General features: G+C 69.4%; 40 protein-coding genes, 1 pseudogene and 1 riboswitch (1 of these 42 cut by a window edge). Of the genes and pseudogenes, 20 read left to right on the top strand and 21 right to left on the bottom strand.

Going from position 1 to position 45,861, the window contains the following annotated elements; genetic code table 11:
* Positions 1-106 precede the first annotated feature (106 nt).
* Positions 107-1,009, top strand: coding sequence for an LLM class flavin-dependent oxidoreductase (locus tag ABZ192_RS32785; protein ID WP_356928103.1), 903 nt, complete (start codon positions 107-109; stop codon positions 1,007-1,009).
* Positions 1,010-1,167: 158 nt separating this feature from the next.
* Positions 1,168-2,055, top strand: a complete 888-nt coding sequence (locus tag ABZ192_RS32780) for a Cof-type HAD-IIB family hydrolase (RefSeq protein ID WP_356928102.1) — start codon at positions 1,168-1,170, stop codon at positions 2,053-2,055.
* A gap of 10 nt (positions 2,056-2,065) precedes the next feature.
* Here ABZ192_RS32780 and ABZ192_RS32775 read toward each other — a convergent pair whose 3' ends face one another.
* The 4 genes from ABZ192_RS32775 to ABZ192_RS32760 all read right to left on the bottom strand — a co-directional run bounded on the left by ABZ192_RS32775 (position 2,066) and on the right by ABZ192_RS32760 (position 9,329).
* A complete protein-coding gene (locus ABZ192_RS32775; protein WP_356928101.1) occupies positions 2,066-3,124 on the bottom strand; it encodes a M23 family metallopeptidase in 1,059 nt (352 codons plus the stop codon).
* Between the two features lie 161 nt (positions 3,125-3,285).
* Complete coding sequence (gene cydD, locus ABZ192_RS32770) at positions 3,286-6,783, bottom strand: thiol reductant ABC exporter subunit CydD (RefSeq protein WP_356928100.1); 3,498 nt, start codon at positions 6,781-6,783, stop codon at positions 3,286-3,288.
* A 12-nt stretch (positions 6,784-6,795) separates the two neighbouring features.
* Complete coding sequence (gene cydB / locus ABZ192_RS32765; protein WP_356928099.1) at positions 6,796-7,800, bottom strand: cytochrome d ubiquinol oxidase subunit II; 1,005 nt, start codon at positions 7,798-7,800, stop codon at positions 6,796-6,798.
* Positions 7,801-7,820: 20 nt separating this feature from the next.
* Positions 7,821-9,329: a cytochrome ubiquinol oxidase subunit I gene (locus ABZ192_RS32760; RefSeq protein ID WP_356928098.1), complete on the bottom strand. Its 1,509-nt coding sequence runs from the start codon at positions 9,327-9,329 to the stop codon at positions 7,821-7,823.
* A gap of 149 nt (positions 9,330-9,478) precedes the next feature.
* Here ABZ192_RS32760 and ABZ192_RS32755 point away from each other — a divergent pair.
* A pseudogene (locus tag ABZ192_RS32755) lies at positions 9,479-9,869 on the top strand (cyclophilin-like fold protein).
* Between the two features lie 16 nt (positions 9,870-9,885).
* Here ABZ192_RS32755 and hisC read toward each other — a convergent pair.
* A complete protein-coding gene (gene hisC, locus ABZ192_RS32750; RefSeq protein WP_356928097.1) occupies positions 9,886-10,965 on the bottom strand; it encodes a histidinol-phosphate transaminase in 1,080 nt (359 codons plus the stop codon).
* A 453-nt stretch (positions 10,966-11,418) separates the two neighbouring features.
* Here hisC and ABZ192_RS32745 point away from each other — a divergent pair, with 453 nt between their 5' ends.
* The 3 genes from ABZ192_RS32745 to ABZ192_RS32735 all read left to right on the top strand — a co-directional run bounded on the left by ABZ192_RS32745 (position 11,419) and on the right by ABZ192_RS32735 (position 14,974).
* Positions 11,419-12,531 carry a LacI family DNA-binding transcriptional regulator gene (locus ABZ192_RS32745; RefSeq protein ID WP_190052800.1) on the top strand — a complete coding sequence of 371 codons (1,113 nt, stop codon included), beginning with the start codon at positions 11,419-11,421 and terminating at the stop codon, positions 12,529-12,531.
* A 301-nt stretch (positions 12,532-12,832) separates the two neighbouring features.
* A complete protein-coding gene (locus tag ABZ192_RS32740) occupies positions 12,833-13,924 on the top strand; it encodes a metallophosphoesterase (protein ID WP_356928096.1) in 1,092 nt (363 codons plus the stop codon).
* Positions 13,925-14,107: 183 nt separating this feature from the next.
* On the top strand, positions 14,108-14,974 hold the full coding sequence (locus tag ABZ192_RS32735) for a hypothetical protein (protein WP_356928095.1): 867 nt from the start codon (positions 14,108-14,110) through the stop codon (positions 14,972-14,974).
* A 91-nt stretch (positions 14,975-15,065) separates the two neighbouring features.
* Here the strand turns inward: ABZ192_RS32735 and thiC are convergent, their stop codons facing one another.
* A complete protein-coding gene (gene thiC, locus ABZ192_RS32730; protein WP_356928094.1) occupies positions 15,066-16,850 on the bottom strand; it encodes a phosphomethylpyrimidine synthase ThiC in 1,785 nt (594 codons plus the stop codon).
* Positions 16,843-17,032: riboswitch (TPP riboswitch) on the bottom strand. It overlaps the preceding gene by 8 nt.
* A gap of 72 nt (positions 17,033-17,104) precedes the next feature.
* Between thiC and ABZ192_RS32725 the strand changes: the two genes are divergently transcribed.
* Complete coding sequence (locus ABZ192_RS32725) at positions 17,105-18,862, top strand: YibE/F family protein (protein ID WP_356928093.1); 1,758 nt, start codon at positions 17,105-17,107, stop codon at positions 18,860-18,862.
* Positions 18,863-18,971: 109 nt separating this feature from the next.
* Here ABZ192_RS32725 and ABZ192_RS32720 read toward each other — a convergent pair whose 3' ends face one another.
* From ABZ192_RS32720 to ABZ192_RS32705, 4 genes are all read right to left on the bottom strand, one after another.
* Positions 18,972-19,406: an SsgA family sporulation/cell division regulator gene (locus tag ABZ192_RS32720; protein WP_020271172.1), complete on the bottom strand. Its 435-nt coding sequence runs from the start codon at positions 19,404-19,406 to the stop codon at positions 18,972-18,974.
* A gap of 99 nt (positions 19,407-19,505) precedes the next feature.
* Positions 19,506-20,231, bottom strand: coding sequence for an IclR family transcriptional regulator C-terminal domain-containing protein (locus ABZ192_RS32715; RefSeq protein WP_356928092.1), 726 nt, complete (start codon positions 20,229-20,231; stop codon positions 19,506-19,508).
* A gap of 324 nt (positions 20,232-20,555) precedes the next feature.
* Entirely contained in the window at positions 20,556-20,768 is a 213-nt protein-coding gene (locus ABZ192_RS32710; RefSeq protein WP_356928091.1) for a DUF5326 family protein, read from the bottom strand.
* 167 nt (positions 20,769-20,935) lie between these two features.
* Entirely contained in the window at positions 20,936-21,253 is a 318-nt protein-coding gene (locus tag ABZ192_RS32705) for a cupin domain-containing protein (protein WP_010032823.1), read from the bottom strand.
* Between the two features lie 60 nt (positions 21,254-21,313).
* On the opposite strand from ABZ192_RS32705, the gene ABZ192_RS32700 reads away from it, so the two are divergent.
* From ABZ192_RS32700 to ABZ192_RS32680, 5 genes are all read left to right on the top strand, one after another.
* Entirely contained in the window at positions 21,314-21,691 is a 378-nt protein-coding gene (locus ABZ192_RS32700) for a phage holin family protein (protein ID WP_086560454.1), read from the top strand.
* 6 nt (positions 21,692-21,697) lie between these two features.
* Positions 21,698-22,189 (top strand): low molecular weight protein-tyrosine-phosphatase, encoded by a 492-nt coding sequence (locus ABZ192_RS32695; RefSeq protein ID WP_356928090.1) that lies wholly within the window; start codon positions 21,698-21,700, stop codon positions 22,187-22,189.
* The gene (locus tag ABZ192_RS32690) at positions 22,186-23,319 is read left to right on the top strand and encodes a cystathionine gamma-lyase (RefSeq protein WP_356928089.1); all 1,134 of its coding nucleotides are present in this window, start codon (positions 22,186-22,188) and stop codon (positions 23,317-23,319) included. Before ABZ192_RS32695 ends, ABZ192_RS32690 begins: the two co-directional genes overlap by 4 nt.
* 197 nt (positions 23,320-23,516) lie before the next feature.
* Entirely contained in the window at positions 23,517-24,422 is a 906-nt protein-coding gene (locus tag ABZ192_RS32685; protein WP_356928088.1) for a LysR family transcriptional regulator, read from the top strand.
* 133 nt (positions 24,423-24,555) lie between these two features.
* Entirely contained in the window at positions 24,556-25,038 is a 483-nt protein-coding gene (locus ABZ192_RS32680; RefSeq protein WP_086560458.1) for an NUDIX hydrolase, read from the top strand.
* Positions 25,039-25,051: 13 nt separating this feature from the next.
* Here the strand turns inward: ABZ192_RS32680 and ABZ192_RS32675 are convergent, their stop codons facing one another.
* Entirely contained in the window at positions 25,052-26,725 is a 1,674-nt protein-coding gene (locus ABZ192_RS32675) for a globin domain-containing protein (protein ID WP_356928087.1), read from the bottom strand.
* A gap of 555 nt (positions 26,726-27,280) precedes the next feature.
* Between ABZ192_RS32675 and ABZ192_RS32670 the strand changes: the two genes are divergently transcribed.
* Entirely contained in the window at positions 27,281-28,147 is an 867-nt protein-coding gene (locus ABZ192_RS32670) for a GNAT family N-acetyltransferase (protein ID WP_356928086.1), read from the top strand.
* A gap of 69 nt (positions 28,148-28,216) precedes the next feature.
* Here the strand turns inward: ABZ192_RS32670 and ABZ192_RS32665 are convergent, their stop codons facing one another.
* Together ABZ192_RS32665 and ABZ192_RS32660 are read right to left on the bottom strand one after the other, a co-directional pair.
* Positions 28,217-28,639, bottom strand: coding sequence for a heme-binding protein (locus tag ABZ192_RS32665; protein WP_356928085.1), 423 nt, complete (start codon positions 28,637-28,639; stop codon positions 28,217-28,219).
* 77 nt (positions 28,640-28,716) lie between these two features.
* The gene (locus tag ABZ192_RS32660) at positions 28,717-29,925 is read right to left on the bottom strand and encodes an MFS transporter (protein ID WP_356928084.1); all 1,209 of its coding nucleotides are present in this window, start codon (positions 29,923-29,925) and stop codon (positions 28,717-28,719) included.
* Between the two features lie 143 nt (positions 29,926-30,068).
* Here ABZ192_RS32660 and ABZ192_RS32655 point away from each other — a divergent pair, with 143 nt between their 5' ends.
* Together ABZ192_RS32655 and ABZ192_RS32650 are read left to right on the top strand one after the other, a co-directional pair.
* Positions 30,069-30,533: a MarR family transcriptional regulator gene (locus ABZ192_RS32655; RefSeq protein ID WP_356928083.1), complete on the top strand. Its 465-nt coding sequence runs from the start codon at positions 30,069-30,071 to the stop codon at positions 30,531-30,533.
* A 40-nt stretch (positions 30,534-30,573) separates the two neighbouring features.
* Positions 30,574-31,026, top strand: coding sequence for a GNAT family N-acetyltransferase (locus tag ABZ192_RS32650; RefSeq protein ID WP_356928082.1), 453 nt, complete (start codon positions 30,574-30,576; stop codon positions 31,024-31,026).
* Positions 31,027-31,084: 58 nt separating this feature from the next.
* Here ABZ192_RS32650 and ABZ192_RS32645 read toward each other — a convergent pair whose 3' ends face one another.
* Together ABZ192_RS32645 and dnaB are read right to left on the bottom strand one after the other, a co-directional pair.
* Positions 31,085-32,470, bottom strand: coding sequence for a serine hydrolase domain-containing protein (locus ABZ192_RS32645; protein ID WP_356928081.1), 1,386 nt, complete (start codon positions 32,468-32,470; stop codon positions 31,085-31,087).
* Between the two features lie 59 nt (positions 32,471-32,529).
* Positions 32,530-34,011 (bottom strand): replicative DNA helicase, encoded by a 1,482-nt coding sequence (dnaB, locus tag ABZ192_RS32640; RefSeq protein ID WP_356928080.1) that lies wholly within the window; start codon positions 34,009-34,011, stop codon positions 32,530-32,532.
* A gap of 460 nt (positions 34,012-34,471) precedes the next feature.
* On the opposite strand from dnaB, the gene ABZ192_RS32635 reads away from it, so the two are divergent.
* A complete protein-coding gene (locus ABZ192_RS32635) occupies positions 34,472-35,809 on the top strand; it encodes an MATE family efflux transporter (RefSeq protein WP_356928079.1) in 1,338 nt (445 codons plus the stop codon).
* A 121-nt stretch (positions 35,810-35,930) separates the two neighbouring features.
* Here ABZ192_RS32635 and rplI read toward each other — a convergent pair whose 3' ends face one another.
* The 4 genes from rplI to rpsF all read right to left on the bottom strand — a co-directional run bounded on the left by rplI (position 35,931) and on the right by rpsF (position 37,631).
* A complete protein-coding gene (rplI, locus tag ABZ192_RS32630) occupies positions 35,931-36,377 on the bottom strand; it encodes a 50S ribosomal protein L9 (protein WP_010032778.1) in 447 nt (148 codons plus the stop codon).
* A gap of 18 nt (positions 36,378-36,395) precedes the next feature.
* Complete coding sequence (gene rpsR / locus ABZ192_RS32625; protein WP_003949403.1) at positions 36,396-36,632, bottom strand: 30S ribosomal protein S18; 237 nt, start codon at positions 36,630-36,632, stop codon at positions 36,396-36,398.
* A gap of 44 nt (positions 36,633-36,676) precedes the next feature.
* A complete protein-coding gene (locus tag ABZ192_RS32620; protein WP_356928078.1) occupies positions 36,677-37,270 on the bottom strand; it encodes a single-stranded DNA-binding protein in 594 nt (197 codons plus the stop codon).
* Positions 37,271-37,340: 70 nt separating this feature from the next.
* Entirely contained in the window at positions 37,341-37,631 is a 291-nt protein-coding gene (gene rpsF / locus ABZ192_RS32615) for a 30S ribosomal protein S6 (protein ID WP_190199270.1), read from the bottom strand.
* A gap of 263 nt (positions 37,632-37,894) precedes the next feature.
* Here rpsF and ABZ192_RS32610 point away from each other — a divergent pair, with 263 nt between their 5' ends.
* From ABZ192_RS32610 to ABZ192_RS32600, 3 genes are all read left to right on the top strand, one after another.
* Positions 37,895-38,212, top strand: a complete 318-nt coding sequence (locus ABZ192_RS32610) for a hypothetical protein (protein WP_356928077.1) — start codon at positions 37,895-37,897, stop codon at positions 38,210-38,212.
* Between the two features lie 167 nt (positions 38,213-38,379).
* Positions 38,380-39,501 carry a peptidoglycan bridge formation glycyltransferase FemX gene (gene femX, locus ABZ192_RS32605; protein ID WP_355862012.1) on the top strand — a complete coding sequence of 374 codons (1,122 nt, stop codon included), beginning with the start codon at positions 38,380-38,382 and terminating at the stop codon, positions 39,499-39,501.
* Positions 39,502-39,583: 82 nt separating this feature from the next.
* Entirely contained in the window at positions 39,584-40,615 is a 1,032-nt protein-coding gene (locus ABZ192_RS32600; RefSeq protein WP_355862010.1) for an alanine racemase, read from the top strand.
* Positions 40,616-40,714: 99 nt separating this feature from the next.
* Here ABZ192_RS32600 and ABZ192_RS32595 read toward each other — a convergent pair whose 3' ends face one another.
* On the bottom strand, positions 40,715-42,226 hold the full coding sequence (locus ABZ192_RS32595; RefSeq protein ID WP_356928104.1) for a glycosyltransferase 87 family protein: 1,512 nt from the start codon (positions 42,224-42,226) through the stop codon (positions 40,715-40,717).
* A gap of 121 nt (positions 42,227-42,347) precedes the next feature.
* Positions 42,348-44,990 carry a transglycosylase domain-containing protein gene (locus ABZ192_RS32590; protein ID WP_356928076.1) on the bottom strand — a complete coding sequence of 881 codons (2,643 nt, stop codon included), beginning with the start codon at positions 44,988-44,990 and terminating at the stop codon, positions 42,348-42,350.
* Positions 44,991-45,406: 416 nt separating this feature from the next.
* Here ABZ192_RS32590 and ABZ192_RS32585 point away from each other — a divergent pair, with 416 nt between their 5' ends.
* Positions 45,407-45,861: the 5' portion of a PadR family transcriptional regulator gene (locus ABZ192_RS32585; protein ID WP_356928074.1), read on the top strand. 220 nt of this gene lie beyond the right edge of the window; the window shows 455 of its 675 coding nt (coding positions 1-455); its start codon is at positions 45,407-45,409; its stop codon lies off the right edge, out of view.

The following is a 45,861-nucleotide window of genomic DNA, read 5'->3' as shown; positions in this document are numbered from 1 at the left end:
CACGGCTTCCGCCGTGCCACGGGCCACTCCCACAAAGAGGGAATCACTTCCATCTCCACCGTGCCACAGGAAGATCATTCTGCAAGGACCCCTTAGGCTCGATGCCATGAGTCTGCGTCTGAGCACCGTGATCCTCCCCTATCGCCGCTGGCAGGAAGGCGGTCGTGCGGCCTGGACGCGTGCCGAGCAGCTCGGCTTCCACACCGCGTACACCTACGACCACCTGTCGTGGCGCAGCTTCCGGGACGGCCCCTGGTTCGGTGCCGTACCGACTCTCACCGCCGCCGCGACCAGCACGGACCGACTACGGCTGGGCACGCTGGTGACCTCGCCGAACTTCCGGCACCCGGTGACCCTCGCCAAGGAGCTGATCTCCCTCGACGACATCTCCGGCGGGCGGGTCACGCTGGGCATCGGCGCGGGCGGCTCGGGCTTCGACGCCACCGCGCTCGGCCATGAGCCGTGGACCCCGCGCGAGCGGGCCGACCGCTTCGCCGAGTTCGTCCCGCTGCTCGACCGGCTGCTCAGCGAGGACGCGGTGTCGTACGAGGGCGACTTCTACTCGGCGCACGAGGCACGGAACATCCCTGGCTGTGTGCAGCGACCCAGGCTGCCGTTCGCAGTGGCCGCGACCGGGCCCCGCGGCATGCGGCTCGCCGCACGGTACGGGCAGGCGTGGGTGACCACCGGCGACCCCAAGCTGTACGAGAACGGCACTCCTGAACAGTCGGTTCAGGCCATCCGCGGGCAGGTGGACAAGCTCGCCGACACCTGCGCCGAGATCGGCCGGGACATGAGCGACCTCGACAAGGTCCTGCTCACCGGATTCACCCCGGACCGCGGCGGGCCGCTCCAGTCCCTGGACGCCTTCGTCGACTTCGCCGGCCGGCACATGGAGCTCGGTTTCACCGAGATCGTGATCCACTGGCCCATCCCCGATTCGCCCTTCGCGGCGGACGAGAAGGCCTTCGAGCAGATCGCCATGGAGGCACCGGCGCAGTTGCGCTGAGGCCTCAGTGCGCTGGGGGGCCTCGGTGCGGTGAGGGGGCCTCGGTGCGCCGGGGGGGGCCTCGGTGCGCTGAGGGCCTTGCGGGAAGCCCATCGGAAGATCCTGGTGAGGGCCGTATCCACTCACTTGTGCGGACTCCCGCACGCCCGTGCAGGCATATGCGGGACAATGGCCGGGTGACCTCAGCGACCCGACAGCCCGACACCGCCGCCGATACCCTCCCTCCGCGGTTGATCGCCACCGACCTCGACGGCACCCTGCTGCGCGACGACAAGTCGGTGTCCCCGCGCACGGTGGCCGCGCTGGCCGCCGCCGAAGAGGCGGGCATAGAGGTCTTCTTCGTCACCGGCCGCCCGGCCCGCTGGATGGACGTCGTGAGCGACCACGTGCACGGCCACGGCCTGGCGATCTGCGGCAACGGCGCCGCCGTGGTCGACCTGCACGGCGGCCCCGGCTCCCACCGGTTCGTGAAGGTACGGGAGCTGGAGCGGGCGAACGCGCTGGACGCCGTACGGCTGTTGCGCGACGCGGCTCCGGGCACGGTGTACGCGGTGGAGCAGACGTACGGCTTCTACCAGGAACCGAACTACCCGAAGCTGCACATGGAGATCCCCGACAGCCTCGCCCCGGCGGAGGAACTGCTGTCGCCGGACCACCGCGCGGCGGCGGAGCCGGTCCTGAAGATCCTGGCCTATCACCCCGACATGGACCCCGACGCCTTCCTGACCCTGGCCCGGCTCGCCATCGGAGACCGGGCCAACGTCACCCGCTCCAGCCCCAGCGCCCTGCTCGAGATCAGCGGCCCCGGTGTGTCCAAGGCCAGCACGCTCGCCCTGTGCTGCGCCGAGCGTGGCATCTCGCACGAGCAGGTCGTCGCCTTCGGCGACATGCCGAACGACGTCGAGATGCTGACCTGGGCGGGCCGGTCCTACGCGATGGGCAACGCCCACCCGGACGTGATCGCCGCGGCCTCGGGACGGACGGTCGCGAACAACGAGGACGGCGTGGCGGTCGTGATCGAGCAGCTGCTCACGGAACTGCCGTAGTTGCCGCTTGTCAGAGTGACACGCCGCGAGCCGCCAGCCATGACACCGGATTCACGGACGAACCCATCTCCGGCGTGACCCTGGTCTCGAAGTGCAGGTGCGGTCCGGTGGAGTTGCCCGTCGTGCCCGACTGCCCGATCCACTGGCCGGGTTCGACGTGCTCCCCCTGGTCGACCGCGACGGACGCGAGATGGGCGTACTGCGTGTAGTAGCCGCCCGCATGCCTGAGCACGATCTCGATGCCGAAGGCACCCCCGCAGGACACCTTCACCACCCGGCCCGCGCCCACGGCCCGCACCGGCGTGCCGATCGGCACCGCGAAGTCCTGCCCGGTGTGCCGGCTCGACCACCGTGCACCGCCGCTGCCGTAGGACGCGGACAGCTCGTACGTCTCCACGGGCGCGACCCACGCGCTCGTGAACCCCGTCTCCGGCTGGTCGTGCCGCACGGCCCCGCGGCACGCCCCGGCGGCGACCGAGGCGTCCGCCTGCCCCTGGAGCTGCGAGCGTGCCGTTTCCAGCTTCTGCTCGATGTCCGCCTTGAGGGCGGCGAGCTGGGTGTTCCGTTTCTCCAGCGCCTGCCAGTGGGCCGCGGCCTTGGCCTCGTCCGCGGCGAGCCGTGCCTCGGCCCGGCGGCTCTTGGAGATCGCGTTGTTCACGGCGAGATTCGTCTGCGAGAAGGCGTGCTGGCCCCGCATCAGATCGTCGGGGCCGTCGGCGAGGATCACCTGCGCGGCCACCGGCAGGCCGCCGCCGGAGCGGTACTGGGCACGGGCGATCCGGCCCAGGTCCTCGTGCAGGGCCGCGATGTGCCGCCGCTGACCGTCCAGGAGTTCCTCGGCCCGCTGGGCTCTGGCACGCTGCTTCTCGGCCTCTTGGCGCCCCGCCTCGTACTGCTGCGTCGCCACCGCGGCCTCCTCGTACAGCCGCGCCACCTCGGCGCTGAGCGTCGAGTCCCCGCCGGTGCCGCTGCCGGGTTCCTTGTGCGCCGCCGTCGGCCGGGCCGCGAGCACCGCCAGCGCGCACAGCAGGACCGGAACGAGCAGCCGATGGCGGCGATATGAGCGCATGTCAGTGATCGTCACCCAGCCGGGCCGCCCTGACCCTGTTCGCCTCGTACGGCCGGGGGACCGGCTGCCCCGAACGGCTCAGTGCGACGCCGGTCGTGCCCCTGCCGGGCGACCGCTCCCAGCGGTCTGGGCGCGGTCGGTGCGACGCCGGTCGAGCCCTGCTAGGGCGTGGCCATCAGGGATTCCGAAGCCGCTTCGCGCTGCGCCATCTCCCGCAGCGGCCCGTCCACGGCCACCAGCTCCGCGTACGCCCCGCGCTGCACGACACGTCCCTGGTCCAGCACGATCACCTCGTCCACCGCCTCGAGGCCCGCCAGCCGGTGCGTGATGAGCAGGGTCGTACGGCCCTCGGTGGCGTCCAGCAGGTCGGCGGTGAGCGCGTCCGCGGTCGGCAGGTCCAGGTGTTCGGCGGGCTCGTCCAGCACCAGGACGGGGAAGTCGGCGAGGAGTGCCCGGGCCAGCGCCAGCCGCTGCCGCTGGCCTCCCGACAGCCGCGCCCCGTGCTCGCCGACGAGCGTGTCGATCCCGTCGGGCAGGCCGTCGGCCCAGTCCAGCAGCCGGGCCCGGCCGAGTGCGGCACGCAGGTCGTCCTCGGTGGCGTCCTTCCTGGCGAGCAGCAGGTTCTCGCGCAGCGAGCTGTCGAAGAGGTGCGCGTCCTGCGCGCACAGCCCGACGAGCCGGCGCACGTCGTCCCCGCGGAGCGCGTACGCGTCCACGCCCGCCAGCGTGTACGAGCCCGCGTCCGCGTCGAGGAACCGCAGCAGCACCTGCGCCAGGGTCGTCTTCCCGGAGCCGGAGGGTCCGACCACGGCGACGCGGCGGCCCTCGTCGAGGGTCAGGTCCAGCCCGGCGAGCGCGTCCCGGTCCTGCCCCGCGTGCCGTGCGGCCAGCCCCTTGACGACGACCGGGAACGGCGACGCGGGCGCCTGCCGGGGCTGCTCGGGCTCCCCCACGGGCTCCGGGGCGTCCAGCACCTCGTACACCCGCTCGGCGCTCCGGCGCACCCGCTGCCGGTACTGCACGGCGAGCGGCAGCCCGAGCACGGCCTCGAAGGCGGCCAGCGGGGTGAGGACGACGACGGCCATGGTCACGCCGTCCAGCCGCCCGGCCGCGACCGCCTGCGCGCCGACCAGGGCGGCGGCCGTGACGGTCAGGCCGGAGATCAGGGCGGTGAGCCCGTCGCCGAGGGCCGTGGCGGTGGCGGCGCGGGACGCGATCCGGGTGAGGACCCCGTCGGCCTCGCGCGTCTGGGCGGTCCGGGTGGGCAGGGCACCGGCGACGGTCAGTTCCGCGGTTCCGGTGAGCAGATCGGCCACCCGCGTCGCGAGCACGCCGCGGGCGGGCGCCAGCCGATGCTCGGCCCTCCGCGCCACGGCACCGGTGACCACGGGCACCCCTGCCCCCGCCGCCAGCAGCCCGGCCGCGAGTACGGCCCCGGCCTCCGGCAGCAACCATGCCGTGAAACCGACGGACGCGGCCGACACGACGACGGCCGCCCCGGCCGGCAGCAGCCACCGCAGCCAGTAGTCCTGCAACGCGTCCACGTCCGCGACCAGCCGGGACAGCAGGTCGCCCCGGCGGGTCCGGCGCAGCCCGGCGGGAGCGAGCCGCTCCAGCCTGCGGAACACCGCGACCCTGGTGTCCGCCAGCATCCGCAGCACGGCGTCGTGCGAGACCAGCCGCTCGGCGTACCGGAACACGGCCCGCCCGATCCCGAAGGCACGCGTCGCCGTCACCGCCACCATCAGATACAGCACGGGCGGTTGCTGCGAGGCCCGCGAGATCAGCCACCCGGAGGTGGCCATGAGCCCCACGGCACTCCCCAGCGCGAGGCTCCCGAGCAGCAGGGCGAGTCCGAGCCGTCCGCGCCGGGCACCGGACATGGCGCGGACGCGCGCGAGGACGCCGCCGCCCGAAACGGGCCGGCCGCCGGGCTCCGTCGGGGAGGCCGCGGCGGACGCCTCCGCGTCGACGGAAACCATTCCCGTATTCCGGACCGCTGCCGACCCGGCAGGCACCGCCGGGGTCTCGGGCTCCGTCAGCCGCACCACGCGGTCCGCCACCTCCAGCAGCGCCGGCCGGTGCACCACGAGCAACACCGTCCGCCCGGCCGCGAGCCGCCGCACAGCCGCCACGACCTCGGCCTCGGTGGCCCCGTCCAGCGCGGCCGTCGGCTCGTCGAGCAGCAGTACGGGCCGGTCCGCGAGGAAGGCCCGGGCCAGTGCCAGCCGCTGCCGCTGCCCGGCGGACAACCCGGCCCCGTCCTCACCGAGCACGGTGTACGCACCCTCGGGCAGCGCCTCCACGAACTCCAGGGCCCCGGCGTCCCGCAGCGCCCGCCGTACGGCGCCGTCGTCGGCGTCGGGGCGCGCCAGCCGTACGTTCTCGGCGATCGTCCCGGCGTACAGATGCGGCCGCTGCGGCACCCACGCGATCCGGGACCGCCACTGCTCCAGGTCCACGTCGGCGAGGTCGGCTCCCCCGACCCGCACCCGTCCCTCGGCCGGCGGCACGAATCCGAGCAGGACGTTCACCAGCGTCGACTTGCCCGCACCGCTCGGCCCGACCAGCGCGACCGTCTCCCCGGGCTCGACGGTGAAGGAGACGTCCGACACGGCGTCCGAAGACCGCCCCGGGTAGCGGACGGTCACCCCCTCGAAGGCCAGCGCACCCGCCGGCACGGCACCGGAACCGGAGGCCGGCACGGGCGTCTCGAGAACCTCGAAGATCTCCTCCGCTGCGGCGAGCCCCTCCGCCGCCGCGTGGTACTGGGCCCCGACCTGCCGCAACGGCAGATACGCCTCCGGCGCCAGGATCAGGATGACCAGGCCGATGTACAGATCCATCTCGCCGTGCACGAGCCGCATGCCGATCGTCACGGCGACCAGAGCCACCGAGATCGTCGCGAGCAGCTCCAGCGCGAAGGAGGAGATGAAGGCGATCCGCAGCGTCCGCATGGTCGCCTGCCGGTACTCACCCGTGATCCGCCGGATCGACTCGGCCTGTGCCTTGGCCCGCCCGAAGACCTTCAGCGTCGGCAGCCCCGCGACGACGTCCAGGAAGTGCCCGGACAGCCGCGACAGCAACCGCCACTGACGGTCCATCCGAGACTGGGTGGCCCAGCCGATCAGCACCATGAAGACCGGGATGAGCGGCAGGGTGCCCATGATGATCGTCGCGGAGACCCAGTCCTCGGTGACGATCCGCGCCAGCACCGCCACCGGCACGACCACCGCGAGACCCAGTTGCGGCAGGTACCGCGAGAAGTAGTCGTCGAGGGCGTCGACGCCCCGGGTGGCCAGGGCGACCAGCGAACCGGTCCGCTGCCCGCCCAGCCAGCCCGGCCCCAGCTGAGCGGAACGCTCCAGCAGCCGCCCTCGCAGCTCGGACTTCACCGCCGCGCTCGCCCGGTGCGCGGCGAGCTCCGTGAGCCAGCCGACCAGCGCCCGGCCGACCGCGACGGCGGCCAGGAGCAGCAGGGGAGTGCCGAGTTCGGACACCGCCATACGGTGCTGGAACGCGCCGACCACCACCTCGGCGATGAGCATCGCCTGCGCGATGACCAGACCTGCCCCGATCGCCCCCAGGGCGACGACCGCCACCAGGAAGACCCGGGTGGCACGGGCGTACCGGAGCAGACGCGGATCGATTGGTTTCACGTGAAACACACCTCAGTGCACGGGGTCGGCGATGTGCTGCGTACCGATCCGCTTGCGGAAGACCCAGTACGTCCAGCCCTGGTAGACCATCACGACCGGGGTGGCGACCGCCGCGCACCAGGTCATGATCTTCAGCGTGTACGGGCTGGACGAGGCGTTGGTGACCGTCAGGCTCCAGTCCGGGTTGAGCGTCGACGGCATGACGTTCGGGAACAGCGTCAGGAAGAGCATCGCCACCGTGGCCACGATGGTGAGCCCCGACAGGGCGAACGCCCACCCCTCACGCCCCGCCCGCGCCGCGACCATGGCCAGGACGAGCGACGCCACCGCCACGGCCACCGCTACGAGCGAAGCTCCGTCACCTCGGTCGGACTGCGTCCACAGCAGGAAAGCGAGAGCCAGCAGGGCGGTCACCAGCCCGACCCGAAGCGCCAGCTTCCGCGCCCGCTCCCGGATCTCCCCCACCGTCTTCAGCCCGACGAACACCGTCCCGTGGAAGGTGAACAGCGCCAAAGTGACCAGACCGCCGAGCAGCGCGTACGGGTTGAGCAGGTCCAGGACCCCGCCGGCGTAGTTGAAGTCCTGGTCGATCTTCACGCCGTGCACGATGTTGCCGAAGGCCACACCCCACAGGAACGCGGGGATCAGCGAGGTCCAGAAGATCGCTGTCTCCCAGTTGCGCTGCCAGTTCTCCTCGGGCCGCTTGGCGCGGTACTCGAAGGCCACACCGCGGACGATCAAGCAGACCAGGATGGCCAGCAGGGGCAGGTAGAAGCCGGAGAAGAGCGTGGCGTACCACTCGGGGAAGGCCGCGAAGGTGGCACCGCCCGCGGAGAGCAGCCACACCTCGTTGCCGTCCCAGACGGGGCCGATGGTGTTGATCAGCACCCGCTTCTCGGGCCGGTTGCGGGCGAGCAGCTTCGTGAGCACACCGACCCCGAAGTCGAAGCCCTCCAGGAAGAAGTAGCCGGTCCACAGGACGGCGATCAGGACGAACCAGACGTCGTGCAGTTCCATGACTGTGCAGCTCCCTCGGCCTAGTACGAGAAGGCCATCGGCTTGTCGGCGTCACGGGACTCGCCGCCGATCTTCGTGGGCGGGTTGAGGTCGGCCTCGGTGAGCTCAGGCGGGCCCGCCTTGACGTACTTGACCAGCAGCTTGACCTCGACGACGGCGAGGATCGCGTACAGCGTGGTGAAGACGATCATCGAAGTGATGACCTCGGCCTGGGAGACACCGGGTGAGACCGCGTGCCGGGTCTGGAGCACGCCGTAGACGACCCACGGCTGGCGGCCCATCTCCGTGAAGATCCAACCCCAGGAGCTGGCGATCAGTGGGAAGCCCAGGGTGAGGATCGCGATGCGCCAGTACCACTTGGTGAGGGTCGGACCGAGGGCCTTCTTCGGCAGCAGCACGAGGTGCGGCACCTCGTCCTCACCCACCCGCAGATGCTGCGGAAGCATGAACTTCTTGCGGGTCAGCCACAGCCCGGCCAGGCCGATGGCGAACGACGTCATACCGAAGCCGATCATCCAGCGGAAGCCCCAGTAGGCGACGGGGATGTTGGGCCGGTAATCGCCGGGCCCGTACTTCTCCTGCTCGGCCTTGTTGACGTCGTTGATGCCGGGCACGTACGAGGTGAAGTCGTCCTTGGCGAGGAAGGACAGCAGGCCGGGGATCTCGATGGCGACCTTGTTGTGCCCCTTGTCGACGTCACCGACGGCGAAGATCGAGAAGGGCGCCGGCTTCTCGCCGTCCCACAGCGCCTCGGCCGCGGCCATCTTCATCGGCTGCTGCTGGTACATGATCTTGCCGAGGATGTCACCGCTGATGGCGGTGAGCAGACCGCCGACGACGACGGTGACGATGCCCAGCCGCAGCGAGGTCTTCATCACGGGGACGTGCTTCTTGCGGACCAGGTGGAAGGCGGCGATGCCGACCATGAAGGCGCCGCCGGTCAGGAAGGCCGCGGTGAGCGTGTGGAAGACCTGGGCGAGGGCGGTGTTCTGGGTCAGCACCAGCCAGAAGTCCGTGAGCTCGGCCCGCCCCTTCGCCTCGTTGATGCGGTAGCCGACCGGGTGCTGCATCCAGGAGTTGGCCGCGAGGATGAAGTAGGCCGACAGGATCGTGCCGATCGAGACCATCCATATGCAGGCCAGGTGGATCTTCTTGGGCAGCTTGTCCCAGCCGAAGATCCACAGACCGATGAAGGTGGACTCGAAGAAGAAGGCGATCAGGGCCTCGAAGGCGAGCGGCGCGCCGAAGACGTCACCGACAAACCGCGAGTAGTCGGACCAGTTCATACCGAACTGGAACTCCTGCACGATGCCGGTGACCACACCCATCGCGATGTTGATCAGGAAGAGCTTGCCCCAGAACTTCGTCGCCCGGAGGTACTTCTCCTTCTCCGTCCGCACCCAGGCGGTCTGCAGTCCGGCCGTCAGGGCGGCCAGCGAGATCGTCAGGGGGACGAACAGGAAGTGGTAGACGGTGGTGATGCCGAACTGCCATCGCGCCAGGGTCTCCGGCGCCAAAGCCAGGTCCACGTCGCCGCTCCTTACACCCGCTTGTGAAAGCGTTCACATTCACAAGCCATTATGCAGCACGGAGTTTCGAGCCCTGGAGGGGGTCCCCTGTCTCCCCCGTCACAGTCAGCCCCTTGGCCGGAACTTCAACACATTGTTGAATCGACGGCATGACGACACCGCCGTCGCTACAGATCCGGATCTCCTGGCCCTCCGGTTATCACCGCGTCGCTCGACGACACTCCGACCAGCCAGGCCCTCGCCAAGGCGCTGCCCCTCGTCTCGACAGCATGCACCTGGGGCAAGGAGGTGTACTTCGACACAGGAGTGTCCGTTTCACGTGAAACAGGCGCCAGGGAGGTCGTCGAGCCCGGCACCGTCGCCTTCTGGACCGACGGCGACGCGCTCGCCCTCCTCTATGGGCCCACTCCGATCCCACAGGGCGACGAGTGCCGCCTCGCAAGCCCGTGCAATGTCCTGGGCCGCATCGACGGCGACCCCGGTCTGCTGGCAACCGTGCGGGACGGTGACCCCGTGCGCGTGGAGCTCCTGGACGCCTGACCCGGCTCGCGGAGCCCTACAGCTCCTTGCGAAACCCTTCCGCCACCTTCAGGAAGATGTCGTTCGCCTCGGTCTCCCCGACCGTCACCCGCACACCCTCGCCCGGGAACGGCCGGATCACCGCACCCGCCTGCTCACACGCCTCCGCGAACGGGACCGTGCGCTCCCCCAGCCGCAGCCACACGAAGTTGGCCTGGGTCTCGGGCACCGTCCAGCCCTGGGCGCGCAGCCCGTCGACCACGCGCGTGCGCTCACACACCAGCGAGCCGACCCGGCCGAGCAGTTCGTCCTCGGCACGCAGCGAGGCGATCGCCGCTTCCTGCGCGAGCTGGCTCACCCCGAACGGGACCGCCGTCTTGCGCAGCGCCGCGGCCACCGGCTCGTGGGCGATGGCGAACCCGACGCGCAGGCCTGCGAGGCCGTAGGCCTTGGAGAAGGTCCGCAGGACGCAGACGTTGGGCCGGTTGCGGTAGAGCTCGACACCGTCCGGCACCTCGGGGTCGCGGATGAACTCGCGGTAGGCCTCGTCGAGCACCACCAGCACATCACCGGGCACCCGGCCGAGGAAGCGCTCCAGCTCCGCCCGCCGTACGACCGTGCCCGTCGGGTTGTTGGGGTTGCAGACGAAGATCAGCCGGGTCCGGTCGGTGATCGCGTCGGCCATCGCGTCGAGGTCGTGCACATCACCGTCGGTCAGCGGCACCTGCACGGACGTCGCGCCGCTGATCTGCGTGATGATCGGATACGCCTCGAAGGACCGCCAGGCGTAGATGACCTCGTCGCCGGGGCCGGAGGTGGCCTGGATCAGCTGCTGGGCGACACCGACCGACCCGGTGCCGGTGGCCAGGTGGGAGAGGGGCACGCCGAACCGCTCGGACAGCTCGTTCAACAGCCCGGTACAGGCCATGTCGGGGTAGCGGTTGAAGGCGCAGGCAGCCGCCGTCACCGTCTCCATCACGCCCGGCAGCGGCGGGTAGGGGTTCTCGTTGGAGGACAGCTTGTAGGCCACCGGCCCACCCGCCGCGGCCGGCTTGCCCGGCTTGTAGGTGGGGATCCCCTCCAGCTCGGCGCGCAGCTTGGGGCTCGTCTCGCTCACCGCAGTCCTCCTCGCGAAGACCGGCGGCCCATGACCGCCGCCGACATCCAATACTCCTCACCTTATGAGGATTCGGCGCCGCTGCGTATAGCCACGACGGAGCGACGAAGGCCGGCCTCGTGCGTCCCACGGGCATCACTGGCGCGTCCCACCGGCATCAAGGGCATCACCGTACGAAGGCGTACGAATTCAGGGGCGCGCCGCACATATATCTACGCGCCGGTGGTGCGCGCCGTGGCGCGCATCCCCCGTGCAGGTGAGTTGAGACCTCTTCGCAACATCGGCCACTTGGCAGGCCTGTGCGGGCCGACAAGCCACGTACTGGCATGGGAGCCGCCAACGCCCTTGTTTTCCAAAGCAATTGAGGTCTAATGATCATGCAGAAACGTGCCTGTCAACGCGTGCATATGCGTCCGCACTACCCCACCGCATGAGCCCTACTATCGGCTCGCCATGACAGCAGCAGGGAAGCACCAGGTGAGCCGCGCGGAAACCTCACGTCGAGGCAGTCGGCCGGGTCGGGCGGGTATCAGAGACGTGGCCGCCGCCGCCGGAGTGTCCATCACGACCGTCTCCGACGCCCTCAACGGCAAGGGCCGGCTTCCGGACGCCACCCGGCGCCATGTCCGTGAGGTCGCCGACCGGCTGGGCTACCGGCCCTCGGCTGCCGCCCGGACCCTCCGTACCGGCAAGTCGGGACTCATCGGCCTGACCGTGACCACGTACGGGGATGAACCTTTCACCTTCACCGAGTTCGCGTACTTCGCCGAGATGGCGCGGGCCGCCACCTCCGCGGCGCTCGCCCGCGGCTACGCCCTCGTCATCCTCCCCGCGACCTCCCGCCACGACGTGTGGTCGAACGTCGCCCTGGACGGCACGGTCGTCATCGACCCCTCCGACCAGGACCCGGTCGTCAGCGAACTCGTCCGCCAGGGCCTGCCGGTCGTCTCCGACGGCCGTCCGGCCGGCTCGCTGCCGGTCACGGCCTGGGTGGACAACGACCACGAGGCCGCTGTCCTCGGCATCCTCGACCACCTGGCCGACGCCGGCGCCCGCCGCATCGGCCTGCTGACCGGTACGACCACGGACACGTACACCCACCTGTCGACCACCGCCTACCTGCGCTGGTGTGAGCGCGTCGGCCAGGATCCGGTGTACGAGGCCTACCCGGCGCACGATCCGTGCGCGGGCGCCGTCGCCGCCGACCGGCTGCTCGCCCGGCCCGACCGGCCCGACGCGGTCTACGGCCTGTTCGATCCGAACGGCACCGACCTGCTCGCCGCCGCCCGCCGCTACGGCCTGCGCGTACCCGACGACCTGCTGCTGGTCTGCTGCAGCGAGTCCACCGTGTACGCCAACACCGAGCCGCCCATCACGACGCTCTCCCTGAAACCGCGCCGCATCGGCACGGCGGTCGTGCAACTGCTCATCGACGCCATCGAGGGAGTGGACTCCGACCGTCCGGTGGAGCAGGTGATACCGACGGAGCTGATCGTGCGCACGTCGTCCCAGCGGCGCCCGCCGCGCACGACGGTCAGCCCGCCGCGGTCACCCGAGGGGACCTAGACCCGTCCGATCGGGTCAACAAAAGTGCGCACTCCTGGGGAGAACGTGCGCACTCCTGGGGAGAAACAGGGCCGGTCCCCCGGAGAGAAGGGATCGTTCTCGCGAAGAGAAGGAAAGCGAGGACGGTCACACGGTGGTCAAAGCCCGGCTCAATCGGGGCGAAAGCCGCGGTGAACTGGACTCTTGCTCTGATTCACCACCCCTGGGTCATCACATGGCGCGATCCGCATTCCTATGATGGGCCCACGACACCCGCGGGCCGCTACGACCAGGCAGTCCGATGCGGTGCAGATGCGGCGCGATGGTGGAGGGGTCGATGACTCAGGGGGCCGGTCAGGGACCCGAGGTGGAGCGGACGGCGACGCTGCGCGACTTCCGGGTGCCCGCGTACGTCCACGAGGCCGGTCCGTACGTCCACAGCGCCCAGCCCGGCGAGGTCGCCCCGCCGGCCGAGGAGACCTACCCCGAGGGGTACACGCCGACCGAGCGCGATCTGCCCGTGATCAACCGGGGCGACACCGTCCAGGTGGCCGTCGACCCCGAGACCGTCGCAGCCCCCCAGACCGACACCGGGCAGGGCCCGCTGTACGTCGTGGGCGATGTGCACGGCTACCTCGACCAGCTGGTGGCGGCCCTCCAGGAGAAGGGCCTCCTCGACGCCGACGGCCACTGGTGCGCGGGCACCGCCCGGCTGTGGTTCCTCGGCGACTTCACCGACCGCGGCCCCGACGGCATCGGCGTCATCGACCTGGTGATGCGGCTGTCCGCCGAGGCCGCCGCGGCCGGCGGCTACTGCAAGGCACTCATGGGCAACCACGAGCTGCTGCTGCTCGGCGCCAAGCGGTTCGGCGACACGCCCGTCAACTCCGGCGCCGGCACCGCCACGTTCCAGGCGGCCTGGCTGCTCAACGGCGGCCAGAAGACCGACATGGACCGCCTCCAGGACCACCACCTGCAGTGGATGGCCCGTCTGGACGCCGTCGAGGAGGTCGACGGCCACCTGCTCGTCCACTCCGACACCACCGCCTACCTCGACTACGGCCGCTCCATCGAAGAGGTCAACGACACCGTCCGCGAGACGCTCACGCGCAACGACGCGGACGAGGTCTGGGACCTGTTCCGCAAGTTCACCAAGCGGTTCTCCTTCCGTGACGAGGGCGGCGCGGACGCCGTACGCTCCCTGCTCGATACGTACGGGGGCAGCCGCATCGTTCACGGTCACAGCCCGATTCCGTATCTCCTGGGCGAGGTCGGCGCCGAGGAAGACGAAGAGAGGACCGACCCCGTGGTCGAGGGTCCGCACGTCTACGCCGACGGACTCGCCATCGCCATGGACGGCGGCGTGACCATGGCCGGAAAGCTGCTGGTCCAGCAACTGCCGCTGGGTACGTGAACGTTCACCGGGCAGGCGTTTCCCGTCACAGGACCGGACCGGTGAGGGGCCAATTTCGGTAAACCCCCTGTCACCGCCCACCTTCACGGCTCTACCATCGGCTTATCCGTAGCAGGCTCCCCTCCGTTTCTGCCCGACGGCTCGTCAGCATGCCGAGCCCCAAGCCCTACGGAGCATCGGGGGATGCACATGAACAGCGTTCCGCAGCACCTGCTGAGCGAGGACCGCCAGGAATACGAGCGGATCCTCGATGAGGCGCTGCGCTCCGCACCACACCGTCCGGAACTGGCCGCTGTCGGACAGCGGCTCAACCCCGAGCAACTGCGCACCATGGCGCTGAACGCCACCGCGCTCATCACGGCGGCCGCGTCGACCGAATACCAGCACTACGTCAAGGTTCGCGAGGCACAGCGCAGGCCGGCGACGGCCGACCGGCCGGCCGTGCGCACATCCGGTTCCTCCGAGCCGGACACGGGCGCGGCGGGCCTCGCCGCCACCATGGGCGAGGTCGCCGAGACCGCCGGCGCGGGCGCCGTCGCCGTCGTCGCCGTCCTCGCTCCCGTCCTGGCCGGAACCGCCGCGGCGATATTCCTGCTCGTCGGCTACATCCTTCAGATGCTCAATCCCGAGCAGACGTTCGCCCGGACCATGCTCACCACGGGCTGGGTGTTCGGCGCCGTGACCGCGGTCGCGATCCTCGTCGCCGCGGTGGGACTGCTCATCACCGCCCTGCGCAACAAGCCGACGGCCGAAAGCGACCCGCACGGCGAACTGCACGGGGAGGTGGACCGGGCCAGGGAGGCCTGGCGCGAAGCTCTGCTGGAACGCGGCATCGTGCCCTTCCTCCGGGAGGCCCTCGTCGACCCCAGCGCGACCGCCGCGCTGCACCACACCTCCCCGTCCACGCCGGTCAGCCGCATCCCGCACCTCGGCTACGACCGCCCGGGTTTCACCAGCCCGGACGACGGCGACCGCGGCTCTCGGCCGAGCTTCAGCAGTCCGGACTACAGCAGCCCGGACTTCGGAGGCCCGGAACACCAGCCGGAGTAGCCGTCGGGTCAGTGCCCGGGGCCGGACCCCTCCCGCGGGCCAGGGGACCAGGGACCACCGGTCCCCGGCCCTCGGCCCGTGTGCGGACGGCTCAGTCCGCGATGGGCAGGTACACGCGGTTCCCGCTCGCCGCGAACTCCTTGGACTTCTGGGCCATGCCGTCCTCGATCTCGGCCTTTGTGCCGCCGTGTTCACGACGGATGTCCTGCGAGATCTTCATGCTGCAGAACTTGGGACCGCACATCGAGCAGAAGTGAGCCGTCTTGGCGGGCTCCGCCGGCAGGGTCTCGTCGTGGAACTCCCGTGCCGTGTCCGGGTCGAGGGCGAGGTTGAACTGGTCCTCCCACCGGAACTCGAAACGGGCGTCGGACAGCGCGTCGTCCCACTCCTGGGCACCCTGGTGTCCCTTGGCCAGATCCGCTGCGTGGGCGGCGATCTTGTAGGTGATGACGCCGGTCTTGACGTCGTCACGGTTCGGCAGGCCCAGGTGCTCCTTGGGCGTGACGTAACACAGCATCGCCGTGCCCCACCAGGCGATCATCGCGGCGCCGATGCCGGAGGTGATGTGGTCGTACGCCGGCGCGACGTCCGTGGTCAGCGGGCCGAGCGTATAGAACGGAGCTTCATCGCAGATCTCCTGCTGAAGGTCGATGTTCTCCTTGATCTTGTGCATCGGGACATGGCCCGGGCCTTCGATCATGGTCTGTACGTTGAAACGCTTCGCGATCCGGTTGAGTTCCCCGAGAGTCCGCAGTTCCGCGAACTGCGCCTCGTCGTTGGCGTCCGCGATCGACCCGGGCCTGAGGCCGTCGCCGAGGGAGTACGTGACGTCGTACGCGGCGAGGATCTCGCAGAGTTCCTCGAAGTTCTCGTACAGGAACGACTCCTTGTGGTGCGCGAGGCACCAGGCCGCCATGATCGAGCCGCCGCGCGAGACGATGCCGGTCTTCCGATTCGCCGTCAGCGGCACGTACGGCAGGCGCACGCCCGCGTGGACCGTCATGTAGTCCACGCCCTGCTCGGCCTGTTCGATGACCGTGTCCTTGTAGATCTCCCAGGTCAGCTCCTCGGCCCGGCCGTCGACCTTCTCCAGGGCCTGGTAGAGCGGCACGGTGCCGATGGGCACGGGGGAGTTGCGCAGCACCCACTCGCGCGTGGTGTGGATGTTGCGGCCGGTGGACAGGTCCATGACCGTGTCGGCGCCCCAGCGGGTCGCCCAGGTCATCTTCTCGACCTCCTCCTCGATGGAGGAGGTCACCGCCGAGTTGCCGATGTTGGCGTTGACCTTCACCAGGAACCGCTTGCCGATGATCATCGGCTCGATCTCCGGGTGGTTGACGTTGGCCGGAAGCACCGCCCGGCCCGCCGCGATCTCGTCCCGGACCACCTCGGGCGAGACGTTCTCCCGGATGGCCACATACTCCATCTCGGGCGTGATCTCGCCGCGGCGGGCGTACGCGAGCTGTGTGACCGCCGTGCCGTCCTTGCTGCGGCGCGGCTGACGCGGCCGGCCGGGGAAGACGGCGTCGAGGTTGCGCAGGCCGCCGCGCGGCGAGGTGTGCTTGATGCCGTCGTCCTCCGGACGAACGGGCCGGCCCGCGTACTCCTCGGTGTCGCCACGGGCGATGATCCAGTTCTCCCGCAGCGGCGACAGTCCCCTGCGGACGTCGGTGTCGACGAGCGGATCGGTGTACGGGCCCGACGTGTCGTACAGGGTGACCGACTGCCCGTTGGTGAGATGCACCTGACGGACCGGCACCCGCAGGTCGGGGCGGCTGCCCTCGACGTACGCCTTGTGCCAGCCGATGGACTTCCCGGCCTCCTCGGACTGTGCGTCCTGAACGGAGGCAGGCGTGCGTGCGTCCTTGTTGGTCATGAGACCTACTCCCTACGCCGGCATTACCCGGTAACAGGTTCGGCGGTCGACGCAGCGGCTTCCGTCTGCCGACGTTCCGTGTGAAACATCACTCGACTTCGGTGATGTTTCATGTGAAACATCGCTGGGACGGAGGTCAGCGCCCTCTCAGCCCGGTGCTCCGAGCTCCCGCGTGTACAAAAGGTGCCTCCACGCTAGCGGCAATTCTGGCGCGGTGAACAGAGGGCCCCCCTCGTTCTTGCGATGATCGGTCGGTGACCACGACGCAGCGTCCTCCCTACCCACCGCCCGAACCGCCTCGCGGGTCCGGCGCCGGCAACGGCAACGGCCGTGGGCGCGAGCACGATTTCGCCGCCGGGGGCGGGCTCGGTCCTGCCCGCGGGCAGACGCATGGACACCGGCCCGGTCCGGGGAACGGACAGGACGGCGGTCCTGCCGGTCCGGCCTCTTCGTACGGTGCCGGCTCCGGTGGCTGGCAACCTACCGGCTCCGGATCCGGTTCCGGCGAAGGTGACGGGCACAGCGGAGGCGACGGGTACGGGCGCGGCGGAGGCGACAGGCCCGGCGGACGCGACGGGTACGGCGACGGACACGGTCCCGGTGGAGGCCACGGACACGGTGGAGGCCACGGACACGGTGGAGGCCACGGACACGGTGGTGGCGACGGGCACGGCGGTGGCGGCGACGGGCACGGGCACGGAAACGGGCCCGACGGCGGGCACGGGCACAGTCACAACCACGGTCCTGCCACGCCCGTCTCCATGCACCTGCGCAAGGTCATCGCGGCGGTCCTGATCCCGTTCGCCGCCGCCGTGCTGGTCGGTCTCGCCGTGCTGTGGCCGGGCGGCGCCCCGCCGCACGAGCGCACCGGCGTCGGCTTCGACCGGCAGACACAGGAGGGCTCGGTCACCAAGGTCGTGGCGGTGAGCTGCAAGGAGGCCGGCGCCTCGGGTGTCCCGCCGACCGGCGACACCTCCACCGCCGAGGGTTCCTCCGCGGTGCAGCAGGAGAACGGCACCTGCAAGCGGGCGACGATCCGGGTCGACAGCGGCAAGGACAAGGGCCGTACCTTCACCGAGATCGTCCAGCCGGACCAGTCCCGCCAGCTGGAAGAGGGCCAGGAGGTCGTGGTCGCCTACGAGCCCTCCGCGCCGAAGGACCTCCAGTACTCGGTCACCGACATCAACCGCCGCCTGCCCATGGCGCTGCTCGCCGGCATCTTCGCCCTGGCCGTCGTGGTCGTCGGGCGGCTGCGCGGTGTCATGGCCCTGGTCGCGCTGGCGATCAGCTTCCTGGTGCTGAACCTCTTCATCCTGCCCGCGATCCTTCAGGGCTCGAACCCGCTGCTCGTGGCGGTGGTGGGCGCGAGCGCCATCATGCTCATCGCCCTGTATCTGTGTCACGGCCTGTCCGCCCGGACCTCGGTGGCGGTGCTCGGCACCCTCGTCTCGCTGCTGCTGATCGGTGTTCTGGGCTCGCTGTTCATCGACTGGGCCGCGCTCACCGGCAACACCGACGACAACACCGGTCTGATCCACGGCCTCTACCCGACGATCGACATGAGCGGTCTGCTGCTCGCCGGCGTCATCATCGGATCGCTCGGTGTGCTCGACGACGTGACGGTCACGCAGACGTCGGCGGTCTGGGAGCTGCACGACGCCAACCCGACCATGGGCTGGCGTGGCCTCTACCGCGCGGGGATCCGGATCGGCCGCGACCACATCGCCTCGGTCGTCAACACCCTGGTCCTCGCATACGCGGGTGCCGCGCTGCCGCTGCTCCTGCTGTTCTCCATCGCGCAGAGCGGTGTCGGGACGGTCGCCAACAGCGAACTGGTCGCGGAGGAGATCGTGCGCACGCTGGTCGGTTCGATCGGCCTGGTCGCCTCGGTGCCGGTCACCACGGCGCTGGCCGCGCTGGTGGTCTCGGCCGACCGCCCGGGAGCGCAGCCCGCTGCGGAGGCCGCCGCGGTCCCGGCACGCGGCGGGAAGGGCCGGCGCCGCAAGCGCTGAGGGCTCCTGAACGGTGAAGCCGGCTGTCCCGTCGTACGGAGAAGCGTTCCTGCACAGTTCGGCGGCATCCGGTGAAGCGTTACTCCACCTGTGCCGCCCGACGGATGTCTCAGCCGGCGCCCTGTTCCGCCAGGATGCGGTCCAGGGCCTCGTCGAGATGGGCGTCGAAGTCGGCGAGCGAGCCCTCCTGGCCCAGCGGCACCAGCTTGTCGGTGCGGTCGAGGAAGGCGACCAGGGGTGCCGTCGAGGACCGGAACAGCGCCTGGTCGCTGCCCACCTGAAGCCGGATCAGCACCTCGCCCAGCGAGTCCGGTTCGACGGGCGTGACCCGCACATCGCCCTCCCCGCACGGCCGTCCGACACCGTCGATCAGCAACTCCCGGCCGAAAGCCCACGTCACCGGGGCATCACCGGGCAAGTGGAAGGTCAGCCTGACGGCATAGGGATCACTGGTCTCATAGCGCAGCTCCACCGGAATGCGGAAGGAGAGCTCCTCGGACACGAGAAAGCTCATCATGACCTCTGCCTGTACGGACTCGCGCATCGCTAACCCCGTCATTCGCCGTGGACTGGCCGGGAACGAACCTCTGACACTTGATGGAATCTTGCTGAACGTACACACCAGATCACAAGGAGTGAGTTTTCACATACTGATAGAGAGCGCGAGCGAGCCCAGCAGACTCCCGATCTCGCTCTGCAACTGCCGGGCCGCCGGGAGCAGCCGGTGCTCCTGGTGGGCGGGCAGGGAGATGGCCATCGTCGCGGCCGTCGTACCGAGGGTGAGCGGGATCGCCGCGCAGACGGCGCCCAGGGCGTACTCCTGACGCTCGGTCACGGGTTCCATCCGCCGCACCCGCTCCAGACGGCGCAGCAGGCTGTGGTTGTCCCGCACGGTGTACGGCGTGAGGGCCTGCACCGGATAGCGGTCGAGGTGGTCCCGGCGGGCCTCCTCGTCCAGCTGCGACAGCAGGCACTGCCCGATGGCGTGCGCGTGCCCGGTCTCCCGGAAGTCGGCCCACTCCTCGACCGCGGGATTGCCCGGGGTGTCGGAGACGCACATGACCTCGATCTCGCCCTCGCGGTACACCGCGTAGTACACGGGGACGCCGAGCACGTCCCGCCAGCGCGCGAGCGCGTCGACGACCGTGCTGCGACGTTTCTGCCGGGCCCCGCTGCTGCTCAGCCGCTCGGCGGCCTCACCGAGGAAGAACAGGCCCTTGTCCCGGTGCAGATAGCCCTCGTGCACGAGGGTGCGCAGCAGGTGGTAGGTCGTGGGCAGCGCCAGCCCGGTCTCCCGGGCCAGTTGCTTGGCGGGAGCGCCGTATTCGTGCGCGGCGACGGTCTCCAGCAGGCGCATCGCGCGCTGCACGGACCCGATGAGGGTCGCCGGAGGGGGTGGCGGGACGGGAGGCGGGTGCTCGGAGGGGGGCGCCGAGCGGGGTTGCGCGGGGACGGTGCGCAGGTGGACAGGTGCGGTGTCAGCCGGGGCCAAGGGTCACTCCCGAAGCGCGAGGGGGCAGACCGTGCCGATGGGCACGGGTGTGTGCCGCTCACGGGGGATGTCCCCGCGTCGAGTTCCGGACTCTATTCGTCTGCCACCGCATGCAGACGGCCCGGAACGGAAACTTCCCCCGGCCGAGGGAACCGGTGACTCCGGGTGTTTCCCGCTACCCCCACCGGTTTCCCACCGGTCTCACCAGTCGCTGCGCGACGAGGAGCTCGCCGTGAACTTCCGTACGACGTAGATCAGTCCGCCGACCAGTGCCACGAAGACCAGCACCTTGAAGAGCAGGTGCATGACGAAGCCGACCACGCTGGCGATCAGCCCGCCGAACACGACCAGGGCGATGACCGGCACCGCGATCCACTTCACCCACCACGGCAGTCCCGTGAAGATCTCTCGCATCGCCCTCGTCCTTACCTCTCCACCCGTTCGAGTGCCGGGCCCTGTCGGTGTCTTCTGGATCTCTTGACGTCCTGCACTCGATGCTAGGTCCGGGAGGGGGCCCTGCGGGGGCCTCGCACCCCTTGTCCTCCCCTGACCGATCCCCTAGGGAACCCCGAGAGGGATCGTCAGCTCTCGGGGGGAGAGAAGACCACGAGCACCCTCAGATCCTCGGTGATGTGGTGGAACTTGTGCGCGACACCGGCAGGTACGTAGATCACGCTGCCGCGCGCCACCTGCGTCGTCTCCAGGCCGACCGTGATCGCGGCACGGCCGCTCACAACGAAGTAGACCTCGTCCTGATTGTGCGGCTTCTGTGGATCCTGGTCGCCCGCGTCGAGGGCGTACAGGCCGACCGACATGTTCTGCTCCCGCAGAAACTGCAGGTAGGCGCCCTCGTTGGCGGCGCGCTCCGCCTCCAGTTCGTCCAGCCGGAATGCCTTCATCGTTTCGTCCGCCCCTGCCTCGTGTCCCCATGTCCGACCAGGTCTGCCACGATCAGACACATGATGAATTTTGTAGTCAAGACGATCGCCAACGCGGGTGCCCTGGCGGTCGCCGTATGGCTGCTCGACAAGATCACCCTGACCGGTGACAGCACGGGCAAGAAGGTCGGCACCCTGATTATCGTCGCGCTGATCTTCGGCCTGGTGAACTTCCTGGTCAAGCCGGTTGTCAAGCTCCTCAGCCTCCCGCTGCTGATCCTGACGCTGGGCCTGTTCACCCTGGTCGTCAACGCGCTGATGCTGCTGCTCACCTCGTGGCTGGCCGACAAGCTCGACCTCAGCTTCCACGTGGAGGGCTTCTGGACGGCCGTCCTGGGCGGCCTGATCATTTCTGTCGTCTCCTGGGCGCTGCACGTCGTCCTGCCCGACAAGGACTGAACGCGCATGACCTACCGCGTCTGCTTCGTCTGCACGGGCAACATCTGCCGTTCGCCGATGGCCGAGATCGTCTTCCGCGCACGCGTGGCGGAGGCCGGTCTCGACGGCCTGGTCGAGGTCGACAGCGCCGGCACGGGGGGCTGGCACGAGGGTGACGGCGCCGACCCCCGCACGGTGGCCGTCCTCGAGGAGAACGGCTACGCCACCGGCCACACGGCCCGGCAGTTCCAGCCGTCGTGGTTCTCCCGCCTCGACCTCGTCGTCGCCCTCGACTCCGGCCACCTGAGGGCGCTGCGCCGCCTCGCGCCCACGGAGCAGGACGCGCAGAAGGTGCGTCTGCTGCGTTCGTACGACCCCGCGGCCGGCGGTGACCTCGACGTACCGGACCCGTACTACGGGGGCGCCGAGGGCTTCGAGGAGTGCCTTGGGATGGTGGAGGCGGCGAGCGCCGGTCTGCTCGCCGCGGTGCGTGAGGACATGGAGGGACAGGCGGCATGAGCGATTCCGCGACGGGCGACGGCACGCGCGCGGTGCGGGCCGGGCTGCCCGAGCCGGCCAAGTACGAACCGACCCTGCCCGGACCTGTCTTCGCCGCCCACTACCACCTGCCGGGCGAGCCCACCGGCCCCTACACCTACGGCCGCGATGAGAACCCGACCTGGACGCTGCTGGAGCGCGCCGTCGGCGAGCTGGAGGCACCCGGCCAGGACGGCATCGAGACGCTCGTGTTCGCCTCCGGCATGGCCGCGACCTCGGCCGTGCTCTTCTCCCAGCTGCGCGCCGGGGACGTGTGCGTCCTGCCCGACGACGGCTATCAGGCGCTGCCCCTGGTACGCGCCCAGCTGGAGACCTACGGCATCGAGGTGCGCACCGCGCCCACCCGTGACGACGCCCAGCTCGACGTCCTCGACGGCGCCAAGCTGCTGTGGATCGAGACGCCGTCGAACCCCGGCCTCGACGTGTGCGACATCAGGCGGCTCGCGGAGGCGGCACACGCGCGTGGCGCCCTGGTGGCCGTGGACAACACCCTGGCGACACCGCTCGGCCAGCGCCCCCTGGAGCTCGGTGCCGACTTCGCGGTGGCCAGCGGCACCAAGCAGCTCACCGGGCACGGCGACATCCTCCTGGGCTACGTCGTCGGCCGGAACGCCGAGGCCATGACCGCCGTACGCCGCTGGCGCAAGATCGTCGGTGCGATTCCCGGGCCGATGGAGGCCTGGCTGGCGCACCGCTCCATCGCGACGCTCCAGATGCGCGTCGACCGGCAGAGCGCGACGGCCCTGGCGGTCGCCGAGGCACTGCGCGAGCGGCCGGAGGTGACCGGGCTGCGCTACCCCGGACTTCCCGGCGATCCCGCCCACAAGATCGCCGCGCAGCAGATGCGGCGCTACGGCTGCGTGGTGTCGTTCACGCTGCCCACGCGCGCGCGTGCCGACCGTTTCCTCGACGCCCTGCGGCTCGTGGACGACGCGACGAGCTTTGGCGGGGTGCGGTCCACGGCCGAACGGCGCGGACGCTGGGGCGGCGACGCGGTGCCGGAGGGCTTCATCCGCCTCTCGGTCGGCGCCGAGGATCCGCAGGACCTGGTAGCCGATGTGCTGCGCGCGCTGGACGCGTCGGCAGCCTGAACTCCCCCACGGACGGTCCGAGCCTCCCCCCTCGTGGCTCGGACCGTCCCCCGGTTCCGCGCGCAAGAACCGCGCGACCAAGGCTAGTTGACTCTCTGTCAGTGTCCAATCACAGTAGCGACAGAGACCTATCGACTTATTTATAGTTGGGCGCGGCCGGGGGGCTGGGAGCGGGGCCGAAGAGGGGAGACTGCGCGGTGGATCTGGCCTTGCTGCGGACCTTCGTGACCGTGCACCGGGCCGGCTCCTTCACCCGCGCCGCCGCCTTGCTCGGCCTCTCCCAGCCGGCCGTCACCTCACAGATCCGTACGCTGGAACGGCAGCTGGGCCGCCCTCTGTTCCTGCGGCAGGCCCGCGGCGTGACCCCGACCAGCATCGGTGACGAACTCGCCCACAAGGCGGCCCCGCATCTCGACGCCTTGGTGGAGATAGCCGAGACCGGCCTCGACGACGACTCCTCCTTACGGACGCTGCACCTCGCCGGACCCCCGGAGTTCACCGCCGAACGAGCCCTGCCCGCCCTCACGGAACTGACCGGAGAGGACGGGCAGGGCTTCGCTCTGCGCGCCTCGTTCGGGACCGCCGAGGAAACGCTGGAAGGGCTTTCCGCCGGGCATCATGATCTGGCCATCAGCACGGCTCGTCCGCGCGGCGCCCTGCTCACGGCGACTGCGCTCTGCGACGAGGAGCACGTCCTGATCGCCGCCCCGCGCTGGGCCGAGCAGATCGGCGCCGGGCAGCCGGACCGCAAGCCGGAACCAGCCTTGGAGCAGGTGCCCGTGGTGGAGGTGCACGAGTCGCTGCCCTTCGTCTCCCGCTACTGGGCCTCCGCCTTCGACTCGCGCCCGGCCGCCCCGGGCACCGTCATCGTTCCCGACCTGCGTGCGGTTCTGGCGTGCGCGGTCGCGGGCGCGGGCCTGGCGGTGCTGCCGCGCTATCTGTGCGCGGCCGCGTTGGATCGGGGTGACGTCGTCGCCTTGCACGAGCCGGCGGTGCCGCCGCTGCGCACGTACTTCCTGGTGGTGCGCACCGGGACGCTCGCGATGCCCCATATCGCGCGAGCCCACGAGTGGTTGCAGCGGGCGGCGGCGGACTGGTGCTGAGGGGGCGCCCGAGGGCGGGTGCCGGGTTGCGGGGGCGCGCAGGTCGGCTGCCCGGGCAGGGCCTCACGCTGAGAGCCCGACCGGTGACTTTTCGCGATGTTTCACGTGGAACCAGCCGGGCCACATTTCACCCATGACCGTCCGACCCGTGGTCAAGCGCACCGCCCGTGCCGTTCTGCTGGACGGGGACGACCTGATCCTGATCAAGCGCACCAAACCGGGCATGGATCCCTACTGGCTCACGCCCGGCGGCGGGGTCGAGCCCGACGACTCGACCGTCGTCGACGCCCTGCACCGCGAGGTGTACGAGGAGCTCGGCGCGAAGATCACCGACGTGGTGCCCTGCTTCGTGGACACCGTGGAGCACATCGGGGAGGACGGCGGCGCGACCGGTGTGAAGGTGCAGCACTTCTTCGTCTGCCGGCTGGAGTCCATGGATCCCTCCCTCCGCCACGGCCCCGAGGTGGACGAGCCGGTCGGCGAGTACGAGATCGTGCGCGTGCCCTTCACCCGGGTCGGCATCGCCTCGGTCCATCTCGTTCCGCTGTCGCTGCGGCACTACCTGGACGGCAACATCGAGGGCGTACGTGCCATGCACGCTCCCGACCTGGGCTGACACCGGCAGCGGATCAGGGAGCGACCGCGACCAGCTCCTCCACGGAGTCGTGCCGTATGCGCTCCGACGGGATGCCGATGTCCCGCAGGGCGTCCACGCCGTTGCGGATCATACCGGGCGGGCCCGAGAGATAGGCGTCGAACTCGTTCCACGGCCCGTAGGCGCGTACCGCGTCCGGAAGCTGCTGGTGTGCCAGCTCGTCGATGATCGCGCGGACCGAGAGCCAGGGGTGGCTCTGCTGGAGGCGGAGCATGGTGTCGATGTCGTACAGGTCATGGTCGGTGCGGGCCCCGTAGAAGACCTCGACCGGCCGGCGTTCCCCGTGCTCGGCGACGTCCTCGACCAGCGCCTTGATGGGTGCTATGCCCGTGCCGCCGCCCAGACAGAGCAGCCCGCTGTCGGTGGTGTGGTCCACGGTCATGGAACCCGCGGGCGGGCCGAGCCGGACGATGTCACCGGGGCGGGCGCGGTGCACCAGGGCGTTGGAGACCCAGCCCGCCGGTACGGCCTTCACGTGGAACGACAGCAGGCCGTCGGAGCGGGGTGCCGAGGCGAAGGAGTAGTGCCGCCATATCCGGGGCCACCAGGGGGTCTCCAGGCTCGTGTACTGCCCGGCGAGGAAGGGGTAGGGCTGGTCCGGTCGGACGGTGACGACCGCGACGTCCGGGGTCCTGAGGTCGTGCGTGACGATCTCGGCGTACCACCAGGCCGGGGCCCGCAGTTCGTCGGCGGCCGCCGCGTCGATCATGATCTGGGAGATCGTCGTGTACGTCCGGACCCAGGCCGCCTCCATCTCCGCGTCCCAGACCCCGGCGGCGTACTTGCTCAGCGCGCCGATCAGGCATTCGCCGACGGCCGGGTAGTGCTCGGGCCGTGTGCCGTACTTCCGGTGGCCCCGGCCGAGGTTCCGTAGGTAGTCGACCAGGACATCGGTGTTGTCGATGTGCTCTGCGGCCGTGAGCAGTGCCCTGAGCAGCCGGTCCCGCTGGGTGTCCATGGCGGCCGGGAAAAGCGGGCGCAGGTCGGGATAGCGGACGAAGAGCAGGGCGTAGAAGTACGAGGTGACCTTGTCGGCCACGGGCGTGACCTCTGCCATGGCACGGCGAACGAGGATGGCGTCCGGGGAGGCTTGGCCGGCCGGGGCGGAAGCGTCCGGCCCCGGGGGCGACATCGGGGCGGGCCGCTGGGCGGGGACGCGCGGCTCAGCGGGAGGCGCCGCCGCGGAGGCGAAGGGCGCCGGAGGCGGTGTTTCCGTCGCGGGCGCGGGTCGTGGCGACGAGGCCTCGGGAGAGGGGGCAGAGTGCGGTGCCGTGGAGGCAGCCCCGGGTATCGCGTCCGGGGATTCGCGGGATGCGCGCTCCTGGTCCGGCACACCGGTGCTCGCGCTGTCTGGCGCCGAGACGGGCGGGGCCGCCGAGCCGGCTGCCGGCGCTCCCGGGTGGGCCGTCTGCCGGCCCACCGGGCGTATCACCGCCGGGCGACGGCCGTCCGGCGTCCCGGACTCGCTGTCCGGCGTCCCGGAGTCGCTCGCTGGCGTTCCGGTCTCGTTGTCCGGCGTCCCGGACTCGCTGTCTGGCGTCCCGGACTCGCTGTCCGGCGTCGTTGTCGGCTTGTTGCGGGGCGTGAACCAGTCGCCCCCGCCGCCAGAAGTGCCGTTGTCGGCCGACGTGGTGGTCGGAGCGTCCATGGTGTGCCTCGCCTCGAACATCTTTCGGTCGGTCTGCGCACTTCCCCAGTCGGAAGGTGCCTGCTTTCCCCCGTGGACGGACGGCGTTCCCATCCGGTGTCGCGGCTGATGCGGCCACATTCAACCCGTGTTCCGGCTCTGTACGGACAAGTAAGGCAAGAGTGTGACATTGGCCGCAGTGCTCTCCCTGAGCCTCCTACCCGCCTGGGCGGCTCAGTCGCATAACCGGAAACGCGGGTTTTCGATCTCTCCATCCCGTTAGGCTGCATTGCCCTGTACGCGGCCCACGCAGAACGGGTCAGCCGCCCCGGATGTGAACCGGAGTCGACCCTACCGGCCACCGCTGTGCACACAAGTCCCCCCTTGCCCCGTCACGAATGAGGGCACGGCGCGAATCATCAGCCCGGTCAACCACCGGGCGACGCGCCTATGTTTCACGTGAAACGTCCGGCGTCTGTCCGCACTCTGTGCAGGGGTCTACAACTGGCCAAAAGCTCGCGTGTGTCTACGGAAAGAGGTGGACGTCAGGGGCTCCGGTCGGACAGCCTGACCTGCGTGCCGACTCCTTCCCTTGACTCTCTGCCCATCCGCCGTCTGACGCTTCGCGATCTCGCCGCCTGCGCCGACTTGTCCGAGGACCGGGGGTGGCAACGGGAGGAGCACAAGTGGGGCTTCCTCCTCACGGCCGGGAGGGGTTACGGCATCGACGACCCCGACGGTGGCCTCGTGAGCGCCTGTGTCGTCACCGAGTACGGACCGCAGGAGCGCCCCGCCCTCGCGGCGATCGGCATGGTCCTCGTCGCCGAACGGCATGCCCGACAGGGCGTGGGTCGACGGCTGATGCACCACGTCGTCTCCGCGATGGGCACCACGCCCCTCACCCTGCATGCGACGCCGTACGGCCGGCCCCTCTACGAGGAACTCGGCTTCAAGGTCACCGGGCGGGCGGAGATGGTGAGCGGGCGTTTCACTCCTGGCGGGCCGCGGTCGGTGGTCGCCACCCGTGCCGCGACCGCCGAGGACCTCTCCGTCATCCTCCGGCTCGACGAGCAGGCGTTCGGGACCGACCGCACCCACATCGTCACCCGACTGCCGGCCTTCGCCGACCAGTTGCGCGTGGCGGAGGAGGACGGGCGGATCATCGGATACGCGGCCGCCTGGCCGAACATGGACACCCATGTCATCGGTCCGCTCATCGCACGTGACACGTCGGTGGCCCAGGCCCTCATCACCTCCCTCGCCGCCCACACGGACCGCCCCCTGCGCACCGACATCGACGTACGGCACACGGAGCTGCTCGCGTGGGCGAAGGAGCGCGGTCTGGCGTCCGTGGCCTTCAACTCGGTGATGACCTATGGGATCACCGAACTGCCCGGGGACTGGAGCCGTCGGTTCGCCCCGGTCACGGTCGCGGTGGGATGACCCACCCCGATACGACAGCACCGGCTCCCCAGGGATCGGGAGCCGGCGTCGTCTCGCTGAAGGGCCCGGTCAGGCGAGGGCCTCCAGGGCGGCCGTGGCGAAGGCGTGGTCCTGCTCCGGCGCACCGCCGCCGACACCGATCGCGCCGATCAGCCGGCCGTCGCGATGCACCGGTACGCCACCGGCGATGAACAGCAGCGGCCGGTCGAGTGCGGTGGGCAGGGTGTGGAAGAGGCCTCCGGGCTGCACGGCGTCGACGAGGTCGGCGGTGGGCGCGTTCAGCTGGAGAGCCGTGTAGGCCTTGCGCGTGCTGGTCTCGCCGGAGATCAGCACGGCGCGGTCGTCACGCCGGAAGGCGAGCAGATGGCCGCCCGCGTCCAGGACGGTGACGCTGACGGTGATATCTGCGGCCTCGGCGGCACGCCGGGCGGCGGTGACGAGGACATCGGCGTCCTGGGTGGTCAGCGGGGCGACGGCAGTGGTGGTTCTCATAAGGGTTCTCCTAGAAAGCGTGCACATGGTGCTGGTCCGGGTCGGGGGAAGGCGGTGATCCTGGTCGGCCCGGTGGCTCAGTGGTGGACAGCGGTCCGCTGCTCGCTCGGCGCGGATCCCGTGACGACGGTGCCGGGGGCACCCGCGCGGCGTTCCAGGGCGGCCGAGAGGAAGGCCAGGACCAGGGCTCCCGCGGCCAGGGCGGCGCCGACCCAGTTGGGGGCGGTATAACCGAAGCCCGCCGCGATCACGAGGCCGCCGAGCCAGGCGGACAGCGCGTTGCCGAGGTTGAAGGCGCCGATGTTCACGGCGGAGGCGAGCGTGGGGGCTCCGTGCGCCTGGTCGAGGACCCGCTTCTGGAGCGGCGGGACGGTGGCGAAGCCCAGCGCGCCGATCAGGGCGATCGTGACGGCCGACAGCAGCTTGTCGTGCGCGGTCAGGGAGAACAGCGCCAGGACGACGGCCAGGGCGCCCAGGGACACGTACAGCATCGGCATCAGGGCGCGGTCGGCGAACTTGCCGCCCACGAGGTTGCCGCCGACCATGCCGAGGCCGAAGAGGACCAGCAGCCAGGTGACGGAGCCGTCGGCGAAGCCCGCGGTGTGGGTCATCATCGGCGCGATGTAGGTGATGGCCGCGAAGACGCCGCCGAAGCCGAGGACGGTCATCGCCATCGCGAGCAGCACCTGCACGTTCTTGAACGCGGCGAGCTCGTGCCGCAGGCGCACTCCCTCCGGCTTGGGCATGTCGGGGACGAGCCGGGCGATGCCGGCCAGGCCGACGACACCGAGGGCGGCGACAATGCCGAAGGTCACCCGCCAGCCGACGGACTGCCCGACGAGTGTGCCCAACGGGACACCGACGACGTTGGCGATGGTCAGGCCGGTGAACATCATCGCGATGGCTCCGGCCTTCTTGTCCGGGGCCACGAGGTCGGCCGCGACGACCGAGCCGATACCGAAGAAGGCACCGTGGGCCAGCGAGGCGACGATCCGGCCGATCAGCATGACGGCGAAGGCGGGGGCGAGTGCCGAGAGCAGATTGCCGACGATGAACAGGCCCATGAGCAGCATCAGCATCCGCTTGCGGGAGACCTTGGTGCCCAGCACGGTCATCAGCGGGGCGCCGAACATGACACCGAGCGCGTAGCCGGTCACCAGGTACCCGGCGGTGGGAATGGAGACCCCGTAGTCGCCCGCGACCTCGGGCAGCAAACCCATGATCACGAACTCGGTCGTTCCGATTCCGAAGGCCCCGATCGCGAGGGCCAGAAGCGCGAGAGGCATGGAGAGGTACACCTTCCCAGACGATTGCAGGAGCGCTTTGCGTGCGTCCACAATAGTTGCACACGCGGGCTATGGGTAACCGCCGTCAATTGCGGACCTGCTCTATCCTGGATGTCAGCCGCTCCGGGACGGAGGAAACGCCAATGACAGCGACGGACCCCGCGCTCACCGCTCTCGCCCAGAGCTGGTGCGCACTCTCCCTGCTCCACGGGAGGATCGAGGCCCACATCGAGCGCGCCCTGCAGGCCAAGCACGACCTGAGCGCGCGCGAGTACTCCCTGCTCGACGTGCTCAGCCGCCAGCACGACGGGGACGGAGGGCATCTCCAGATGAAGCAGGTCGCCGACGCGGTCGTCCTCAGCCAGAGCGCGACCACCCGTCTGGTCACCCGGCTCGAGGACCGCGGGCTCCTGGAGCGCTACCTCTGCCCCACCGACCGCCGCGGCATCTACACGAACGTCACCGAGGCAGGCCTCCAGCTGCTCGAAGAGGCTCGGCCGACCAACGACGCCGCTCTGCGCGAGGCCCTCGACGAGGCGGCGAAGAACCCCGAGCTGGCCCCGCTGGTCCGGGTCGTGGAGACGCTGAAGGCTCCGGTGCCCGCATAAGCCGGCCTCCGCCCTGGGCGTCTCTGCGTAGGGTGCGGTCATGGGAGATCTCGAGATACGCCCCGCGACCGCCGGCGACGTCCCGGCGATCGTCGCCATGCTCGCGGACGACCCCCTGGGCGCCCAGCGCGAGTCGCCTGACGACCTCACCCCGTACCTGACCGCGCTGGAACGGCTCAGCGCCGACCCCAACCAGCACTTGGTCGCGGCGGTCCGCGAAGGCCGCGTCGTCGGAACGCTCCAGCTCACGATCATTCCCGGGCTGTCCCGACGCGGCGCGACCAGGTCGATCATCGAAGGCGTACGCGTCCATGCCGATGAGCGCGGCAGCGGCCTGGGCACACAGCTCATCGAGTGGGCGATCGACGAATCCCGGCGCCAGGGGTGCCAGTTGGTCCAGCTGACTTCCGACAAGACCCGCACCGACGCCCACCGCTTCTATGAGCGGCTCGGCTTCACGGCCTCCCACACGGGCTTCAAGCTCCCGCTGTGACCACAAGCGGGTGGGCGGGCTGTTTCACGTGAAACAGCCCGCCCACCCGTGCCACCGCCTATCCGATGCCGCGCCACCCCTCGGGATCGACCCCACCCGGCACCGGGGCCGCCTCGTCGTACGGCTGCCGCGTGAACACGAACGAGCCGAGGTCCAGGTGGCTCACGGACCCGTCCGGCCGCTGTACGGCCTTCAGCAGCTCTCCCGCGTAATAGCCCTCCAGCCCGGTCCAGGTGCCGTCGCCGTTCGGGCGGAACAGCGAGCGCCGCCCGCTGCCGGACAGCGGCCCCAGCGAGGCGAGCCCGTCGGCCGTGAGCCGCAGGGCGAAGGCGTATGTCCCCCAGTACCACTGGCCCGTCAGCTCGAGCATCGACGGGTCGACCTCACGCAGTGGCCTCCACGAAGCGGGGATGCGCGGCTCCGCCTCGGCGACGATACGGACGAGATCGGCGCAGACGCCGGACACCAGAGGGCCCGAGGTGCAGTTGGCCAGCACGACCGCCGCTACGTCGTCCTCCACGCTGATGCTCACACTCGCCAGGAATCCCGGCAGGGACCCGCTGTGTCCCACGAGCAACCGGCCGTGGCGGCTCTGCACCTGCATGCCGAGGGCGTAGGCGTCACCGGACGTCACGTCCGCGGCTTCCGGCGGCGCCGCAGGAGTCCGCATCTCCCGCAGGGACTCGGCGCTCAGCACCCTGTCGTCGCCCCTCACCAGGAAGGCCGCGAACCGGGCCAGGTCTGCCGCGGTCGACCAGAGTTGACCGGCAGGTGCCATACGGCCGAGGTCCTCGGCGGGCTCGGGCAGCAGCACGTCGGCCCAGGGGTGTACGGCCCAGCCACCCGCGTGCGGGGCCTCGGGTCGCACACCGGTCCGGTCGAGACCCAGTGGTTCGAGCACTTCACGCCGTAGTGCCTCCTCCCAGGAGATCCCCCGCAGCTCCTCCACCAGCGCGCCCAGCAGTGTGTAGCCGGGGTTCGAGTAGTGGTGCCGCCGGCCGACGGGGTGCAGAAGAGGCTGCTCGCCGAGCACGTCGGACAGTTCCGGCCGCAGGGATCCGGGCGTGCGCTCCCACCACGGCCCGGGCGACTCGGCCGCCAACCCGCCCGTGTGCGCGAGCAGTTCGGCGATCGTGACCTCCCCCGCGCCAGTACCCGGCACGTACTTCTCCAGCGGATCCCCGAGTCCGAGCAGGCCCTCGTCCCGCAGACGCATCACGAGAACGGCGGTGAAGGTCTTGGTGATCGAGCCGATGCGGTACTGGACGTGCTCGTCGGGCTCTTGACCGGCCACCGATGTCCGGGCGCCGTGCCACACCGCGCGCCCGTCCCGGACGACGGCCGCGACCAGCGACGGCGCCCGTCCCTCGGACTGTGCCACGGCGATCCGGTGCAGCAGCGCACGGCTCGTGGCGGGAAGCAGCTCTTCCTGAGGTGTCGTCATGGCCCCAGTCCACCTGGCCCGGCCCGGCGAGTCGACCTTATTTCGCCGCCGGTACCGGATCAGGTCTGCGCCATGTCCACGAACCGCGAGTAGTGCCCCTGGAAGGCCACCGTGATCGTCGCCGTCGGGCCGTTTCGGTGCTTGGCCACGATCAGGTCGGCCTCGCCCGCGCGCGGCGACTCCTTCTCGTAGGCGTCCTCGCGGTGCAGCAGGATGACCATGTCGGCGTCCTGCTCGATGGAGCCGGACTCACGCAGGTCGGAGACCATCGGTTTCTTGTCCGTGCGCTGCTCGGGGCCACGGTTCAGCTGCGAGAGCGCGATGACCGGGATCTCCAGTTCCTTGGCCAGCAGCTTGAGATTACGGGACATGTCCGAGACCTCCTGCTGACGGCTCTCGGCACGCTTGGAACCCCCGGACTGCATCAGCTGGAGGTAGTCGATGACCACCAGCCGGAGGTCGTTGCGCTGCTTGAGGCGGCGGCACTTGGCGCGGATCTCCATCATCGACAGGTTCGGGGAGTCGTCGATGTAGAGCGGAGCCGCCGAGACGTCCGGCATCCGCCGGGCCAGGCGGGTCCAGTCCTCGTCCGTCATCGTGCCGGACCGCATGTGGTGCAGGGCGACCCGCGCTTCGGCGGACAGCAGACGCATCGCGATCTCGTTGCGCCCCATTTCGAGCGAGAAGATCACGCTCGGCAGGTTGTTCTTGATCGAGGCGGCCCGCGCGAAGTCCAGTGCGAGCGTGGACTTACCCATGGCGGGACGCGCGGCGATGACGATCATCTGGCCCGGGTGCAGCCCGTTGGTGAGCGAGTCGAAGTCCGTGAACCCCGTGGGCACGCCGGTCATCTCGCCGCTGCGCGAGCCGATCGCCTCGATCTCGTCGAGCGCGCCCTCCATGATGTCGCCGAGCGGCAGGTAGTCCTCGCTGGTGCGCTGCTCGGTGACCGCGTAGACCTCTGCCTGGGCGCGGTTGACGATCTCGTCGACGTCGTCGTCGGCCGCGTATCCCATCTGCGTGATGCGCGTCCCCGCCTCGACCAGGCGGCGCAGCACCGCCCGCTCGTGGACGATCTCCGCGTAGTAGGCGGCGTTGGCGGCCGTGGGCACCGTCTGGACGAGGGTGTGCAGATACGAGGCCCCGCCGACCTTGTTGATCTCGCCGCGCTTGGTGAGCTCGGCCGCGATCGTGATGGGGTCGGCCGGCTCGCCCTTGGCGTAGACGTCGAGGACGGCCTGGTAGATCGTCTCGTGGGCCGGCTTGTAGAAGTCGTGGCCCTTGAGGATCTCGACGACGTCGGCGATGGCGTCCTTGGAGAGCAGCATGCCGCCCAGGACGGACTGCTCGGCCTCGATGTCCTGCGGCGGTACCCGCTCGAACGCCGGGGCGGCACCACCGTCCCAGGCCCCGCTGTCCCTGCCGCGCTCGTGTTGCTCGTCGCGGCCCCGGGATCCCTCGCCACGTCGACGGGAGGCGGGCAGACGATCACTGGGACCGCTGTCGGCCCACGGGTCGTCCAAGGGCTCGGAAATGCTCACCGAGCCACCTCCTCCCGTCCGCCGCAGCAGACCTCGCCGTGCCCCTCTTTTCTACGGCACGGCACTGACAAATGAGACGCCCAACTCCGGTTGGCCAACGCCGGTTTTGTGACGTTTTGAAAACCGGCAGACGGAGTGGGCGCCGGACCACGTTAGGCCTGTCGGCACCGTCAGCCAATCTGGTTATCCACAGGCCATGTGGACGACAGCCCAGATGCTGTGGAGAACTCCTCAAAACCTGTGCACGACCCGGTGGACAGGCCTGTGAACAAGCTTCGACCTGCCTAGAAGAGAGGGCCCTGACCTGCTGCTTTATCGTCCACCGGCTGTGCAGAAGAAAAACTTCCCCAACCGGTGCAAGATCGCTTCGAACAGTGCACAGCAGTGCGCACCTCCGGACGGAAAGTAAGGGACGCAAGGCCGTTGCATCTCTTACCTGTGGACGATTAGATTGGTGCACATGACACAGGCCCCCGCGCGCCGCAGTACCGGCCGAAGACAGCACGACCGAGAGATCGTCGCTCTGGCCGTGCCGGCCTTCGGCTCCCTCGTCGCCGAGCCCCTGTTCCTCATGGCCGACACCGCCATCGTGGGCCATCTGGGTACGGCCCAACTCGCCGGCCTCGGTGTCGCCTCGGCCCTGTTGATGACCGCCGTCAGTGTCTTCGTCTTCCTCGCCTACGCCACGACAGCGGCGGTCGCCCGTCGCGTGGGCGCGGGCGATCTCCAGGCCGCCATCCGCCAGGGCATGGACGGCATCTGGCTGGCCCTGCTCCTCGGTGCTGCCGTCGTCGCCATCGTCCTGCCGACGGCGTCCGGCGTCGTCGATCTCTTCGGCGCTTCGGACGCGGCGGCTCCCTACGCGACCACCTACCTGCGCATCTCCGCGCTCGGCATACCCGCCATGCTCGTCGTCCTCGCCGCGACCGGCGTCCTGCGCGGTCTGCAGGACACCAAAACCCCTCTCTATGTGGCCGTCGCCGGCTTCATCGCCAACGGCGCCCTCAACGCGGGGCTCGTCTACGGCGCCGACCTGGGGATCGCCGGCTCCGCCTGGGGCACCGTCATCGCCCAGTGGGGCATGGCCGTGGTCTACCTCGCCGTGGTCCTGCGCGGGGCACGCAAGCACGGTGCCTCGCTGCGCCCGGACGCCGCCGGGATCAGGGCCTCGGCACAGGCCGGTGTGCCGCTGCTGGTTCGTACCCTCTCCCTGCGGGCGATCCTGATGATCGCCACGGCGGTCGCCGCCCGTCTCGGTGATGCCGACATCGCCGCACACCAGATCATCCTGTCCCTGTGGAGCCTGCTCGCCTTCGCCCTCGACGCCATCGCCATCGCAGGACAGGCCATCATCGGCCGCTATCTCGGAGCCGGCGACGCACAAGGGGCCCGCGACGCATGCCGTCGCATGGTCGAGTGGGGGATCGCCGTCGGGGTCGTCCTCGGCATCCTGGTCGTCATCACCCGACCGGCATTCCTGCCCCTGTTCACCAGTGACTCGGCGGTCAAGGACGCGGCGCTGCCCGCCCTGCTCATTGTCGCTCTCTCACAGCCGATCTCGGGGATCGTCTTCGTCCTGGACGGGGTTCTGATGGGCGCCGGTGACGGCCCCTACCTGGCCGGGGCAATGCTGATCACTCTCGCGGTGTTCACCCCGGTCGCCCTGATGGTGCCGGTACTCGGCGGAGGGCTCACCGCCCTCTGGGCCACCATGACGCTGATGATGACCGTGCGCATGCTGACGCTGTGGCTCCGAACCCGCTCGGGCCGTTGGATCGTGACGGGCGCGACCCGCTGACCGCCGGGCTGAGCCCACGCTGACTGTTTCACGTGAAACACCGTGTTTCACGTGAAACGACGATGGGGCCACACCCCGAAGGGTGCGGCCCCATCGCTCACTGCTTGAGCGAGCGCGGCACTCAGGCCGCGACGACCTCGATGTTGACCTTGGCGGCAACCTCGGGGTGCAGACGCACGGACGTCTCGTGAGCGCCCAGCGTCTTGATCGGCGAGCCCAGCTCGATGCGGCGCTTGTCGACCTCGGGGCCACCGGAAGCCTTGATCGCGGAAGCGATGTCGGCCGGGGTGACGGAACCGAAGAGACGACCGGCGTCGCCGGAGCGGACCGCCAGGCGGACCTTGACGCCCTCGAGCTGGGCCTTCACCTGGTTGGCCTGCTCGATGGTCTGGATCTCGTGGATCTTGCGAGCACGACGGATCTGCTCGACGTCCTTCTCGCCACCCTTGGTCCAGCGGATAGCGAACTTCCGCGGGATCAGGTAGTTGCGAGCGTAACCGTCCTTGACGTCGACGACGTCGCCCGCGGCACCGAGGCCGGAGACCTCGTGGGTGAGGATGATCTTCATGTGTCGGTCACCCTTCCCTTATCGCGCGGTGGAGGTGTAGGGCAGCAGCGCCATCTCACGGCTGTTCTTCACGGCCGTGGCGACGTCACGCTGGTGCTGCGTGCAGTTGCCGGTCACGCGGCGGGCACGGATCTTGCCGCGGTCGGAAATGAACTTCCGCAGCATGTTCGTGTCCTTGTAGTCCACGTACGTGACCTTGTCCTTGCAGAATGCGCAGACCTTCTTCTTCGGCTTGCGCACAGGCGGCTTCGCCATGGTGTATCTCCTGTGTGATCAAGAAGTTGGGGTACGAACCCGTCCTAGAAGGGAGGCTCGTCCGAGTAGCCGCCGCCACCGCCACCGGTGCCGCCGGAGCCACCGCCCCAGCCGCCACCGGCGCCCTGGTTGCCACCGGCGGGAGCGCCGGTCGCCCACGGGTCGTCGGCGGGAGCGCCGCCGCCCTGCTGGCCGCCACCGGGGCCGCCGCCCCAGCCGCCGCCACCCTGGCCGCCACCGCCACCGCCGCCGTAGCCGCCCTGGCCACCGCGGCCGGTGGTCTTGGTGACCTTGGCCGTGGCGTTGCGCAGGCTGGCGCCGACTTCCTCCACGTCCAGCTCGTAGACCGTGCGCTTGACGCCCTCACGGTCCTCGTAGGACCGCTGCTTCAGCCGGCCCTGCACGATGACGCGCATGCCTCGCTGGAGCGACTCGGCGACGTTCTCCGCCGCCTGACGCCAGACCGAGCAGGTCAGGAACAGGCTCTCGCCGTCCTTCCACTCGTTCGTCTGGCGGTCGAAGGTGCGGGGAGTGGACGCGACACGGAACTTCGCGACGGCCGCACCTGAGGGGGTGAAGCGCAGCTCGGGGTCGTCGACAAGATTGCCGACCACCGTGATGACGGTCTCGCCTGCCATGGGGAACCTCTCGGCGGGTTTGCTCTGGCTGCTTGCTACTCGAATCCCGGGATCAGCTGAGCGTGGAAGCTCAGTGCATCTCGGGACGGAGGACCTTGGTCCGGAGGACCGACTCGTTCAGGTTCATCTGGCGGTCGAGCTCCTTGACGACCGCAGGCTCGGCCTGCAGGTCGATGACCGAGTAGATGCCCTCGGGCTTCTTCTTGATCTCGTACGCGAGACGACGACGGCCCCAGGTGTCGATCTTCTCGACCTTTCCGCCGCCGTCACGGACGACAGAGAGGAAGTTCTCGATCAGCGGGGAGACAGCGCGCTCCTCGACGTCGGGGTCGAGGATGACCATCACCTCGTAGTGACGCATGTGGAACCCACCTCCTTTGGACTCAGCGGCCACGGTCGTTCCGTGGCAGGAGGGTTGTGATGCGTAGCAACGGTATCGGCCACCACTGACAGTCGGGGGTTCTGTCGAGAAGCCCTCGTCGTGACATGGGCAGACACCGGTGCGGACGGTACAGACTACCCGCACAGTGGCTTCCGGTTGAAATCCGGCCGTGAGGGCAGCCAATCTGTACACATCGGGTGTGTATGGCGCTACGATGCGCCGACTTTCGCAGGAGGTGCCCTATGGCACAGGCATTGCGACCCAACACCGCCGGCGGCCTCTTCGCCACGGACGGCAAGCCCCACCCCCTCCAGGACGCCCTGCTCGCGGTGACCCTGGTGCTGGGCGTCACGTCGTTCATCACGGCCCTCGTCGACGAGGACCTGCATCTGCTGAGCTCCTGGACCGGCCTGGTGGGCATCATCACCGGTGCGTACGGCCAGTGGGTCTCGGAGACGACCAGGGAGCGCTTCGGCCTGATCCTCGGCCTCGGTGCCGCGGGCGTCGGCTTCTTCCTGGGTATGGCGCACGGCGGTCTCTTCGGCGGTCTCATCGACTGACGCCAGGGACATCCCCTCCTGAACACCGGGTGACGCCCCGGCCGCTCACGGGCCGGGGCGAAGGTTCCGTACGCCCAACCGGCGCGCATCCAAGGCGCAGTAGGCTTCGCGCGAGAGCCGGAGCCCCTGACCCCATGGGGACACACCAGCCCGAGGAGCGCCCCGAAATGAGCCTGACCCTGAGGACCATCAGTCGAGAGCAGCATCTGGCCTACATCCAGAGCCTGCCGTCGGCGAGCCACATGCAGGTCCCGGCCTGGGCTGACGTCAAGGCGGAGTGGCGCTCCGAGAACCTCGGGTGGTTCGACGACAGGACGGGCGAGCTGGTCGGTGCCGGCCTGGTCCTCTACCGGCAGCTTCCCAAGATCAAGCGCTACCTCGCTTACCTGCCCGAGGGCCCGGTCATCAACTGGTTCGCGCCGAATCTGCAGGACTGGATCGAGCCGATGCTGGCGCACCTGAAGCAGCAGGGCGCCTTCTCGGTGAAGATGGGCCCGCCGGTGGTCATCCGGCGCTGGGAGGCCACCTCCATCAAGCAGGGCATCCAGAACCCTGACGTGAAGCGGCTGCGCGACATCGAGGCCGACCACATCGAGCCGCGCGCCTTCGAGGTCGCCGACAAACTGCGCCGCATGGGGTGGCAGCAGGGCGAGGACGGCGGCGCCGGCTTCGGCGACGTCCAGCCCCGCTACGTCTTCCAGGTGCCGCTGGCCAACCGGTCCCTGGAAGAGGTCCACAAGAACTTCAACCAGCTGTGGCGCCGCAACATCAAGAAGGCCGAGAAGGCCGGCGTCGAGGTCGTCCAGGGCGGCTACCAGGACCTCGAGGAATGGCAGCGGCTGTACGAGATCACGGCCGTGCGCGACCACTTCCGGCCGCGCCCGCTGTCGTACTTCCAGCGCATGTGGACGGCCCTCAACACCGAGGACCCCAACCGCATGCGGCTGTACTTCGCCCGGCACAACGGCGTGAACCTGTCGGCGGCGACGATGCTGATCGTCGGAGGGCACGTCTGGTACTCCTACGGCGCCTCCGACAACATCGGCCGTGAGGTCCGGCCCTCGAACGCGATGCAGTGGCGGATGCTGCGCGACGCCTACGCGCTCGGCGCCACCGTCTACGACCTGCGCGGCATCTCCGACTCGCTGGACGAGACCGACCACCTCTTCGGTCTGATCCAGTTCAAGGTGGGCACGGGCGGCCAGGCCGCCGAGTACCTCGGCGAGTGGGACTTCCCGCTGAACAAGCTGCTGCACAAGGCGCTCGACATCTACATGTCGCGCCGCTGACGTCACGTTCAGTGCTTCTATACCTCTGACACACGGCAACCACTGATTCACGGCAACCACGAGAAAGGTTCCAGGTCCGGCCATGGCGCTCACGCTCTACGTCGACACCGCGCGCTGGCGGGCGCACCACAAGCACGTGCAGGAGCAGTTCCCCGGCCTCGTGCCGGTCTGCAAGGGCAACGGCTACGGCTTCGGGCACGAGCGGCTGGCGGAGGAGGCCACACGGCTGGGCTCGGACGTCCTCGCCGTCGGCACGACGTACGAGGCCGCCCGGATCAAGGACTGGTTCGGCGGTGACCTGCTGGTGCTGACGCCGTACCGGCGCGGCGAGGAGCCCGTGCCCCTGCCGGACCGGGTCATCCGCTCGGTCTCGTCGATAGACGGCGTGTACGGCCTGGTTGGTGCCCGTGTGGTGATCGAGGTGATGTCCTCGATGAAGCGGCACGGCATCGGCGAGCAGGACCTGGCCCAGCTGCACGCCGCCATCGAGAACGTCCGCCTGGAAGGCTTCGCGATCCACCTGCCGCTGGACCGCACCGACGGCTCGGACGCGGTCGAGGAAGTCATCGGCTGGATGGACCGGCTGCGCGCCGCCCGGCTGCCTCTGCACACCATGTTCGTCAGCCACCTCAAGGCCGAGGAACTCATCCGGCTCCAGCAGCAGTTCCCGCAGACCCGGTTCCGTGCCCGCATCGGCACGCGGCTGTGGCTGGGGGACCACGAGGCCACCGAGTACCGCGGCGCGGTCCTGGACGTCACGCGCGTGGCCAAGGGCGAGCGCTTCGGCTACCGGCAGCAGAAGGCGGCCTCCGACGGCTTCCTGGTGGTCGTGGCGGGCGGTACGTCGCACGGGGTGGGCCTGGAGGCCCCCAAGGCGCTGCACGGCGTCATGCCACGCGCCAAGGGCGTCGCCCGGGCCGGCCTCGCGACGGTCAACCGGAACCTTTCTCCGTTCGTCTGGGGCGGCAAGCAGCGCTGGTTCGCCGAGCCGCCGCACATGCAGGTCTCGATCCTGTTCGTGCCCGCGGACGCGCCGGAGCCGAAGGTCGGCGAGGAACTCGTGGCCCATCTGCGGCACACCACCACGCAGTTCGACAGGATCGTGGACCGCTGACCGGCACCCGCGTCGACGGACCCAGCACAGCAAGAAGGCCGTACACGGGAAGCCGTGTACGGCCTTCGCATCGTTCATGCGGCCTTCGCAGGGGTTCGCTCAGAGCGAACCGCCCGTTGCGCCGTGCCTGCCCCACTCGACCTGCGGCCCGTCGAACTGAGCGGCCGCGTGCCGGGCGGGACGTGCCGCGGGGCCAAGGACGAAGACGTCCTTCGCGCCATCGAGCACTCCACCCGAGGGATCGTCGTCCCCGGACCGGCGAACGGGATCGCGCTCCGGCAGGAAGATGTCGCGCACGATCATGACGCACAGATACAGCGTGCCCAGCAGGTGCAGGCCGATGGCCCAGTGGTAACCATCCGTGGGCAGTCCCTTGTGCGCGTCTCCGCTGGTCGTGTACGCGAGGTAAAGCCAGATCCCCAGGAAGTACGCCACCTCGCAGGCCTGCCAGATCAGGAAGTCCCGCCACTTGGGCCGGGCCAGGACGGCCAGGGGCACCAGCCACAGGACGTACTGCGGTGAGTAGACCTTGTTGGTGAGGATGAACGCGGCGACGATCAGGAAGGCCAGCTGGGCGAGCCGCGGGCGGCGCGGTGCGGTCAGCGCGAGCACGGCGACTCCCGCGCAGCACACCAGCATCAGCAGCGTGGCGAGCGTGTTGACGGTGTCGGTGCTGAGCGGGTCGTCCGAGTTCTGCGCCATGATCAGCCAGAAGGAGCCGAAGTCGACGCCCCGTTCCTGGCTGAACGTGTAGAACTTCGACCAGCCCTCGAACGCGAAGAGCATCACCGGCCCGTTCACGACGACCCAGGCGACGACCGCGCCGCCCAGAGCCGTCCCGAACTCACGCCACTTGCCCGCCCGCCAGCAGAGCACCAGCAGCGGCCCGAGGATCAGGAAGGGATAGAGCTTGGCGGCCGTGGCCAGCCCCAGGAGGACACCGAAGGCGAGGGAGCGGCCGCGCGACCACATCAGCATCGCCGCGGCCGTCAGGGCGACCGCCAGCAGGTCCCAGTTGATGGTCGCCGTCAAGGCGAAGGCAGGTGCCAGGGCGATCAGCAGACCGTCCCACGGACGCCGGGCGTGGGTGCGCGTCACACAGACGGCGATGACCGACGCGCAGATCATCAGCATCCCGGCGTTGACCATCCAGTACCACTGCTCCTGGGCCTGGATGGTGCCGCTGCCGGGCGTGAACCAGGAGGCGACCTGCATGAAGACACCGGTGAGCACCGGGTACTCCAGGTACTGCATGTCGCCGGGGAGTTTGTCGAAGTACGGCACGAGCCCGTCGGCGAAGCCACGACCCTGGTAGAGGTGCGGGATGTCCGAGTAACACGCGTGCGTGTACTGGGAGCTGGCACCGACGAACCAGGCGCCGTTGTAGCAGGGCGCCTTCTGGACCAGACCGAGGGCGAACATACCGATCGCCACCAGCGCGATCACCCGTACGGGAGTCCACCAGGACGCCCCGAGCACAGCACGCCGCCCGAGCGGTCCGCCGATCAGCTCGCTGCCGGCCGCGGCGACCTTGTCCTCCTGGGTCGGCCGCACCGGGTCCGGCTCGTGGACGCTCGCTTGCGTCGATTCTGCACTGGCCATGCCGCACATCCTGCCGTACGTGTCCATCAATACGCCGAGGGCCGCCGCACCAGGTAGGTGCGGCGGCCCGTGTTTCACGTGAAACGTCTTCGCGTTTCACGTGAAACACCCATGCCGGGCGATCAGCCGGCTATCCGGCGGGGCCTCCGAAGATGCCGCCGTTGCCGTTGCCTCTGGTGTTGCCGCCGTTCTCGTTCGTGAGGCTGGGCGAAGGCGAGGGCGACACGTCTCCGCCTGTACCGCCGCCGTTCTCCGTACCGCCGTCGTTCTCACATCCGAAGAAGCCACAGGTGTCACTCGGCGTGGGCGACGGAGACGTGGGGGTCTCGCTCGGCGTGGCGCTCGGCGACTCGGTCACGGTCTCGCTGGGCGTGACGCTCGGTGTCGGCTTCGGCGACGGAGCGCCCAGCTCGTGCTGGATCTCACCGATCCTCTCGGCTTCCGGGAAGCCGAGGTCGGGCTCGCCCTTCAGCGCGGCCTTCATGTATTCGGTCCACACCTGGGTGGGAGTGTCACCACCGTGGATGGACTCCTCACCCGCCGTGCCGTTCATGGAGAGCAGCTTGGCGCTCTTGGGATCCTCACGGAACATCGCGACCGAGGTCGACAGCTGCTGGGTGTAACCGACGAACCAGGCCGACTTGTTCTCGTCCGTGGTACCGGTCTTACCGGCCGCCGTACGGCCCAGAGCCAGGGCGTTCTTACCCGTACCGTTCTGGATGACGTTCTCCAGAGTGTCCGTGACGTTGTTGGCCACGTTCTCGGGCATCGCCTGCGTGATGCGCGGCTTGTCGAAGCCTTCGATTTCCTGCCCGTTGAACTTGACGCTGGTCACGGAGTACGGGGAGGCCTGCTTGCCGGCGGCGGCGAACGTCGCGTAGGCGTCGGCCATGCGGATCGCACTGGGCGTCGACGTACCGAGCGCGAACGACGGGTTGAGGGTCGCGAAACTGGCGTCCAGGATGCCGGACTTCTCGGCCACGTCCCGCACGTTCTTCATCCCGACGTCCATGCCGAGCTGGACGAACGGGGTGTTGACGGACTGCTCCATCGCCTTGCGCAAGGTGATGTAGCCCCAGGGGTGATCGCTCTCGTTCTCCTGGAAGAACGGTGTGTTGTCCTTCTTCAGGACGTAGGAGCCGTCGTTGTTCCTGACCTTGAGGTGGTCGTTGCCGTTGTACTTGCTCAGCGGCGAGAGGGGACCGTCGCTCCGGTAGGTGCCGTGCTCCATGGCTGCGGCGAGCACGAACGGCTTCCACGTCGAACCGACCGGGACACCCGAGGTGTCCGCGTTGTTGTTGAAGTGGCCGTTCTCGTACCCCGCACCACCGTAAAGGGCGACGATCGCGCCGTCCTTGGGCTTCACCGACGCCGCGCCGAACTGGACGTGCTTGTCCAGCTCACGCTTCTCCGGGTTCAGCTTTTCCTTCTCGACCGTCTTCACGGCCTTGGCCAGCGCCTCGACCTTGTTCTTCTCGAAGGTCGTCTTGATCTGGTAGCCGCCCTGGTCGAACTGCTGCTCCGTGATGTTGGAGTGGTTCAGGACGTACTTCTTGGCCGTGTCCACCAGGTAGCTGATCTGGCCGCTCATGCCCTTGGTCGCCTTGCGGCCCTGGGGCATGGGGTACTTCTTGATCGCCTCCTGGTACTGGGCGTCCGTGAGCTTCTTGTCGTTGTGCATCTGCTCGAGGATCCAGCCCCAGCGCTGCTTGGAGCGCTTGGTGTTGGCCTGTTGCGATGCCGCGGTGTCGAGGCTCGCGTTACCCGCAGGGTCGTAGTACGTCGGACCCTTGAGCAGCGCGGCGAGGAAGGCGCACTCACTCGGCGTGAGCTTCTCCGCATCCTTGCCGTAGTAGGTCTGGGCGGCGGCCTGAATGCCGTAGGCGCCACGCCCGTAGTACGAGGTATTGAGGTACCCCTGGAGAATCTCGTCCTTCGTGAGCTTCGTGCCCACCTTGATCGAGATGAACATCTCCTTGAACTTACGGGTGATCGTCTGTTCCTGGCTCAGGTAGGTGTTCTTGACGAACTGCTGGGTGATCGTCGAGCCGCCCTGGGTGTCACCGCCCCGGGCCATGTTCGCCAGGGCGCGGGCGATGCCCATCGGGTCGACGCCCGAGTCCTCGTAGAAGGTCTTGTTCTCGGCCGAGATCACCGCCTGCTGCATGGCCTTGGGGATCCGCTCGATCCCGACGTTCTGCCGGTTCTGGCCGCTACCCGTCGCGACCATCTGCTGGCCGTTGGACCAGTAGTAGACGTTGTTCTGCGACCGGGCCGCCGCGTTCTCCTCGTTCGGGACGCCGACCATGGCGTACCCGATGCCCGCCACGGCCACCAGGCTGCCGAAGAAGCCGATGCACAGGCCGGAGACGAGCCTCCAGGACGGCAGCCAGCGCTGCCAGCCGTACTTGCCGGCCCGCGGATAGTCGATCAGCCGTTTCTTGTCGGAATAGGCAGGCGCACGGCCCCTGCCTCGCCCGGGCCCGGCCGGACCGCCGGGAGCGGCACGCCGGCCGCCACGGGTCGGTTCGGCCGCTCTGCGTCGGCCGCCTCCGGTACTTCTCTGCGCCGCACGCCGGGCCTCGGCACGACCGCCGTACGGACGCTCCTCACCCCCCGAGCCGTAGGAGTCCGACCCATAGGAGTCGGACGGAGACCCAGTGGCGCCTCGCGGGGCCGCGCGGCGGCCGGGGGACGAGCCGGACTGGCCGCGTCGGGCCGCGGCACGTCCGCCTCCCTGCGGCTGCGGCGGTTTGCGACGGTGCTCGCTCATCGAACGACTACTCCTCGGGCAGGCGCACCCCTGCGCGCCTGGAAACGGCGGCTAGTTTCCGGTCCCCCCGAAGTACGGATGCGGTCGGCTCCGCATTCATCGGTCCCGCATGCACCCGTACTACACCGAAGACGACGACGCCCTCAGGCGTCACTTGGTTCCCGGTGATGTGCATGGCGCACAGACTACGCACCGCCAAAACCTGCCGAGGCCTGAAGTTCACCTCAAATCAGGCAACTCGCGTCCGATGAATCGGTGATGTGATCCCGTTCACCACATCCCCTCTTGTCGCATCCGGAAGGCCGTTCTATCGTCGAGATGTATCGAGTCGATACATCAGCGCGACACATCGGTTCGAGACATCAGCCGAGACATCAGCCCGAGACATCGGGTACCGCGGCAGAGAGGAGGCGACGATGAGCCGGCGTTCCGGGATCCTCGAGTTCGCCGTACTCGGCCTGCTCCGCGAATCTCCGATGCATGGCTATGAGCTGCGCAAACGACTCAACACATCACTGGGTGTGTTCCGTGCGTTCAGCTACGGGACGCTGTACCCCTGCCTCAAGACGCTGGTCGCCAACGGCTGGCTGATCGAGGAGCCGGGGAACGACACCGAGGCCGCTCCCCTCACCGGCCGCCGCGCCAAGATCGTCTACCGGTTGACGGCGGAGGGTAAGGAGCACTTCGAGCAGCTGCTCTCGCAGACCGGGCCCGAGGCGTACGAGGACGAGACCTTCGCAGCCCGTTTCGCCTTCTTCGGGCAGACCTCACGCGATGTACGCATGCGCGTGCTGGAGGGCCGCCGCAGCCGGCTGGAGGAGCGCCTGGAAAAGATGCGCCTGTCCCTGGCCCGGACCCGGGAGCGCCTCGA

The sequence above is a fragment of the Streptomyces sp. NPDC006235 genome (genome assembly GCF_040613735.1).
GTDB lineage: Bacteria > Actinomycetota > Actinomycetes > Streptomycetales > Streptomycetaceae > Streptomyces.
The sequence above is the reverse complement of the archived record's forward strand: the minus strand, read 5'-3'. Positions and strand labels throughout refer to the sequence as shown.

What these genes read in the sequence shown, in the direction of transcription:
- ABZ192_RS32635 (WP_356928079.1), top strand. Translation starts at nt 34,472, where the DNA reads ATGACACAGGCCCCCGCGCGCCGCAGTACCGGCCGAAGACAGCACGAC.
- ABZ192_RS32745 (WP_190052800.1), top strand. Translation starts at nt 11,419, where the DNA reads ATGACAGCAGCAGGGAAGCACCAGGTGAGCCGCGCGGAAACCTCACGT.
- ABZ192_RS32645 (WP_356928081.1), bottom strand. Translation starts at nt 32,470, where the DNA reads ATGACGACACCTCAGGAAGAGCTGCTTCCCGCCACGAGCCGTGCGCTG.
- ABZ192_RS32780 (WP_356928102.1), top strand. Translation starts at nt 1,168, where the DNA reads ATGCGGGACAATGGCCGGGTGACCTCAGCGACCCGACAGCCCGACACC.
- ABZ192_RS32695 (WP_356928090.1), top strand. Translation starts at nt 21,698, where the DNA reads ATGACCTACCGCGTCTGCTTCGTCTGCACGGGCAACATCTGCCGTTCG.
- ABZ192_RS32785 (WP_356928103.1), top strand. Translation starts at nt 107, where the DNA reads ATGAGTCTGCGTCTGAGCACCGTGATCCTCCCCTATCGCCGCTGGCAG.
- ABZ192_RS32680 (WP_086560458.1), top strand. Translation starts at nt 24,556, where the DNA reads ATGACCGTCCGACCCGTGGTCAAGCGCACCGCCCGTGCCGTTCTGCTG.
- ABZ192_RS32735 (WP_356928095.1), top strand. Translation starts at nt 14,108, where the DNA reads ATGCACATGAACAGCGTTCCGCAGCACCTGCTGAGCGAGGACCGCCAG.
- ABZ192_RS32710 (WP_356928091.1), bottom strand. Translation starts at nt 20,768, where the DNA reads ATGCGAGAGATCTTCACGGGACTGCCGTGGTGGGTGAAGTGGATCGCG.
- ABZ192_RS32775 (WP_356928101.1), bottom strand. Translation starts at nt 3,124, where the DNA reads ATGCGCTCATATCGCCGCCATCGGCTGCTCGTTCCGGTCCTGCTGTGC.
- ABZ192_RS32600 (WP_355862010.1), top strand. Translation starts at nt 39,584, where the DNA reads ATGGCGCTCACGCTCTACGTCGACACCGCGCGCTGGCGGGCGCACCAC.
- ABZ192_RS32705 (WP_010032823.1), bottom strand. Translation starts at nt 21,253, where the DNA reads ATGAAGGCATTCCGGCTGGACGAACTGGAGGCGGAGCGCGCCGCCAAC.
- ABZ192_RS32655 (WP_356928083.1), top strand. Translation starts at nt 30,069, where the DNA reads ATGACAGCGACGGACCCCGCGCTCACCGCTCTCGCCCAGAGCTGGTGC.
- rpsF (WP_190199270.1), bottom strand. Translation starts at nt 37,631, where the DNA reads ATGCGTCACTACGAGGTGATGGTCATCCTCGACCCCGACGTCGAGGAG.
- ABZ192_RS32620 (WP_356928078.1), bottom strand. Translation starts at nt 37,270, where the DNA reads ATGGCAGGCGAGACCGTCATCACGGTGGTCGGCAATCTTGTCGACGAC.
- ABZ192_RS32690 (WP_356928089.1), top strand. Translation starts at nt 22,186, where the DNA reads ATGAGCGATTCCGCGACGGGCGACGGCACGCGCGCGGTGCGGGCCGGG.
- rpsR (WP_003949403.1), bottom strand. Translation starts at nt 36,632, where the DNA reads ATGGCGAAGCCGCCTGTGCGCAAGCCGAAGAAGAAGGTCTGCGCATTC.
- ABZ192_RS32590 (WP_356928076.1), bottom strand. Translation starts at nt 44,990, where the DNA reads ATGAGCGAGCACCGTCGCAAACCGCCGCAGCCGCAGGGAGGCGGACGT.
- ABZ192_RS32610 (WP_356928077.1), top strand. Translation starts at nt 37,895, where the DNA reads ATGGCACAGGCATTGCGACCCAACACCGCCGGCGGCCTCTTCGCCACG.
- rplI (WP_010032778.1), bottom strand. Translation starts at nt 36,377, where the DNA reads ATGAAGATCATCCTCACCCACGAGGTCTCCGGCCTCGGTGCCGCGGGC.
- ABZ192_RS32675 (WP_356928087.1), bottom strand. Translation starts at nt 26,725, where the DNA reads ATGGACGCTCCGACCACCACGTCGGCCGACAACGGCACTTCTGGCGGC.
- ABZ192_RS32665 (WP_356928085.1), bottom strand. Translation starts at nt 28,639, where the DNA reads ATGAGAACCACCACTGCCGTCGCCCCGCTGACCACCCAGGACGCCGAT.
- cydB (WP_356928099.1), bottom strand. Translation starts at nt 7,800, where the DNA reads ATGGAACTGCACGACGTCTGGTTCGTCCTGATCGCCGTCCTGTGGACC.
- femX (WP_355862012.1), top strand. Translation starts at nt 38,380, where the DNA reads ATGAGCCTGACCCTGAGGACCATCAGTCGAGAGCAGCATCTGGCCTAC.
- ABZ192_RS32660 (WP_356928084.1), bottom strand. Translation starts at nt 29,925, where the DNA reads ATGCCTCTCGCGCTTCTGGCCCTCGCGATCGGGGCCTTCGGAATCGGA.
- thiC (WP_356928094.1), bottom strand. Translation starts at nt 16,850, where the DNA reads ATGACCAACAAGGACGCACGCACGCCTGCCTCCGTTCAGGACGCACAG.
- ABZ192_RS32650 (WP_356928082.1), top strand. Translation starts at nt 30,574, where the DNA reads ATGGGAGATCTCGAGATACGCCCCGCGACCGCCGGCGACGTCCCGGCG.
- ABZ192_RS32720 (WP_020271172.1), bottom strand. Translation starts at nt 19,406, where the DNA reads ATGCGCGAGTCCGTACAGGCAGAGGTCATGATGAGCTTTCTCGTGTCC.
- ABZ192_RS32595 (WP_356928104.1), bottom strand. Translation starts at nt 42,226, where the DNA reads ATGTGCGGCATGGCCAGTGCAGAATCGACGCAAGCGAGCGTCCACGAG.
- ABZ192_RS32700 (WP_086560454.1), top strand. Translation starts at nt 21,314, where the DNA reads ATGATGAATTTTGTAGTCAAGACGATCGCCAACGCGGGTGCCCTGGCG.
- ABZ192_RS32740 (WP_356928096.1), top strand. Translation starts at nt 12,833, where the DNA reads ATGGTGGAGGGGTCGATGACTCAGGGGGCCGGTCAGGGACCCGAGGTG.